Genomic DNA, 57671 nt, shown 5'->3' on the forward strand with positions numbered 1-57671 from the left:
GGGTCAGCGACTTACAGTAAGCAGCGAGCTTAAGGCGATAGCCGGAGGCGCAGCGAAAGCGAGTCTGAACAGGGCGCTTGAGTTGCTTGCTGTAGACCCGAAACCCGGTGATCTAGCCATGGGCAGGTTGAAGGTGCGGTAACACGCACTGGAGGACCGAACTCACGCCTGTTGAAAAAGTCGGAGATGACCTGTGGCTAGGGGTGAAAGGCCAATCAAACCGGGAAATAGCTGGTTCTCCGCGAAAGCTATTTAGGTAGCGCGTCGGGCGATTGCCCACGGGGGTAGAGCACTGGATGGGCTAGGGGGCCTCGCGGCTTACCAAACCTAACCAAACTCCGAATACCGTGGAGCACAGCCCGGCAGACAGACGGTGGGTGCTAAGGTCCATCGTCGAGAGGGAAACAGCCCAGACCGCCAGCTAAGGTCCCCAAATCACGGCTAAGTGGGAAAGGATGTGGGAAGGCCATGACAACCAGGAGGTTGGCTTAGAAGCAGCCATCCTTTAAAGAAAGCGTAATAGCTCACTGGTCTAGTTAAGCCGGCCTGCGCCGAAAATGTATCGGGGCTCAAGCCGTGTACCGAAGCTGCGGATGTGTCTTTGACACGTGGTAGCGGAGCGTTCCGTAAGCCTGCGAAGGGTGTCCGTGAGGCCGCCTGGAGGTATCGGAAGTGAGAATGCTGACATGAGTAGCGACAAACAGTGTGAGAAACACTGTCGCCGAAAGTCCAAGGGTTCCTGCGCAAGGTTAATCCACGCAGGGTGAGCCGGCCCCTAAGGCGAGGCCGAAAGGCGTAGTCGATGGGAACCACGTTAATATTCGTGGGCCAGCGGGTGTGTGACGAATGGGAAAGCGTGTCGGGCCTTATCGGATTGGCCCGGCTGGGGACCCGTTCCAGGAAACAGCCCCCGCATCAGACCGTACCCCAAACCGACACAGGTGGACTGGTAGAGTATACCCAGGCGCTTGAGAGAATGGTGTTGAAGGAACTCGGCAAATTGCCCTCGTAACTTCGGAAGAAGAGGGCCCCGTTGTGGCGCAAGCCATGGCGGGGGGCACAGACCAGGGGGTGGCGACTGTTTACTAAAAACACAGGGCTCTGCGAAGCCGTACAAGGCGACGTATAGGGTCTGACGCCTGCCCGGTGCCGGAAGGTTAAGAGGAGGGGTTCACGCTCCGAATTGAAGCCCCGGTAAACGGCGGCCGTAACTATAACGGTCCTAAGGTAGCGAAATTCCTTGTCGGGTAAGTTCCGACCTGCACGAATGGCGTAACGACTTCCCCGCTGTCTCCAACACCAACTCAGCGAAATTGAACTCTCCGTGAAGATGCGGAGTACCCGCGGTCAGACGGAAAGACCCCGTGCACCTTTACTACAGCTTTGCAGTGGTGCTAGGGATCTCATGTGTAGGATAGGTGGGAGGCTAGGAAGCCCGGGCGCCAGCTCGGGTGAAGCCATCCTTGAAATACCACCCTTGAGGTCTCTGGCATCTAACCGCGCTCCGTTGATCCGGAGCCGGGACCCTGCATGGCGGGTAGTTTGACTGGGGCGGTCGCCTCCCAAAGTGTAACGGAGGCGCGCGATGGTGGGCTCAGAGCGGTCGGAAATCGCTCGACGAGTGCAATGGCATAAGCCCGCCTGACTGCAAGACAGACAAGTCGAGCAGAGACGAAAGTCGGCCATAGTGATCCGGTGGTTCCATGTGGACGGGCCATCGCTCAACGGATAAAAGGTACGCCGGGGATAACAGGCTGATGACTCCCAAGAGTCCATATCGACGGAGTCGTTTGGCACCTCGATGTCGGCTCATCACATCCTGGGGCTGGAGCAGGTCCCAAGGGTTCGGCTGTTCGCCGATTAAAGTGGTACGTGAGCTGGGTTTAGAACGTCGTGAGACAGTTCGGTCCCTATCTGCCGTGGGTGTCGGAGTTTTGCGAGGATCTGTCCCTAGTACGAGAGGACCGGGATGGACATACCTCTGGTGCACCGGTTGTCACGCCAGTGGCATGGCCGGGTAGCTAAGTATGGACGGGATAACCGCTGAAAGCATCTAAGCGGGAAACCCACCTCAAAACCAGAACTCCCTTGAGAGCCGTGACAGACCATCACGTCGATAGGAGGCATGTGGACGGGCGGCAACGCCTGAAGCTGAGCCTTACTAATCGCTCGAATGGCTTGATCCTTCATGAACGTCGTGTGCAGCGGCAAACCGCTCATGCGCTCGGATTATGCATCCTCACAGTCTCGACTTTATGCACGACCCAACGAAAAGGGCGCCCGCAGCCATGCGGGCGCCCTTTTCGTTTCTGGCGGAGCTGCTTACCCGCCGAGATCCTTGAAGCCCATGTCGCTGTCGGCGGCGGTGACGAACCAGTTCTTCGGGTCGCCGATCAGCGGGGTCAGCTCCGGGCGGTCGGCGGCGGGGCGGGCCATCATCCGGGTCGGCTGGCGCAGACCGTTCTTCAGGCACAGGAAGCCCATCATCGACAGGGGACGAGCCGCCTGCGCGTTCAACGTGCGGCAGAGCAGGGCGACCAGCCGGTCCCGCCGGGCGCGCTCGACCAGCAGGGCGAAGGCGGGCATCAGCCAGCCCGGACGGGCCAGATAATCGCAGACCACCCCGACACTCTCGCCGCGCCAGCGGTCCACCCGCAGGACCACATAGGCCACCACCGTCTCACCGCGCATGACGAGGAAGCGGCGGTGCCGCGCCGCGTTGGGGATCTTGTCGAAGCGCCACTGGAGATAGGCGTGGTCGCGCCGGGCGGCACAGAGATGCTGCGGCGCCGCGGCCTCCCACAGCCCGTCCATCCGCTCGTCGAAGCGCTCGACCTCGACCAGCCGGGCGCCGAAGGTCCGGGCGGCCGCGTGGCCGACCAGCGAAGCGGCGCTCATCGCCGGCTTGCCCAGCCGCGCCATCAGGCGGGCCAGTCCGCCGTCATAGGGGCTGACGCGCAGGCAGCGTGGCGGATCGATCACGCGCAGATAGGTCGGGACGTTGCCGAGATCGAGCCAGCCCGCCCGCTTGTAGGATTTGTAGGCGGCGTCGGTCATCGACAGGGAGACGCTCACCTCGCTGGCGGCGGCGTGGGTCTCCGACAGGCCCGGCCCGACGCCGCGCAGCCGCCATTCCGGAGCGACCATCAGGTCGATCGCCCAGGAGGCACGGCGCAGCCGCTGCCCCACCTTCAACGCGAAGGGAATGCCCGCCTGCTGGCCGACGATCCCCCCGTTCCGCTTGCAGACCCAGAGCTGCATCCCCTCCGGATCGGGGGTCGGCGGCTCCTCGAACAGCCAATTGAAATGGGTGTCGTCCAGCAGCGGGGAGTCCGCGCCGAAGTGGTCGCGCTGGAAGGACTCCAGCGCGACGCGATCCTCGGACATGAACCGTTCCACACCCCGCTGAAGCCAGGGCATTGCGGTCATGCGTCGCTCCCATCCACCTCGACCGGCTGCACCAGCGCGGCGTTGCGCAGGATGCGGCCCGACGTGCGGCGCTTCAGGACGATGTCCTTGTAGACGCGGCGGACCTGCTCGACCGACAGGTTGAGGGCGCGGGCCGCCTCGTCCTCCGGCACGCCGCGGCCGTAGGCGCAGAGCGCCAGGTCCAGCTTGTCGTAGGGGATGGCGTAGTAGAACTCCTCCTGCGACTGCGGCAGGGTGTAGGTGTCGGTGCTCGGCGACTGGCTCTGGATGTCATCGGGCAGGCCGAGATAGGCGGCCATCTGGTAGACCTGTGTCTTGAACAGATGGGCGATCGGCTTGAGGTCGGCCAGACCGTCGCCGCCGCGCACGAAGAAGCCCAGTTCATACTCCAGCCGGTTCGGCGTGCCGAGGACCGCGTAGTTCAGCCGGTCGGCGTGGGTGTATTCCATGGTCTTGCGGACGCGCTGCTTCAGGTTGGTGGCGGCGACCACCGACAGATAGACGTCCACCGGCATGCGGCTGGTTTGGCGGTCGCCTTCCGGCGATTCCACCGTCATGGTGAAGTAATTGACGCGGTCGGCGTCGAGCAGGCCGGCGGCCAAGCCGATCTTCTGCTTCCAGCCCGGACCGTATTCCGGGAAGAGACGGCGGATGGCGCTGTCGCGGCGGTCGTAGCAGCCGAGCGCGGTCAGCGGAGCGGTCAGGTTCTCCATGATTGGCTCGATGCCCAGGCTCTCGCAGAGCAACCGGCCGCGGCGGGTGCTGTCCGGCGAGGATTCCTTCTCCGGCATCAGGATGGCCAGGACGCGCTCCGGCCCCAGCGCGCGGACGGCCAACGCCGCGCAGACCGAGCTGTCGATGCCGCCGGACACGCCGAGCACGATGCCCTGGCGCTTCAGGTCATGGGCGACGGTGCGCTGGATGAACTGTTCGATCTCCCGGGCAGCCGCCGCGCAGTCGAGCGAGAGGGCGTTGGCGTCGAAGGGATGCAGGGCGTTCAGCATGGTGTCGGTTTTCCCGGTTGGCGTTGTTGCATCGACTGTGAGAAGGGGACTGTGAGAAGGACTGTGCCTTGGGGACCGCGCCGGGCCGCCGGATCAGGCGGCGGCGGCGCGGTCCAAATGCTCTTCGAGAATGTGGATGGGCGCGGCGTCCAAGCGGGCGCGGAGCGTCGAGGCCCGGCCCGGAAGCTCGTCCAGCACGTTCCGGGCGAGCATCTGGAGGGTGAGAACGCCGACCAGGGCCATCTCCTCGCGCTCGCCGGCCATGCGGCCGTCGGTGCGGTGGGCCTTGGCGGCGAGCGCGGCGACGCCGGCGGCGTCGACCAGCCCGTAGCGGTTCAGCGACTCCTCGGACAGCAGGTCCTGGACATAGGCCGGGGCCCGGGCGCCGAAGAGGGCGGTGGTCATCGGGGCGCGGTAAGGGCGCTTCGGGCGGTGGAAGATCTCCGCCGGCAGCAGGCGCGAGGCGACGCGGCGCAGCGCCAGCTTGTCGCGCAGCCCCAGCATCTTGACCCGGTCGGGCAGGGCGGCGCAGAGGTCGTCCACCTCCGGATCGAGGAAGGGATAGCGGACCTCGATGCTGTTGGCCATCGCCACCCGGTCGCCCTGGCTGGTCAGCAGGTAGGGCGACATGAAGGCGGCGATCTCCGTCCACTGGGTGCGGGCGAGCGGGCTCCAGCGCGACCAGCCGGCGGGCAGATGGGCGGCGACGGCCTCGTCGAAGGCCTGCGCGTTGGCGGCGGAGCGCACGTTCGGCGCCAGCAGGCGCTGGGTCCAGGCGGTGTTCTGCCAGCGGATGCGGTGGGCGTAGAAGGGATCGTCCGTCTCCGTCATGCCGCGCTTCCAGAAGGCCTGCCAAAGCGGGCTGTCCTTCTGGCCGCTGGTGGCGGCGTAGGGATGGATGCGGCTGAGCAGCTTCGGGCGCGCCGTGGAGTGCGGCTGCCGCGCCCAGAAGCGGCGGACCTTGTCCTCCTTGAAGATGTCGTAGCCGGCCAGCCACTCGTCGGCGCCCTCACCGGACAGCACGACGCGGATACCGCTGTCGCGGACGAGGCGGGAGAGCAGGAAGAGCGGCGCCGGGGCGGTGCGGACCAGCGGCGATTCGCCGTGCCAGATCACGTCGGGCAGGGCCGCCTGGATGTCCTCCGCCGTGCAGAGAATGTCGTGATGCTCCGTCCCGACATGGCCGGCGACCAGCCGCTGCTGCGGCGTCTCGTCGAAGGCGTTGTCGGCGAAGCGCACGCCGAAGCTGTGCATCTGCGTGGTGTCGAGCTTGCGGGCCAGCGCCGCGATGACCGAGCTGTCCAGCCCGCCGCTGATGTAGACGCCCACCGGCACGTCGGCGCGCAGCCGCAGGCGGATGGCGTCGAGCAGCTTCTCCTCCAGCCGGTCCGCCGCCTCGTCCAGCGTGATGCGGGACAGGGCGGGGTCGCCGGCCATGTCCGGCTCCCAATAGCGGTCCTCGTGCAGGCGCAGGTCGGCGTCGATGCGGATGGCGGTGGCCGGCGGCACGCTCTGCACCCCGGCGAAGACGCTGCCCTGGGGGGCGACGCTCCAGTGGGTGAAAACTTGGGCGAGGCGGGCGGCGTCGAAGCGCGGCTCGATGCGGCCGCCGCCGAACAGGGCCTTGGCCTCCGACGCGAAGGCGAGATGGTCGCCGCTGCGGGCGTAGAACAGCGGCAGGATGCCCAGCCGGTCGCGGACCAGCCACAGCTCGCGCTTCACCGCGTCCCACAGCCCGATGGCGAACTGGCCGTTCAGCTTGGCCCAGGCGGCGGGGCCGTACTCCTCGAAGGCGTGGACGATCACCTCGGTGTCGGTGCGGGTGTAGAAGCGGTGCCCGCGCGCCTCCAGGTCACGCCGCAGCTCGACGTGGTTGAAGATCTCGCCGTTGAAGGTGATCCAGAGAGTCCGCTCCTCGTTGTGGATCGGCTGGAAGCCGCCGGCCAAGCCGACGATGCTGAGGCGCGCATGGGCGAGCCCGATCCGCCCGTCGCGGTAGAAGCCGTAGCCGTCCGGGCCGCGATGCCCGATCATGGCGATCATGCGCTTCAGTTCGTCGAGTCCGGCGGGCTCGGCACGCGGCCCGGCGAGAACTCCGGCGACACCACACATCGCACGCTCTCCTGTGTGTCGTGATCAGCGGAAAAGGATCAGGCGGTTTCGGCGAGCGTCGCGCGCCGGATCTTGCCGGAGTCGGTCTTCGGCAACTCGTCGCGGATCTCGATGAATTTGGGCACCAGATGGCTTTCCAGGCGGCCCCGGCAGTGCTGGCGGATCGCCATCTCGGTCAGGGTGGCGCCGGGGCGGACGACCAGATAGGCCTTCACCGCCATGCCGTCGGCGGCGTCGGGCACACCGAGAACGGCGGCCTCGACCACGGCTTCCAGCTCGTAGAGGGCGTTCTCGACCTCCTTGGGGCTGACCTTCTCGCCGCGGCACTTGAACACGTCGTCCTTGCGGCTGACGAAGTAGAGGCAACCGTCGGCGTCCATGGTGAAGAGGTCGCCGGTGTAGAGCAGGGTCTCGCCCTGCGGCCCGCTGCGCAGGCGCTTGGCGGTTTCCTCCGGGCGGTTCCAGTAGCCGCGCATCACGTTGGCGCCGCGGACCACCAGCTCGCCAACCTCACCGGGGGCGGCGCGGTTGCCCAGCTCGTCCACCACATAGGCTTCGCAGTTGGGGATGGCCCGGCCCACCGAGGCGGTCTTGGTGCCGAGGTCGCGCGGATCGAGGTAGCAGATGCGGGTGCAGCATTCCGTCATGCCGTACATCGAGTAGAAGGCGGCATCCGGAAAGCGCTCGCGCAGGCGGTCGATGTGGGCGGTCGGCAGCGGGGCCGCCGCGTTGGTCAGATAGCGCAGCGAGGACAGATCGGCGGTCTTCATCGCCTCCATCCCCAGCAGCGTGGAGAAGAAGGTGGGCACGCCGGGCAGGCCGGTGATGCGGTGCTTCACCATGCGCGCCAGCGTTTCCGCCGGGAAGGCGAAGGAGCGTTCCAGGACCACCGTGAAGCCGAACTCGCGCCCCGGTCAGGATCTGCGACAGGCCGTACCCGAAGGTCAGCGGCAGGACGCACATCACGATGTCGTCGGGGGTGTTCTCCAGATAGGTGGAGATCGACCAGGTGGTGTTCACCAGCGCGGCGTGGCTGAGCATGACGCCCTTGGGCCGCCCGGTGGTTCCCGAGGTGTAGAGGATGGCGGCAAGATCCTGGTCGATCAGGCCGCGGTCCTGCGGTTTGAACCCTCCGGACTGGGGGTCCGGGTGGGTGGCCACGATGTCCGTGAAGGAGAGCCCGCCGGCCCCGGCCGGCACGGCGGGCCCAACCCACAGCGTGGTGGCGAGGTGAGGCGCCTCGCCAGCCGCCGGCACAACCTGCCGGGCGAGCGCGGCGGGAGCGATCAGCGCCCGCACGCCGGCGTCGGTCAGGATGTAGGCCAGCTTGTCCGCCTTGGTGGACGGGTTGACGGGGACATAGACGGCCCCGGCCTTCAGCGCGCCGAACAGGCCGGCGACATACTCGATCGAGTTCTCCAGCATGACCGCCACGCGGTCGCCGCGCACCACCCCGGCGGACTGGAGCGCGCAGGCGACGGCGTCGCTCTGGCGGTCCAGCTCGGCGAAGGTGACGGCGTTCTCTCCCGCGATCAGCGCGGTGTGGTGCGGCCGGCTTGCGGCGGTCTCGCTGAGGAACTGATGAAGCAGGTGCGCCATGACGCTGTTCCCTTGCCTGGCTTCGGTGACTGTCCCGATGACCCGTTCCGTCCTGGCGGAAGGATCAGGCCGCGTCCTTCAGGGTCCGCTTGCGCTCGACGTAGGCGGCGATGCGGCTGACCGACTCGAGGTTGTCGGCGACCATGTCCTCGTCCTCGACGATGATGCCGAAGTGCTCCTCGAGGAAGGCCACGACGTGCATGATGCCGGTCGAGTCGATGATGCCGGTCTCCAGCAGGGATTCGGCGTTGTCGAAGCCGGAGTCGCTGCCGAGCAGGAAGTTCTCCACGATGAAGGCGCGGATCTCCTGGGTGGCGGGTGCGCTCAGGGTCGTCGTATCGGTGGTCATGGTGGCGGTCCGCATGTCGCTGGCAACTCCTGTGGGTGTGGTCGTCGATCCTTGGCCGGCAGATCGGGACGGAGGGTCGGCGTCGTTGGGGGATTAATCCAAAGGGCCGATCCGTTCCTTTCGGTGCTACCGCCTCGTTGCGTGGGATTGGGAAAGGGGTTTCCCGTTCCTTGCAGCGAGGTTTCGGCAACGCCGCCGAGTACGTCATTCTTTATTGCATTCGAATGCGGTGTTTTCGAGAGTGCAAAGGATGATCGGACGGTGAAGACAGTGGCTAACCACTCAGGGTCATTGCAATTGAGCAGGGAATACCTTCTCGTACTCTTGGGGAACCCTCTCTGACTTGCGGCGTAGGCGGGCCTATCGCTCTCGTCATGGTTGCTGAGGGGGCGGCGCCCTAATTCCCTCTCCCGTCCCGGGAGAGGGTGGCGCCGAAGGCGCCGGGTGAGGGTGAAAACAAGGATCAAGCACTTGGCCGTTGCCGTACCCTCACCCTTCCCACGCTGCGCGCGGGCCCCTTCCCTCTCCCGGGGCGGGAGAGGGAAAATTAAAAAATCACGCCGCCGGCAGCGGATCGCCGTGCGTCGGGGTGGGGGCCTGCGTGACGCCGCCGTTCTTGCGCTTGCGCAGCCAGGCCGGGATGCCGGTCACCTGCACCGACAGCCAGTCGACCGAGGCGTCGTCGGAAATCGGCACGGCGTGCAGGCGCAGCGGGTCAGCCTTCGGGCCGTTCCAGCCCGGATCGATGGTGCGCGCGGTTCGGTAGCCGGCCTGCCGGATGATCGCCACCTCGCGGTCGCTGAAATCGCCATTGGGGAAGGCGAAATGGCGGCAGGGCAGGCCGGTGGCCTCCTCCAGCTCGGTCTTGCACAGAGCGATCTCCTCGGCGCAGCGCTGGTCGTCGCATTGCAGGAGGATCGGGTGGGTGCGGGTGTGGGCTCCGTAGTCGGTGACGGTGGCCAGACGCCGGACCTCGTCCCAGGTCAGCGACTGGCGGTCGGCGCCGTCCCGGTCGGGATCGTCGCCGGCCTCGGCAAGCCGGCGGCGCCGCTCCGGGTCGGGGAGGCGCTTCAAAGTCTCGGCGCCGATTCGCCCGGCGGCGGCGGTCTTCCACCAATAGGGGCGGGCGGTGCCGACCACGCGGCTGCACAGGTAGATGGTCGGGCGCACCCCGAATTCCGTGAACAGGGATTCCAGGCGGGCGTTGTTGCGGTGGCCGTCGTCGAAGGTGATGACAAGCGGATAGGGCGGCAGGTCACCCCACCGCCCGCTTTCCAGCGCATCGGCCACCGCGTCCAGCGTGGTGAAACTGTAGCGTTCGGCGTACCAGGCGAGATGCGCGCGCATCACCTCCGGGTCCGGATCGTGATACACGACGATCGTCACGTTCCGGCGCGCGAACAGATTTCGGAACAGGGCACCGACTCCCGTCCAGCGCACGATTCCGGCCGCGATGGCTTGCTTCATGGGGATTGGACCTCTGCTGTGTGTCCGGTCCTTCGTTCTGTCTGGCGAGGCGGTTGCGGACCGGTTGAAAGGCAGGACGGGCCCGGTTCTGAACCGGGCCCGGATCGGTGGGATCGTCAGCCGGAGCGCGCCCGGCGCGGCCCGATCGACGCCGCGGGCGCCGATTCGGACAGCCAGCCGCGGGCGTTGCGGCGGTAGATCTCGACGATGCGCTCCCGGTAGACGGCGATGTCGAACTGCCGTTCGAAGCGGCGGCGGGCGCCCTGGCCCAGCCGGCGGCGCAGCTCCGCGTCGTCGATCACGCGGGCCAGCGCCTCGGCCAGGGCCGCCCGGTCGCCCGGCGGCACCAGCAGGCCGGTCTCGTCGTCGGCGATGGCGTCGCCCACGCTGCCGACCGGGGTGGCGACGATGGTCAGGCCGTTGGCCATGGCCTCCAGCACTGACATCGGCAGCCCCTCGAACATCGAGGGCTGGACCAGCACATGGGCCTGCACCAGCTCCTTGCGGCAGCCGGTCTGGTCGAGCCAGCCGGTGAAGCGCACGTGCTCCTCAAGCCCGAGCGCCTTGGCCTGGGCGCGGTAGGTCTCCAGGTCGCCGTCGCCGGCGATGGTCAGCTGCCAGGAGCGGCTGCGGCAGGCCTCCGACGCCAGGGCGTCGAGCAGCACGTCGATGCCCTTCAGCTTGATCAGGCGGCCGAGGAACAGCAGGCGCACCGGCCCGTCCTCCGCGCGCTCCGGGATGGTTTCCGGCCCCGGCACGGCGTTGTGCAGCAGGGTCGTGCGGCGCACCGCCGGGAAGGTGGTGACCACCCAGTTGCGCCAGTATTCGCCCAGCACCACCACCTCGCTGGTCATCTCCATCATGTGGCGGATGGCCCAGCGGGACAGCGGCTTGGCGTCCTCGTAATGCTTCGGGAAACGCCCGCCGTGCAGATGCAGGACGACCGGCACCCGGAACAGCGAAGCCATGGCGACAATCAGCCCCTTGCGCAGGACGCTGCCATACTCCGCCATGTGGATGTGCACGAGCTGGGCCTTGCCGGTCGCGAAGCAGCCGAACAGGCGCAGCAGCGCGGCGGCGAAGTAGAAAGGCATCAGGTGGAATTTCGCGTCCGGCCCGTAGCTGTCGATCACCTCGAACTTCACGTCGGGACGGTTCTCCCGCAGGTCCGTCGTGAAGTTGTCGACGATTCGCCCCATGCCGCCCTTTTCGAGCGTGCCGCCGGGTGAAACGATGTAGATCATATCCGCTCCTGACTGTCGCGCTCCCCTCGCGAAGCTTCAGGGAGGAAGGAATTAAAGGACCCCGCGGAGAAAATGGGTTCTTACTGTCGGCCCGCGCGGGTCAGCGATGGCTTGGCCGCCGCGGCGTCGGGCAGCGCTCCCAATGAGGGGCGCCGGACGGCGTCGGGGCGGTTCAGCTCCGCATAGATGTCCTGAAGGCTGCGGCCATAGGACTCGATGACGAATTTCTCCAGGAACAGCCGGCGCCCCTGCGCCGACAGGCGCGCGTAGAGCGCCGGCTGGGCGGCGAGGTCGCGGACGGCGTGGGCCAGCGCCTCCGGGTCGTTGACCGGGACGATGCGCGCCGTCTCCCCGTCGGTCAGCACCTCCGGGATCGAACCGACCGGAGTGGTGACCACCGGCATGCCGGTGGACAGCGCCTCCAGGATCACCATGGGCAACCCCTCATGGGTCGAGGGCAGCAGCAGCATGTCGTGGTCGCGCAGATGGGCGTGCGCCTGCTCGCGGGAGATCCAGCCCTCGAAGCGGCATTCGCCGTCCACGCCCAGCTCCGCCGCCATGCGGCGGTAGCCCTCGACGTCGCCGCCGCCGCCGATGGTCACGCGGAAGCGGAAGCCCCGGTCCTTCATCAGCCGGCAGGAGCGCAGCAGCGTGCCGATGCCCTTGCGCTCCGACAGGTTGGCGAGCACGAGGAGCGACACGATCGCCCCCTCCGGCGGGGCCGCGCGGACCGGCAGGTCGGCGCCGATGTCCGGCACGGCGTTGTAGAGCACGCGCACCTTGTGCGGGTCCGTCCCGACCGATTGCACCAGGAAGTTCCGCCAGCTCTCGCCGAGCACCAGGGCGATGCCGCAGCGGTCGAACAGCCAGCGGCTGATCGCGCGGGACACCGGCCCCTTGTCGAAATACTCCATGAAGGACGCGCCGTGCAGATGCACGACCGTGGGGCATGAGAACAGACCGGCGAAGAGCTGGACCACCGCCTTGCGCCAGACGCTGGCGTTCTCCGACACGTTGATGTGCACGACCGTCGGGCGGCGGCGCAGCATCAGGGCGCCCAGCCGCGCGAGCGTGCCGGCCAGATAGACCGGCGACAGCAGGGCGCTGCCGGTGCCGCGGGTGTCGAGCACCACGGTGTCCGGGGCGGCCGGGCTGTTCTGGAAGGCGTCGACGATGTAGCCCGTCATCCGCCCAATCCCCCCGCCGCCGTCCAGCGCGCCGGGGGTGGCGAAGACAATGCAGGCGCGGGCCGCCTTCTTGCGCCGGAAACCCATGTCCATCAAACCCATTCTGCCCTCACGCCGCGCCGGGAGCCGAGAAGATGGCCTGACGCAGCCGGCGCCGCAGCCCGACCGGCATCAGCGAATGCATCAGGAAGGTGGTCAGCGCCATCGGGGTCGGCGCGCCGTCGCGCAGCGCCGATTTCAGGATGCGCTTGCGCACCGCCGGGGTCCGCGCCGCCTGCTCCCCGCCGGTCGCCTGGAGCAGCAGGCTGGCGTAGGCGCGCGGCGACAGCCGGGGCCGCACCGACTCCGCCCAGTTCAGGGCCATGTCGATGTTGTGGCAGGTGGACAGGGTGATGCGGTCGGATTCCGTATAATGGATCGCCAGCACCTCGGGCACCGTCACCAGGGCGCAGCTTTCGATCTGCCCGCAGGAGATCAGCCACTCCCAGTCGTCGAAGGCCGACTTCGGGATCGGCTGGCGCTGGAGCAGCGCCTTCGGGGCGAGCAGGGTGGTGGTGGGGGCGAAGGTCTCGCCCTTGAACAGCCCGTGGCGGACGAACAGGTAGTCGCCGATCCGGTCCCGCGGGGTGCACAGGCGCCGCGGCCATTCGAAGTCGCCGCGGGCGGTGACCACCTTGCAGCGGCAGCTCATGATCGGGTAGCGCACGCCGGGCGGGCGGGCGGCCATCTGCAGGGCGATCTTGCCCGGCATCCATTCGTCGTCGTCGTCGAGGAAGGCGATCCAGGCGCCTTCCGCGCGTTCCACGCCCAGATTGCGGGCACCGGCGGCGCCGCGGTTCTGTTCCAGCGCGATCACGGTCAGGCGCGGATCGCCGAACGCCCTCAGACGCTCCTCGGTGGCGGGGTCGGGGCCGTCGATGACGACGACGACTTCGAGCGGGGCGTAGGTCTGGGCCAGGGCGCTCTCCACGGCCCGCGCGACCATGTCCGGCCGGTTGCGGGTGGGGATGACGACGGTGACCATCTCTTGCGGGGGCGTCATGACACTACCTTCTGTCGCGACGGAGATTTCGGGGGATGGAACATGCGGGGGCCTCCGTATCCGTCAGCCGGGCCGGGCCGGACCGCTCCAGCCGGCGGCCGACGGCCCGCCGTAGGAGGTTCCGTAGGGGGAGGAGCTGGCGAAGCCGGCGTGGGCGGCCTGCTGCTGGTCGTGCATCCGGGCCTGCATCTTCGCCCAGCGACGGCGCTGCACGAGACGGGTCACCGCGATCACCAGCACGATCCAGTTCAGGGAATGGCGTTCCAGGAACACGCTCTCCGACACCGAGATCAGCAGCAGCGCGCAGCCGACGGTGAAGATCCAGGCGGGCTCGGCGCGGTTCTCGCTGTAGCGGATGGCGCCGAAGCCCTGGATCAGCAGGCGGCCCATCAGCATCGCCGTCAGGATCACGCCGGGCAGGCCGAGGTCGAGCCACGCCTCCATCCACCCGTTGTGGGCGGAGTTGATGCCCCAGCCCTGGGTGAAGGTGCTGCCCGGACCGTAGGCTCCGTACCAGTAGGCGCCGTAGCCCCAGCCGAGCAGGAAGCGGTCCTGGATCGACATCAGCGTGTGTTCCCACAGCACCGTGCGTCCGGTCAGCGTCGGGTCGCGGCCCAGCATGTAGAGGATGTCGTGCCAGAAAGTCGTGCCGCTGGTGATGCCGACCACCGCGACCAGCAGGACGAAGGCCATGGCCGGGGCGAAGCTGCGGATGCCGCCGCGCACGAAGCCGCTGGCCAGCAGCAGGCCGGCGACCAGGATCGAGGTCACCAGGCCGGTGCCCGACCGGCTCATCACGATCAGCAGCAGGGCCATCAGCAGCAGCGGCCGGACCACCCAGCGCTTGCCCTCGCGCGTCCAATCGAGCCAGAGCAGGCAGAGCACCAGCCAGACCATCATGCGGCCGGTCACGTTCTTCTGCCAGAAGATGCCCTTCCAGGCGCCGACATGCTGCTCGTGGTCGAGCCCGACCGCCGGCATGGCGAAGACCGAGGCGTAGGACAGCACCATCAGGATCGACAGGCCGGTCGCCAGCATCCGGATGATTTCCGGGAAGGTGTAGCGCAGCGCCAGATAGACGGCGAAGGCGGTGGTGAACAGGAAGGCCACCGCGCGGCGCAGCGTCACGTCCGGGTAGATCGACCACAGGGCCGACAGGAAGGCCAGCGCCACGATCAGCGACACCGCCGGGCTTCCCGTCGGGATGCGGAAGGCCAGGCTGGGCCGCAGCGCGATCAGGCCCAGGATCATGACGTAGACGGCCATGAAGTAGATCACCGCGCCCGGCGCGTCCGGATCGGTCGTTCCGCCGCCGGTCAGCAGCGCCGGGAGCACCGAGCCGCCGAACGAGACGATGCAGAAGACGGTGATGCTCTTTTCCAGAACTTCGAGGACTTTCATGGGGCCGCTGTTCCGGTGAAAAGGGCTGCTATGGCAGTGAACGCCCATGGCGGGCGCACCGCATCGTTTTCTGAAGATGCCAACCCGATGCCCGGACCTGTAGCCGGGCGGAGGCATTAGGCCTAAGGAGGCCGTCCCCATCGGGGCTACCTCCGGTTGGGCCATCCACCCCGATCTTGCGGGTCCCGCAGGGCCTATGACGGCCGGTCCCGGCGGCGTCGGAGCGGAGCCCAGAAAAGGGAAAGCCCCTCTCCCGGGTGGGAAGAGGGGCCTGGATGAAGCGCTGCGGGGTCATGACCCTTCGCCCTTGAGGACGATCACCGCCGTCTTGCACAGGATGTAGAAGTCGAACAGCAGGCCGCAGTTGCGGACATAGAAGACGTCCATCGCGACGCGTTCCTGGAAGGTGGTGCGGTGGCGCCCCGACACCTGCCAGTAGCCGGTCAGGCCCGGACGGACGGAGCCGATGACCTCGGCCGAGGCGCCGACCTCCGGCAGTTCCTTGGGCATGTAGGCGCGCGGGCCGATCAGGCTCATGTCGCCCATCAGGATGTTCACCAGCTGCGGCAGCTCGTCGAGCGAGGTCTTGCGCAGGAAGCGGCCGATCGGGGTGATGCGCGGATCGTAGGTCAGCTTGTGGTAGGTCATGTACTCTTCGCGCATCTTCGGATCGTTCTCCAGCAGGCGCTGGAGATGCTCCTCCGCATTGATGTGCATCGAGCGGAACTTCAGCACGTCGAAGGTCTTGTCGCCGCCGGCCCAGCGCTTCTGGCGGAACATCACCGGACCGGGGCTGTCCAGACGGATCGCCGCGGCGATGCCGAGCATCAGCGGCGCCACCGCCACCAGCAGGAGGCCCGACAGCAGGATGTCGAGCGCGCGGCGGATGCGCAGGTAGCTGGTCGGCGGACGGACCGAGACGCGGAGCGCCAGCGAACCGTGCAGGTTGTGGTAGGTGGCGTCGACGGCGCTGACGTTGCCCTCGCCCAGCAGGCAATAGACCTGCTTGAAGGGCAGCCGGCCGACCAGAGTCGTCAGGTCAGCGCCATGGCGCCCGATGTCGGCGACAATGGCCGCCTGGGCCTGCTGGGCGTAGGCCGGGGACTTGGCGAGCAGGTCGGTCGAGCCGACCACCGGCAGGTTGGCGACGCGGGTCTGCCACAGCGTGTCGTCGTCGTCGAAGAAGCAGACCGGGCGCATCCCCAGCCAGGGCAGGCGCTGCAGCTTCTCCGCGATGGCGGCACCCTGCGGGCCGGCGCCGACGATCACCACCGGGGTGCGCCAGTTCAGCGCGCTGGCCATCAGCCCGTGCACCAGCAGCAGGTCGGCGGCGTAGGTGATCGCGAAGCCGATCAGGGCGACCGACAGCGCCTCGACGAAGAAGGAGCGGAAGCCGTCCATCACGATGAAGGGCACGGCCAGCACGGCGACCGACAGCAGGGCCGCCTGGAACGTGCGGCGGGTGCGCTCCAGGTAATCGAAGCGGCCCAGCGAATAAATTCCGAAAACCGATTTCACCAGCGGCACCAGCATGAGGCCGGTGACCAGGGCGCGCTGCGACAGGTCCGCTTCCGGAGTCAGGGTGTCGCTTCCGAACAGCTGGATGAGCGTCCAGCCGAGCAGGGCGAGCATGAAGCCGTCGGACAGAGCCAACAGCAGCCCGGGTCCCACCGTCGGCATGGCCGTCTTCTTCACCGGGGCCAGATTGATGACCGCTTCTGGGTCGAGTTTGCTCATCGCAGGTCCCATTTATGTGTGAAACGGAATGTCATCCGCCTCGCGCCTGACCTAACGCGCCGCAGCGTAAGACGGTCTCTCATCAGCTTTTTCTTTGAGTCTTTCTGTGTTTCGAAAGACACACAAATATCAGCGCGTGCCTTGGCTCTGTGCAGACAGATCAGGAGGTTGCGCTGTTCTCCACGAATTAGGATAAAGGCCGCCGTCAATCAACAAATCACAAGAGGCTTCCTCCGCCAGCGGCGATACCCCTTACATCCAGAGTGGATTCCCTTGGATGAGTGTGAAGAGATTAAGGAAAGTGGGTGACTTCGTCCGGATCATCCGGATCGGTGGCGGCGCTGCCACCGCCGCTCCCCGGCTACTCCTTTCCTCCCCGCAAATTGGGGGTATTCGAGGGATGTTCCCGCTCCCCTATGGTCGGGTGCGCCACCGGGCGGCGGTGCGTTTCCCCCAGGTTGGCCTGCCCGTCCCGCCGAGGTGGAGGCACGGACGTATCCCATAAGACTCCGTTGGGCGATTCCGGATGAGGGGGTGTCTCCAACGCCCCGTTGATCGCGGTGGAGTGCCCTCGCAGGCTGGGCCGGTTGTCTGCCTGACTGGTGAACCGTGTTGCCCCCACCCTGACCCTCCCCCGCTAGCGCAGGGGAGGGGACTGCCGCCGCTCCGCGATCATCTCCCTCCCCTGCGAAAGCGGGGGAGAGCCGGGGTGGGGGGACGGGTTGCCATCGGGATACGTCCGAAGAGGACGACGACGGCACCAACGCGAAATTGAAACGTCCCGGTCCGGTTCCAATCATCGGAATTGCGTTCGCGGGTGCGGCAGCGCCGCCCCACCGGAGTTCTAGGCGGAGTTCCTGATGGCGTCCGAAGCAGCGACGATCTTGAAACACGGTTGGCTGTTCATGCTGGCCAACGTGGTGAACCGGGCTGCCGGGCTTTTGCTCCTGCCGCTCTACACACGGCTTCTCAGCCCTTCCGAATTCGGCGTCTACGCGCTGGTGGTGGTGGTCGCCGACCTGCTGGCGGTCATGCTGATGATCGGCATGAACAACGCCTTCACCGCCGTCTATTTCGAGCACGCGGAGGAGGGCGACCGGCGCCGCGTCGCCAGCACCTGCCTGCTGGCGGTGGTCGGCACCTCGGTGGCGATGGTCGGGCTGGCCTGGCCGCTGGGCATGGCGGGAAGCTGGGCGATGTTCGGCGACACCGGCCACGCGGCGGTGATGGCGATCGCGCTCGCCGGGGTCGCCCTGACCACCCTGTTCGAGCTGGCGCTGGCCTATTACCGGGCGCGCAAGCGCTCGGGCCTGTGCCTGCTGGTGTCGCTGGCCAAAGTCGTCGCCCTGCTGGCCTTCAACCTGCTGTTCCTGTGGGCGCTCGGCCTCGGGGTGGAGGGCATCTTCCTGGCGAACGGCGCGTCCTTCCTGGCGCTCGGCCTCCTGCTGGTGGTGGCGATCCTGAAGGACACGGGCTTCTCCTTCTCCCTGCCGATCCTGAAGCGGGTGGCGGCGCTGGGGCTGCCTTACGCGCCGCAGTCGCTGCTCGACATCGCCAACAACTTCGTCTCGCGCTGGCTGCTGAACATCCTGCTGTCCACCGCGGCGGTCGGGCTGTTCGCCTTCGGGATGCGGCTGTCGCAGATCCTCTTCATGTTCCTCACCGCCTCCTTCCTGCAGATCTGGTCGGTCAGCCGGCTGGAGTCCCAGCACGGCGCGGCGGACCACGGCCAGGCGGACTTCGTCTTCCACCTGTTCGTCGTCCTATTGACCGGGGCCGGGCTGGGGCTGGCGCTGACCGCGCCGGAGATCCTCTGGCTGATCGCGTCGGCTGACTACACGCCGGTGCTGACCAGCATGCCTTTCCTGGTGCTGGCCTATGTGCTGCACGGGGTGCGGATGAATCCGGAGGTGGCGATCCTGAAGGCCAAGCGCGTCGGCGTGCTGCCCTGGATCTCCGCGGCCAGCCTCGCGGTGGGGTCGGCGCTGGCGCTGGCGCTGGTCTGGCAGTGGGGCCTGCTCGGCGCCGCTCTGGCCAATCTCGGACGCGAGGTCTTCCAGATCCTCCTGACCGAGACGGTGCGCCGGCGCATCTGCCGCGACGAGGTGCCGCTGAACGCCGTGCGCATCGGCTGGATCCTGGTGCCGGCGGCCTTCGCCTACGCGGCGGGCTGGTACCTGTTCGGCACCGAGGTCGACCCGGCCTTCACCGCCGAGAAGGTGCTGCTGGTGCTGGTGTTCCTGGCGGCGGCGGTGTTCGGTCCGGGCATGGGATCGACGGGCCGGGCGATGCTGGGCAAGCTGCTGCTGGGCCGCGTCCGCCGCCTGCAATCGGCGTCCTGAGATTTTCCCTCTCCCGCCCCGGGAGAGGGAAGGGGCCCACGCGTCAGCGTGGGAAGGGTGAGGGTGCCGCCAAGGATCGGTGCCTGATCCTCGTACGACCCTCACCCGCCCGCTACGCGGGCACCCTCTCCCGGGGCGGGAGAGGGGACCTTCACCGCTTCCGCGGTCGTTACGCGGCCTGATGCTCGAGCATCAGGCTCACGGCCTCCACCGTCATCATGTGCGAGAAGTCGACCGACGACAGGTCGAGCGTGGACTGCACGCCCACCGACTGCACCGTCGCCGTGTCCTGGGCCAGGCTGTGGGCCAGCAGGTCCGCCGACAGGGCCTGGGCGGTGCCAGGCGGGTTGATGGTGCCGATGCCGGTCCCGTCGGCGATGGTCGCCTGCGTCGGGTTGGAGAGCTTCAGGTTGAAGGTCTCGACACCCTCGACCACGTCGTCGCTCAGCACCTTGACGGCGACCGTCTTGGTGGTCTCGCCGGCGGCGAAGGTCAGCTTGCCGCTGGTCGCCAGATAGTCCGAACCGGCCTTGGCCGTGCCGTCCGCCGTGGCGTAGTCCACCGTCACCGTCTGGTTGTAGGCCTGGGACAGCTTCACCGTGAACACGGCGTCGGTGGTGACCGGGCTGGCGGCAGTGCTGCTGTACAGGCCCGCCTTGATGGCGTTGTACTTGTTGTAGTCCACCTTCCAGCTGTCGTTCATGATTCCGCCGGTGTCGCCCGAACCGGGGCTCCAGGCCCAGTAGGTCCAGCTCGCCCCCTGGTCGCCCGCGGCGAGGTCGATCTTGCCGTCGCCGTTCCAGTCGCCGTTCATGTACTGGATCAGCTTGGGCATCCACGCCTTGTCGATGGCGGTTTCCATGCGGCTGCCGAACTCGCCGACCAGGATCGGGGTCTCGTCGTTCTGGATGAAGTGGCCCCACATCTGGTCCCACTTCGCCGGCATGTTGTTCGGGAAGTTGTTGGCCTTGAACCAGTCCATCATGTAGAGCGACGGGCCGTAGTCGTGGACCGAATAGACCAGCTTGCCCGGCTCGTTGAACTTGACCTCGTAGTTCTTCTCGCCCAGCAGGTTGCCGCCCCACCAGTACCACTGGTTCTGATAGGTCTCGACGCCCTCGACGATCAGCAGCCAGTCCTTGTTGACCGACTGGATGGCGTTGCCGATGCGCTCCGCGGCGCGGGCCCAGTCGTTCGGGCCGCCGTCGCCCCAGGTCGCCGGGTTGTGTGGCTCGTTGTGCAGGTCGGCGCCGATGACGGCGTCGTTGCCCTTGTAACGGGTCGCCAGCATCTTCCAGTTTTCGATCATCTTCGATTCCGGGTACTGGCTGGTGTACCAGAGCCCGTTCTCGTTGGCCGACGCGCCATCGCCGGAGCGGTGGTGGTCGAGGATGATCTTCATGCCGATCTTGTCGGCGTAGTCGATGATCTTGTCGAAGACCTCCAGCGAGGTCTTGCCGCGCAGGTCGGGGTTCTTCGAATAGTCGATGCCGGTCGGCATGCGGCCGTTGTCGAGCATCGCGTCGGAGTAGGGCAGGCGGATGGTGTTGAAGCCCAGATCCTTCATCTGGTTCATGTGGCTCTGGTAGCTGTCCATCCACAGCCCCTGCGGCGCGAAGGCGTAGCCCTCGGCCCCGAACCAGTTCACGCCGGTCAGCTTCACGGCCTTGCCGCTGCTGTCCATGATCTGGCCGCCCTCGGTGTGCAGGAAGCCCGGCGCGATGCCGGTGGTCTTGCCGGTCGGCTCCGTCACCGAGACGTCGCTGACCGACAGGGTCGGCTTGGTCGGGGTGGGGGCCGGCGGGTTGGTCGGGGTGGTGGGGTTGTTCGGGTTCGAGGAGCCGGCGAAGAAGCTCTTGTCAGCGTCGACGACCAGCGTGCCGTTCCACCACATGCCGGACTGGCCCTTGACCACGTCCTTGCCGTCCAAGGCGCCCTTGTCATAGGTGACGATGCTGTCGGTGGGCAGGACCGACTTGCCGTTGATGGTGATCTTGTTGACCAGCAGGTTGCGGTCCTGGCCGTTGATCGTGGCGTCGTTGTCGTACTGGATCTGGACCTTGTGCGCCTGATCCGCCGTGGCGTTGATCGAGAAGGCGTAGTCCTTGGCCGAGGTGCCGGCCATGCCCTCGCCGACCTTCTTGCCGTCGATCAGCAGGTTGAAATGCGCGTTGACGCCGGCTGCGGCGTTGCCCTGCAGGTTCAGGATGACCTGGGTGTTGCCGGCGGGGGCCGGCGGCGTCGGGACCGGGAAATAATCCTTGGTCAGAGCGAAATCGAGCGAACCGTCCCACCACATGCCTTCCTGGCCGGGAATCACGTCCTTGCCATCGGAGGCGCCGCGGTCGTAGCTGACCAGCGAGCTGGTGGAGGCGACGGACTTGCCGTTCACTTCCAGCGACTTGACGAGCAGGTTGCGGTCCTGCCCGTTCACAAAGCCGTCGTTGAAGTAGACGATCTGCAGCTTGTGCGCCTGATCCGGTGCGACCTGGGCCTTGAAGGTGTAGCGGCCGTCGCTGGTCGAGCTGACCGTCGCCTGGCCGAGGTTGACACCATCCAGGAGCAGCCGGAACTGCGGCCAGATCCCGCCGGCAGCCTGCCCCGAGGCGTTGACGACGAAGGTCGTGTCGACGAGACCCGTGGTGGTCGTTGCCATTGGAAGTAACCTCTCTCCATTTTCGGTGGAGCAAAGGTGAGGCCCAATTGGTTAACGAGGTATTTCGGATTTTAGGGAAATGCGGCTCAAAAGCCACGCTGGGCTGTGAAAAGAATGAGGCGCGAGAAACCGCCTTCGCTGCGGTTTCCGCGCCACAGTGGGGCCTTGCGGCCACGGGGAGGGAGAAGTGTAAAGTCTTGTTACAGAATGGTTTCCGAAATCCGCCGCCTCAGCCCTCGTGACTTTTGTGAGCCACCATGAAGACCTCCGGCCGGAACAGGTAGAGCTGGCCGAGCTTGCCGAGCTTGCGCCGTAGGGTTAACGGCATCGCTCCCATGAAGGATTCCACGGCCTTCACATAGGCGAGGTATGCGCGACCGGACCCATGGATGTGCATGCGCCGGCGGACCGCCATCGGGGCGATGTAGACGGCCTCCATCCGGGTGAAGCCGGCCTCGCGCAGCGCGCGCTCGGTCTCGCTCCAGGTGTATTCGCGCAGATGCATGCAGATCGGCTCATCCAGCCCGAAGACCTCCGACAGGTCCATCGGCCCGGCGTGCTTGTGCGGCATGCTGAGCACGTAGCGGCCGCCCGGCTTGAGGATGGCGTGCACGTTGGACAGGTGCACGGACACGTCCTCGGGGTGGAGATGCTCGATGACGTGGGTGGAGACGACGGCGTCGTAATGGCCGCGCGGCTCGAACTCGGCGAGGTTCACGCCGTCGCAGCAGCGCCACGTCACGTTGGAGCGCTCGTCGGTCCAGCGCTCGCCGCGCTCGCGGGTGATCTCGGTGGCGACGCAGCGGTGGCCGTGGCGGGCCAGATAACTGAGCAGCCGGCCCTTGCCCGACCCGACCTCGTAGACGTCCCGCGCGCCTTTGAGCAGCGTCAGGAAATGGCGGAAGTCCAACTCGTCGTTCTGCGCCGCCGTGTCGACCGCGTCGTTCAGCCAGGGGCACGCGCTGTAGAGGGTGGTGTAGTTCCGCTCGAACACCGTCCAGCGCTCTTCGCGCCGGGAATCCAGCAGCTCGCGGGCGAGCTGGCGTTCCAGGTCCCAATGCTGGCGGACCATGGTTTCGCTGAGGGGGTAGTTCGGGGCCAGACCGAACTTCCGCTTGTAGCGGGCGACCAGCTCATCCGACGTCAACGTGTCCACAGATCACCTCGTTGGGAGAAACGCCGCTGTTCCGATAATCTAAGGTCGTTGTCGGAAATCCTTACAGGCGCGGACGGCGGAACGGGCCGCGCGATCGGGCGGGGTAACGGGGCCGGAAGGGGTACCGCGCCGCCTCCCGGCCGGAGTCACCCCGACTGGCCTCACCCCGACCGGTTGCGCCCGCGCAGCGCCTGCACCGACGCCTCGTACAGCGGCAGCGGGCGCGACGCCGCGTCGTAGGGGGAGGGGTGGGGCTTCAACTCCGGCATCTCGCGGGAGATGTAGTTCAGGTCGGAGCGCAGGTGCCACCAGCACAGCTCGGCCAGCCGCGCGTTGCCGGCGATGTCGCCCAGATACTGCCCGGCCAGGAAGGCCATGGCGCGGTCCTTCTCCGCCCGCGACCAGGAGCGCGGCAAATGCTTCTCGTTCACGTCGAACTCGGTGATGTGGATGGGCAGGCCCAGCCGGTCCATGGCCCGCAGGAAACCCTTCATGCCCTCGCGGTCGTAGGGCTTGCCGGCCATCAGATGGCTCTGCAGCCCCACCCCGTCGATCGGCACGCCGCGATTGACCGCGTCGGTCAGCCAAGTCTGGAAATAGGCGCGCTTGCGCTGCTGCCAGCCCTCGTCGATCTCGATGCCGAATTCGTTGATGACCAGCTTGGCGGAGGGGAATTCCTTGCGGATGTGGTGGAAGAAGGGGTCGAGCCACTCCGGTCCCTTGGCGCCGCCGGCCACCACCCACCACATGCCCTTGCGGAAGCCGTAGCGGTCCTGCTCCTGCGGGTGGCTGCGCTCGGTTTCCCAGAAGAAGGCCTCGTTCATCACGTCGATGCGGTAGAAATTGTCGCCGTAGCGCTGCTTGACCGCCGCGACCATGGCGGTGAAGCGCGGCCAGTAATTGTCCTCGGACAGCGTGCCGTCGGCCGAGAAATAGGCGCTCTCCGCGATGCCCAGCGCGTGCTGGCGGCTGGCCGGCAGCGTCATGTAGTCGGGCATGCCCATGTGCTGCCACAGGGCGCAGTGCCAATTGGGCTTGGCGCCGATGCGGCGGGCCAGCTCCACCCCGGCATCGAAGCGACCCCAGTCGAAATTGCCCTCCTGCGGCTGGAAGACGGCCCATTTGCCGCCGTTCTCGGGCGTCACCACGTCGCATTCCCGCGCCATCAGCGTGTCGAGCATGGGGTCTTCCGGCTCGATCAGATGGTCGCGGGCGGCGCCGTGCAGAATGCCGGCGGCCCGGCAGGCGTCGCGCAGGGTGGGGTTGGGCACCGCGGCAACGGACGCCGCCTCGGCGACGGCGGGGCCGGCGGCGGCCTTGCAGCTTGCCAGCACCGCGGCGGCTGCGGCGGCGCGCAAGGCGTCCCGGCGCGTGAAGGAGAGGGATTTCGGCGAGGTGGCTTTCGGCGAGGTCTGGGCCATGGGCGTCGGGCCTCGTGTGGTTTGCGATGAAATGAAAATTCCCTCTCCCCCCTGGGGAGAGGGTTAGGGTGAGGGGGTTGTGCGTGTCGGAACGTCCCTCACAAGCACAACCCCCTCACCGGCCCTCCGGGCCACCCTCTCCCCGGAGGGGAGAGGGCTATACAGGCAGAGGCAAAGGAGACGTCGCTTACGGCGCGGCGCGCAGGGTCTGGTCGCCGTAGTATTTCCGCGTGGCGACGTAGCTGTTGTACGGACCCTGGTAGCCCTTGCTGGCCGCCTTCTTCAGGTTCACGTCGGTCATCACGCAGACGAACTTGCTGTGGTCGATCGGACCCAGGTCGGCCACCGCGTCCAGGTCGCTCGCCGTGGTGTGGCCCCAGCGGGTGACGAAGAGAACCTTGGAGGCGGCGCCGCAGACGATGCGGGCATCCGACACGGCCAGCGCCGGGGCGGTGTCGAACACCACCAGATCGAAGCTGGGGGACAGGCCGGCCATCAGCTGCACCAGGCTGTCGACGTTGAAGCGGTCCAGCGTCATCGGGTTCAGCTTGCCCGCCGGAACCATGGCGAAGGGCACGTCGTCGGAGGTGTGGACGATCTCGTCCAGCGTGGCGTCACCGGCGATCCAGTCCGACAGGCCCTTCTTGGTGGACAGGTCGAACAGACCCTCCATGCGGGAGCGGCGGAAGTCGGTGTCCACCACCACCACCCGGCGGCCGGCCTGGCTGGCGACCTGGGCGACGGCGAGCGTCAGCGAGGTCTTGCCGTCCTGCGGGCGGGCCGAGGTCACCGCCAGAGCGCCGACCGGACCGAGATCCGACAGGTGGTTGCGGAACAGGGCGCGCAGGGATTCGCTGAACAGCGAGAAGGGGTGGCGCTGGAAGATCTTGTAGAGCCGGCCCTTGGCCCCGCGGTCGCTGTGGTGCGGCACGATGTGGACGGTGCCGACGCCCAGGATGCGGCGCACGGCGTCCGGGGTGTGGATGCGGCGCTGGAGAAGCTCCAGACCGAAGACGCTGAAGATGGCGAGCGCGAGGGCGGCGACGAAGCCGGCCAGCAGCAGGAGGACGCGGAAGGGACCCGACGGCTCGTGCGGCACCTGCGGCGCGGAGACCAGCTTGACGGCGGCCGGGAAGGCGCGGCTGTCCTTCTGGGCCTCGACCTCTTCCAGACGGCCCAGCAGGCTGTCGAGAAGCTGGCGCTTGGCGGTCGCCTCGGATTCCAGGGTGCGCAGCGGGATGGCCTGCTCCTGCATGGTGGCGTAGCTGCCCTCCATGCGGGTGATCATGGAGCGGAGCGCGGTCTCCTGCTCGACCGCGACCTGGGCGGCTTCGCGGACGCCGTTGATCTCGCGGCGGATTTCCTGCTGGAGCGAAGAGTTGGCTTCGTTCAGGCGGCCCTGCAGCTCGACGATGCGCGGGTGCTTCGGACCGTACTGGCGGGAGAGCTGGGCCATTTCCGTGGAGATGGCGGCGACCGTGGCGCGGAGCTGGGCGACGACCGGCGAGGCGATGCTGCCGCCGATGGCGTTCCAGTTGCCGGCCTTCAGGTTGCGCTCCAGCGTGTCGGCCTGGGCGACCGAGCGGGCGCGGATGGCCGAGGCCTCGCTCAGGCGCAGGCGGGTCTGCTCAAGCTCGTTCTGGGCCATCAGGCCGGTGCCGCCCTTCAGCAGGCCGCCCTTGACGCGGGCCTCCTCGACCCGGGCGTCGGCCTCGGCCACCTCCTTGCGCAGCAGGACGATGCGGTCCTGCAGCCAGGAGATCGCGCTGGTCGACAGGTCGCGGTCCATCTGCTGGCGGGTTTCCATGTAGCGGCGGACGATGCCGTCCACCACGTCGCGGCTCAGCTGCGGCTCCTTGGAGGTGAAGCGCACCTGGATCACGCGCGACCGGCCGACGATGGCGACGTCCAGCTTGCGGTGGATGCGCGCGATGATCTGGTCGTTGCCCAGCGCCGCGTGCGCCTCGCGCGCCCGGATGTCCTGCGCCACCTCGTCACCGTGGCTCAGCAGCCAGGCGACCGGGGCCGGCGGGGTGCCCTCCCAGAAGCGCGAGGCGAGGTCGCGGCCGTAGGCCACCGCGCGCTCGACGAGCGGGAGCGTCTCGTCCTCCTGCGCCGGCGGGTTGAATTCCGGATGCTGGGCGAGCTGGAGATCGTTCACCACCTGGTTCAGCACCTGCGGCGACTTCAGGATCTCGATCTCGCTCAGGATCGCCGCGTCCTCGGTGGGGATCGCGCCCACCACCTGCTCGACCTCGCGGACGACGCGGACCTGCCGGTTGTCGACCAGCAGAAGGGCTTCGGAGGTGTACTGGTCCTTGAGCGTGGAGACGCCCAGGGCCGACAGGCCGGTCAGCACCACCACGATGGCCGCGATCAGCCACTTGTGGCTGGCCAGCACGCGCAGGATGAAGCGGAAGTCGGGACCCATGGACGGGGTCTGGGATTCGAACTCGCTGCGCCGGGACGGGCCGGGGGCGGCGGGCCATGCCGGAACCGGAGCCGGCGGACCGCCGTGATGGCCGCCATGATTGACTTGGGGCAGATTTTCCACGACTCAAAGCTCCTTATGCATGGGCGCGGGTGCTGGGGCGCTGGACGAACGCATGGCGGCACGGCGCATAAGCATGACGGTGTGGGCGAAGCCGAAAGCGCCGACGCAATAGCGGCGAAACAGGCGGCGGGGCTCCTGGACCAGCCGGAACGCCCATTCCAGCCCGATGCGCTGGAGGGCGGCGGGGGCCCGGGTGAAGCGCCCGGCGAGGAAATCGATGATGGCGCCGCCGTTGACGATCAGCACCTTATGATCCAGCGCGCGCTTGAGCTGGGCCGCGACCTCCTCCTGGCGGGGCATGCCCATGGCCAGGATGATGACGTCGGGCTCAACCTCCCGCGCACGGGCGATGTAATGCTCCACGGAATGGAACCCGTGCTGGGCATCGACATAGTCGTGCGGGGTCCGCTCCTTCAGCCGCTCGATCCCCTCGTCCAGCCAGGGCGCCGCGGTGCCGTAGACGGCGACCCGGCGGGGCGACAGGTGGCGAAGGAGAAGCGGGATGAAATCGGTCCCGTTCATGTTCAGCCCGACCGGCTGGTCGAGCCACGGCAGGGCGGTCTCCAGCGCCACCCCGTCCCGCAACAGGACATCGGAGGCGCGGAAGGCCGACCACGCGGCGGAGGACCCCGCGCAGAGGTTCACGCCGTGAGCGTTGAGGAACGACAGGATGGTCGGTCGCTCGACGGCTGACAATGTCTTTATCAATGCATGGCGCTCGTCCTCGCAAGAAATACACCGTATTCTCTCGATCAGTGCCAGGACGTCACGAGGGGTCGGCATGCACATCTCCTAACCAAATCTGCGAAGCGACGACGGTTACGTTGTCTCTGGAACGATGATGCCCGACGGTTTGCGGTGCAGTAAGACGATATTGCTTGCTAACACTTTCGATTGGTGGCAGCCGGCTTGACCGTTACCGGGTACCCCTTTCGACGCGACCGCCAGACAACAGGGAATGATGTGGCCGGCACCGCCCCTTTTTCGCAGCGGTGGGATGGGAGAGGGGGAAGTTCAGGCGAATTAGCCCGGCCACGCCGGGGGAGCCCCTGAATCGGCTTGCCCTATCCTATGGCTCCGACCATATAGGTACGCCCGTGGGGCACCGGTGTGCGGAAGAGGGGGTGGGCGTCCGCCCCGCGGTGCGGCACTGTTCGAGGTCCGGCGAAGCCCCCCAAGACCGTCGGATCAAGACCGCCGGACCACACCAGCCCCCGACCAGTCCCTTGATTTCTCAGGCCGATCTCTCCGGGGCCGGCGATGGAAGAAGACCAGTTCATGAGCAACGACGAGACCACCCCCCGCCAAGCCGGCACCGCCGACGAGTTCGATCGCCGCGACGCGCTGCGCGCCATCGCCGCGGTGGTGCGCGGCGACGGGATCGAGGTGGACGCCGACAGCACCCCGGCCCGCTGGTCGGTCGCCGTCGTCCACGAGGTGGTCGTTCCCGGAACCGACCGGAAGCTGAAGCTGCGGTTCCGCGTGGCGCTCGGCCCGCTGCCCGACATCGAGGCGGAGCTGTGGGGGCTGATGACCGCGGAGGAGGGCTTCGGCCGTCCCCAGGCGAAGACCCTGGGCAAGCGGGTCAAGGCGGCCTGCCTGTCCTCCGCCGCCATCGAGAAGGCGCGCGGGCGGGTGGACGGCTGGTTCGCCTCGATGGCGCAGCGCGCCAACGGCTTCGGCGAGGCGTGGCGGCCCAAGGGCTTCGCCGACGAGCTGGGCCGGGTGATCGGCTTCGGCGGCCGCATCCCGCGCCTGCAGACCCTGCTCGACGCGCTGGAGGAGGCCTTCTCCACCGCCGCCGCCCGCGCCGGTCTGAAGGTCCGGCGGGAGCGGCTGGAGAACGCCTCCGGCCTCGGCGTCTATCTCGACAGCTTCGCCACGGCGCGCGCCATGGTGCGCAAGCTGCGGCTGTTCGTCGGCCCGACCAACTCCGGCAAGACCCACGCCGCCATGGACCGGCTGGCCGAGGCGCCGAGCGGCTGCTACCTCGCCCCGCTGCGCCTGTTGGCGCTGGAGGGGCAGGAGGCGCTGGAGACGCGCGGGCGGGCCTGCAGCCTGGTGACCGGCGAGGAGCGCGATGTGCGGCCCGGCGCCTCCTTCACCTCCTCGACCATCGAGATGGTCAACACCTCCAAGGTCTGGGGCGCCTGCGTCATCGACGAGATCCAGATGATCGGCGATCCCGACCGCGGCTGGGCCTGGACCCAGGCGGTGGCCGGCGTGGCCGCTCCGGAAATCCTGATGACCGGCTCCGCCGACGCCATCCCCTACGTGCAGCGCCTCGCCACCGCGCTGGGGGAGGAGTTGGAGGTCGTGGAGTTCACCCGCAAGTCGCCGCTGCGCGTGCAGGAGGAGCGGGTGGCGCTGGAGAATGTCCGCCGCGGCGACGCGGTGATCGCCTTCTCGCGCAAGGACGTGATGGGGCTGCGGCGCGAGCTGCTGGCCCGCGACCACACGGTGGCGGTGATCTACGGCGCCCTGTCGCCGGAGGTGCGGCGGGCCGAGGCGCGTCGTTTCCGCGACGGCACGGCGGACGTGCTCGTGGCGACCGACGCCATCGGCATGGGGCTGAACCTGCCGGTCGCCCGCGTCGTCCTGTCGACCACCCGCAAGTATGACGGGCGGGAGGAGCGCGACCTGAACTCCTCCGAAATCCGCCAGATCGGCGGGCGGGCCGGGCGCTTCGGCATGCACGAGGAAGGCCGCGTCGCGGTGCTGGAGGGGGAGAACATCAACCCGGTGCGCCGGGCGCTGACCACCCCGCCGGTGCCGCCGGAGGACCCGCGGGCCTGGATCAGCCCCAACCTGACCCACGTCGAGGCCATCGCGCGCGAGTTGGACACCGACAGCCTCGCCAAGGTGCTGCGCACGGCGGGGCAGGAGCTGCTGCGCGCCAACCAGACCTTCCGCATGACCGACCTGGAGCAGCGCATCCAGGCCGCCACGGCCGTGGACCGGGCGAAGCTGCCGCTGGCGGAGCGCGACATGCTGGCGCGCTGCCCGATCGACGTGCGCGACCAGAACAACCTGCGCCTGCTGGCGCTGTGGGCGACCAACCAGGGCAAGGGGATCCGCAATTCCGCCCCCGACGCCGCTGAACGCTTCCACCACCGCGTCGGCACCGACGTGGAGCTGGAGAAGGCCGAGCGCGCGGTGAAGGAGCTGACCGCCTACGCGTGGCTGGCCTACCGCTTCCCCGACGCCTATCCGGACATGGACCTGTGCCAGGAGCGCCGGGCGATGCTCAACGCCTTCATCGAGCGGACCCTGGCTGAACGCTCTCTGGCCCGCGCCTGCCCGGTCTGCGGCACGCGGCTGAAGGCCAACCACCGCTTCCGGGTCTGCGACAGCTGCTACGCCGGGCGGGTCGAGGAGCGCCAGGGCGAGCGTCATGGCGAGCGGCGCGGGCGCCGTCCCGACGGGGCGCGCGGCTCGGACAAGGGAGCGCCTCCGGCGGAGGGCGGCCATCCGCAATTCCACCACCCGCTGCCCGGCCGCAAGCGCGGCAAGGGCGGGGCGGGGCACCGGGGGCGCCGTCCCGCCGGCGGGTGAGGTCGTTCCCTCGCCCCTCTGGGGAGAGGGTGGCCCGAAGGGCCGGGTGAGGGGGTTGTGCGTGGCGGAGCGTCCGGCACAAGCGCAACCCCCTCACCCTAACCCTCTCCCCGGAGGGGAGAGGGAATGAAGGAAAGGGCTCATCGTATCACGCCGCCACGACCCCGCTCTGGCCGGTGTCGTCCCGGCGGGTCCAGGTGATCTCCTCGGTGCCGCCGCCGTCGGTCAGGAAGTACCGGCGCAGCGGCACCAGATCGGCGCCCAGCTCGTAGACCAGCGGGCGGCTGGTCGGGATTTCGAACAGCGGGATGTCCTGGTCGGGCACCTTGTCGAGATGCTTGACGAGGCCGCGCAGGCTGTTGCCGTGGGCCGACACCAGAACCCGCGCGCCCAGCCGCAGGGCCGGGCAGATGCCCTCCTCCCAGAAGGGGATCACCCGCTCGGTAGTGTCCTTCAGGCTTTCGCCGCGGGGCAGATTCGGGCGCCCGAGGCCGGCGTAGCGCCGGTCCGACACCGCGGAGCACGGGTCCTCCGGCTCGACCGGCGGCGGCGGGACGTCCCAGCTCCGCCGCCACAGGAAGACCTGATCGGCGCCGTGGCGGGCCGCCGTCTCCGTCTTGTTCAACCCCTGGAGCGCGCCGTAATGGCGCTCGTTCAGGCGCCAGTGCTTGTGCACCGGCAGCCACATCCGGTCCATCTCCTCCAGCACGATGTCGAGCGTCTTGATCGCCCGCTTCAGGACGGAGGTGAAGGCCACGTCGAAATCGAATCCGGCCTGCTTCAGCAGGCCGGCGGCGTGACGGGTCTCGGCCACCCCCTGTTCGGTCAGATCGACGTCGGTCCAGCCGGTGAACAGGTCCGAGCGGTTCCAGACGCTCTGACCATGCCGCAGCAGCACGAGCCGATGCATGGGTTCCCTCCTCCTCACGTGACGGTTGCTCCTTCCGGGAACGGGGGGACGGAGGAAGGGTTCCGGCCAAGGCGTCACAAATGGCCCGGCTTTGTGTCAATTTCGAAACGCACGAGACACATTCGGACAACAAATGCGGGGTAACCTGCGGAGCAGGCGAAATTATCCGCCCGGCGCGTTGCGCAGCCGGACTGCGACGCCGAGCCAACTTGCGTTCCGAGGCCGCCATGCAGCATCATGACCTCCTCTCCAGGACCGTTTCGACCGATCGGGACATCACCCTGGAGGCGCTTCGTGTGTTCACCTACCTGAGCCGGCGGCTCCATTTCGACCGTCCCGTGCCGGTGCTCCAGTCCGAACTGGCTGATGCGCTCGGCATGCAGCGGCCCAATGTCAACCGGGCCATCAAGCTGCTGGAGACCAAGCAGATCCTTCTGCGGGACTCCAAACTGGGGCGTGCGATCACGTTCCGGTTGAACCCGGAACTGGAGGGCGGCCGGGCCTGAAACTGGTCCGGAATGATTTTCGAAACGCGTCATCTTGTCTTCACGAACTCGGCCCTCAAGAAAGCCTTCGGCTGGTACCAGAAGGTGCCGAATCAGACCGATCTCCCCTTGGGCCTGATCGCCTCCGTCGTTCCGAAATCGGACGGAGGCGTGGTGGTCATGGTGCAGCAGGGTGCCGCGAAGGTGCGGGACGTCGCCTTCATGCCCAGCAAGACGCTCGGCATCCTCCTGCTGTTCTGCCGCCGTCAGAAAATTCCCATTCCGCGCGACGCCGAGAAGGACATCTTCCCGTCCGACGACGGGCTCATGATGACGGTCCGCGGCAGTTGCAACACCACGGCCCCGCCGCCGTGACCGTATCCGGCTGGATCAATCGGCTCCGCAGCCCACGGGCTGCGCCGCGGCCAGGGGAATGTCCGCCTCGGTGAAGCGGTAGCCGTGGCCAGCGGCGAAATCGACCAGATCGCCCAATGTCAGAAGCCCACGCGACGCCCGCCGCAGCGCTTTGCGCAGGGCGGGGTCGGCCTCGACCGCGACCAGGAACCGGATGTAGTCGCCATGACACATGCCCAGACCTCCTGATGTCGTTGCGGCGTTGCCGACACAAGCAATGGAACAACGCGGACAGTCCGTCGTCTTGATATCGTCTATTTGCCTAAAATTGTATATAAAAATCCGGACCGACGGTGCGGCGTCCTGCCGCACCGTCGGTCATCACCAGCCTAGATGGATCGGGCGATCACTCGCCCGGCTGCTGCACCGTCTCGGCCGGGCTGGCGCCCGACGCGATGCTGTCCGGCGTGATCGCCGCGACCGGTTCGCCCGGACCGGAGGCAGCGCGCAGGGCCCGCGCGGCGGCCTTCAGCCCCATGTCGGAGCGGCGGTCGGGCATCAGCTCAAACAGCAGCAGGGAGCGGCCGTTGACCGGGATCTCGTCGCCGGTCTGGGCGGTGGCAACCTCGAGGCGTTCGGGCTCCGTGGTGTCCACCAGGGTCAGCCAGCGGCTGCCGCCGGCGACCTCCGGCAGCTTGAACGGCACCACGTCGTGGTAGGCGTTGATGATGAGCAGCAGCGTGGCGTCGGACGCCACCTTCTTGATGCCGGTGGCCTGCGCCCGCCCGTCGAGCAGCATGCCCAGGCAGCGGGCCATCGGGTCCTGCCACTGCTCGGTCGTCTTCTCCTCGCCGGCGGGGGTGATCCAGGTGAGGTCCTTCACCTCCAGGTCGGGGTTGTAGGCCCCGGTGAAGAAGCGCCCGCGGCGCAGCAGCGGGTGGCTCTGCCGCAGCCCGATCAGATGGCGGACGAAGTCGGTCAGCGCCCAGCCCTCGTCGCTGACGCCCTCCCAGTCGATCCAGCTGATCTCGTTGTCCTGGCAGTAGGCGTTGTTGTTGCCGTTCTGGCTGCGCGCGAACTCGTCCCCGGCCAGGATCATCGGCGTGCCCTGGGACAGCAGCAGCGTGGCCAGCAGGTTGCGCATCTGGCGGAAGCGCAGGGCGTTGATCTCCGGATCGTCGGTCGGCCCCTCCGCCCCGTGGTTCCAGGAGATGTTGTGCGAATGGCCGTCGCGGTTGTCCTCGCCGTTCGCGTCGTTGTGCTTGTCGTTGTAGGCGACGAGGTCGTGCAGCGTGAAGCCGTCGTGGGCGGTGACGAAGTTGACGCTGGCCCAGGGCTTGCGGCCCCGGCGGTTGAACACGTCGGCCGAAGCGGCCATGCGGGTCGCCAGTTCGGGCAGCTTGCCCTCATCGCCCTTCCAGTAGGAGCGCACGGTGTCACGGAACTTGTCGTTCCACTCCGCCCAGCCCGGCGGGAAGCCGCCCACCTGATAGCCGCCGGGGCCGCAGTCCCACGGCTCGGCGATCAGCTTGACGCGCGACAGCACCGGGTCCTGGCGGCAGGCGTCGAGGAAGCCGCCGCTGTGGTCGAAGCCGTAGGTCTCCCGCGCCAGGATGGTGGCGAGGTCGAAGCGGAAGCCGTCGACATGCATCTCGGTCACCCAGTAGCGCAGGCTGTCGGTGACCATCTGCAGGACGCGCGAATGCACGAGGTTCAGCGTGTTGCCCGTGCCGGTGTCGTTGATGTAGTAGCGCGGGTCCGGCGCCAGCCGGTAGTAGGAGGCGTTGTCGATGCCCTTGAAGGACAGCGTCGGCCCCATCTCGTTGCCTTCGGCGGTGTGGTTGTAGACGACGTCGAGGATCACCTCGATCCCGGCGTCGTGCAGGCGGGCGACCATCTCCTTGAACTCATGGATCGCGCCGGTCGCCATGTAGCGCGGGTCGGGCGCGAAGAAGGAGATGCTGTTGTAGCCCCAGTAGTTGCGCAGCCCCTTTTCCAGCAGATAGCGGTCGTCCACGAAGGCGTGGACCGGCAGAAGCTCCACCGCGGTGACGCCCAGCGAGCGGATGTACTCCACCACCTCCTGCTGGGCAAAGCCGGCAAAGGTGCCGCGGTACTGCGGCGGCACCGCCGGATGCCGCATGGTGTAGCCGCGCACGTGGGTCTCGTAGAAGATCGACTTCTCCCAGGGGATCGCCGGGTGGCGGTCGTGGCCCCAGGTGAAGGCCGGGTCGATCACCACGCATTTCGGCATGCCGGGAGCGCTGTCGCGCCGGTCGAAGGACAGGTCGCCGCGCGGCGAGCCGACGCGGTAGCCGAAATGCGCGTCCGACCAGCGCAGCGGCCCGACCATGTGCTTGGCGTAGGGGTCGAGCAGCAGCTTGTTCGGGTTGAAGCGGTGGCCGGCCTTGGGCTCGTACGGCCCGTGCACGCGGTAGCCGTAGACAGTGCCCGGCCGGGCGTCCGGCAGATAGCCGTGCCACACCTCGTCGGTGTATTCGGGCAGCTCGATCCGTTCCAGCTCGCGGCGCCCCTCCTGGTCGAACAGGCACAACTCCACCTTGGTGGCGTTGGCGGAAAACAGCGCGAAGTTGACGCCCAGCCCGTCCCATGTGGCGCCGAGAGGGTAGGGAAGACCTTCCCGGATGCGGGACTGGCGGAAAACTTTAGGAGCGAACGGCGGCTTCTTCACGGTTGAACCTCGTGTGGGCGCGTTGCGGCATGAAGCAGCACAGGAACGCGCAGACCGCCCGGGTGATCCCGTCATCGGCACAATTTCCGATGAATGCCGGAGCTTCAACTCCTGGCCGAAGCAATTGGTGCTCCCTCACCCAAAGAGTGGGTCCGGTATGAGTATGGTCATAGTCGCCATGGCGAGTCGCGCCGATAACTATCGCATGCTATCATCGGTTCCAGACAATAAAGGCAAATAAACTTCTGGGGGATGTCCGGGGGCTTTCCGACAAAGGGCTGAGGAAGCGGGTGTAACGCAAATGACAACTTTCGCCTTTCCATGCCGTCTCCGGGTCTTCGGATGTGAAGACGTGGAAAGATCAATGATGGGCGGCGTTGGCGGCCATTCCTCTGCCGCTCTTTCAACCCACGCGCGATGCGCTGTCCGGCGATCCGCGAACCCTTGAGTCCGCTTCCCATCCATCGATCATCGCCCCGGACACAGGCTTCGCCGGTGATCCACGGCATCGTGCATCCGGCGGATCGGCGACGCCGTCTCCGCCCCGCCTCACCAAGACGCGCCCGCCCATGATCCGGCTCCCGGTCAACGCCTTGCTGAACTTCCACCCGAAAGCCATCCTGGCCGCCATCGTCCTGGTGATGACGCTGCTCGGCGGCGTGGCCTGGGGGGGGCTGTCGCTGGTCGATTACGTCAGCACGCTCGACCGCGCCGAACGCGGCACCCGGCAGGCCGCGGCCTTCCTCGAAGGGCACGCGGACGCGGTGCTGGACGGCGGGGCCGCGGCCCTGGCGCGGGTCGCCGACCGGCTGGAGGAGGGCGGCTTCGCGTCGCTCGCCGACCGGGCCCTGGGCGAGGCGCTGGCGGCGTCGCGGTTCGGCGCGCTGTCCATCCTGGACGCCGGCGGCCGGACGGTGTTCGGCCCCTCCATCCATCCCGACGGCGGCACCGCCAGCCTGTTCCAGGGGGCGGACGGCGCTCTCGAGCTTCTGCACGGGCAGGTGGACGGGCTGGATTCCATCCTGATGGTCCGCCGCATCCTGGGGCGCGAGGGCATTCTGGAGGGGGCGGTCCTGCTGGCGCTTCCTTCGTCCAGCCTGCACACGGTGCTCGACGTGTTCAGCGACGGGCGGCACAACGTGGCCGGGCTGTTCCGCCTGGACGGCACGCGGCTGGCCGGCATCGGGGGCGCCGGGATCGGTCCGCTGCCGGCGCTGGGGCCGGGGGAGGATGCCGGCGAGAGCGATTGGACGGTCGGCGGAGAGGGCGCCGTCATCGGCCTGAAGCGGATGCGCGACTTCCCGGCGGTCGCCGCGGTCGCCCTGCCGCGCGGCATCGTCCTGGAGCCGTGGAGCAACCGCCTGCAGCACGGCTTCATGATGGTCGGCGTCAGCGTCCTCGCTTTGTTCGGGCTGGCCGCCCTCGGCTGGGCCAGCCTGCGGCGCGAGGCGGCGGCCCGCGACGCCCTGCGCGACGCCAACGCCCGGCTGGAGCAGCGGGTCGAGGAGCGCACCGCCGACCTGCGCTCCCTCAACCAGAAGCTCGTCCGCGCCCTGGCCGAGAAGGAGCGCGCCAACCAGGCCAAGGCCCGTTTCCTGTCGGCGGCCAACCACGACCTGCGCCAGCCTTTCCAGGCGCTGCGCCTGTTCCATCATCTGCTGATGGAGCGGCTGAAGGAGCCGCGCGAGCGGTCGATCGCCGAGAAGATGGGCGAGGCGCTGGACAGCGGGGAGAAGCTGCTGCACGCGCTGCTGGAGGTCGCCACCCTGGACGCCGGGGTGGTCCGTCCGAACATCGCCGACGTGCCGGTCGCCACGGTGCTGGACAGCGTGGCCACGGAATTCCGCGGGCTGGCGGCGGACAAGGCGCTGGACCTGCGGGTGCGCGGCTTCCCCGCGATGGTGCGCACCGACGCCACGCTGCTGACGCGGATGCTGGGAGACCTGCTGCGCAACGCCATCGCCTACACCCCGTCGGGCGGTGTCGTGGTCGGTTGCCGGCGGCGCGGCCAATGGCTGCGCATCGAGGTGTGGGACACCGGCTCCGGCATCGCGGCGGAGCATCTGGACGCCATCTTCGAAGACTTCGTGCAGCTCGGCAACCCGGAGCGCGACCGCCGCCGCGGCCTGGGGCTGGGGCTTCCCAAGGTGCGCCGCAAGGCTGCGCTGCTGGGCCACGCGGTGGAGGTCCGCTCGCGCCCCGGCCATGGCTCCGTCTTCTCCATCATGGTCCCGCTGGCGGCCAGCGAATCGCGGACGGACGCGGTGGTTCCGGTGGCCGCCGGGCGGGCGGAGGATTCCGACACCCGCCTGATTCTGATCGTGGAGGACGACCCGGTGCAGAGCGCCGGGATGCAACTCCTTCTGGAAAGCTGGGGCCACGACGTTCTGATGGCGGCGGACGGGCCGGCGGCGCTGGCGGCGCTGCGCGCTGCCCCGCGCTGCCCGGACGTGATCCTGTCCGACTTCCGCCTGCCGGGACCGCTGACCGGCGCCGAGACGGTCACCCGCGCGGCGGAGCAGGAGGGGCGGCCGATCCCCGGCATCATCCTGACCGGCGACACCGCCCCCGAACGCATTCGCGAGGCGGTGGCCGCCGGCTGCCGGCTGCTGCACAAGCCCGTCACCCCCGACGTGCTGCGCGACGCTCTGAACGCCCTGGGAACGGACCGCCAGCCGGTCCGCCACAGCCGGTCGTCCGCGGCCTGACCGCCGGAAGGCCTCGTCCTCGACAGGAAGAGCCTCCTATCGAGGGCTGCATTAATGATTCGTGAAGGCCGCAAAAGGTACTCTGAAACCGTGATCGGAGGCGAACACGGCCATGCAGCAGCGTCCTCTCACCCGTCTGGATCAGGTCCAGCTCGACGCGGTGGTGCGCCGGCACGAGATGTTTCGGAACGCCCGCATCGGCGGGGCGCGGGCGACGTTGTCCTTTTTCGACCTGAACGGGCTGGACCTCGCCGGGCGTGACCTCGCCCACGCCGACTTCGCCGGGGCCAGCCTGCGCGGGGCCAACCTGGCCGGGGCGCGGCTCGACTGCGCGTCGATGTTCGCCGCCGACCTGCGGCTGGCCAACCTGGAGAACGCCAGCCTGATCAAGGCGGACCTGCGCGGCGCCTGCCTGCGCGGCTCCATCCTGATCGGCGCCAACCTGTTCGAGGCCGACCTGCGCGACGGCTCGCTGGCGGAAAAGGACCGCGACGGCAGCCTGCGCATCCTCAAGGTGGACTCTCAGCCGACGGAGGCGTCGGGGGCCGACCTGTCGGGCGCCAACCTGACCAACGCCCGGCTGTCCGGCGCCATGGCCATCCACACCGACTTCACCGACGCGCTGATGCGCGGGTGCAAGCTGGTGCGCGCCACCATGCGCGGGGCCAACTTCACCGGATCGGACCTGTCGGGAGCGGATCTGCGCGGCGCCTGCCTGCGCGGCGCGGTGCTGACCGGCGCCACCATGGTCATGACCGAACTGGCCGACGCCGACATGGAGGACGCCCTGACCGACGATCCGGTGGGCCGCGTCGTCGCCGAACTCGGGCGCCCGCTGGACGAACTGCTGCACGACCACATCCGCTGGGTCGGGTCGAGCGGGGCGGAGGGGACGGCGCTCGACCTCTCGGGATTCGACCTGCGGCACGCTCCGTCGCTGGCCCACACCTGCCTGACCATGCTGCGGGCGGTGGGGGCGACGCTCTACGGGCTGGACCTGACGAGCGTGCAGCTTCAGGCGGCGGTCCTGGAGAAGGGCGATCTGCGGCTCGCCAAGCTGATCGGCGGCGACCTGCGCGGCGTCAATCTGCGGCTGGCCAAGCTGAACAACGCCGACCTGCGCAAGGCCAACCTGCGCCCGCTCTATTTCGACGAGAAGCGGTCGATGCAATCCGACCTGACGGGCGCCCGGCTGCGCTACGCCGACCTGCGCGGCGCCTGTCTGCGCGAGGTGAGTTTCGCGGGGGCCGACCTGTCCTTCGCCAACCTGTCCGGCTGCGACCTGACCAAGACGGACCTGACCAACGCCCGCATGTTCGGGGCGAAGCTGGACCGGCGCTCGCTGTCCGACGGCGCCATTCTCGACGGTGTGGCGGGGCTCAAGCTTTAGGACTATATCTGTTGCGGATTTCCTGCAGGAGTGCTGTCCCATGTCCGGGCGCGTCGGTGCGGTTCGCGGTGGCGTTGTGTTCGGCGGCGTGGTCTTCGGTTTGGCGCTCGCGGTCGGGCTGACGGCCCTGTCCGGTCCGGCGCAGGCGCGGTCGTCGGTGTTCCTGTCCTTCGGTGGGCCGGTCTATCCCGACTATCCGCCGCCCTACCGGCATTTTCACGGCTATCCGCCGCCGGTCTATGGGCCTCCGGTCTATGTGGTGCCGGCCCCGCCGCCGGTGGTGTATGTGCAGCCGGCGCCGGTCCCGTCCCCGCCGCCCGCGGTGGTTTTCACCGAACCCGCGCCGGCCCCCATCGCCGCCACCCCGGCCGGCCCGGCCTACATGGCCCGCAACGGTCAGCTCTGCCGGGAGTACCAGACGACGGTGATGATCGGCGGTCTGGCGCAGCCCGGCTACGGCACCGCCTGCCGGCAGCCCGACGGAAGCTGGCGGGTGGTCAACTGAGCGGCCGTTGCCGTTTCAGCGCCGGGCAACGCCGTTCTGCGCCGCACTATGCCTCCTAAGACCGTGACGGCGGCGCGGAATGTGGTATATCCGGGCAGCGGTTCAGCCCGAGGAGAGTTCTTTGCCCGCCGATACCCGTGCTCTTGGCGTGCCGGCGCCCAGCGCGTTGGCCGATGAGTCGTCGACTGTGCCGGCCGATCAGCCGCTGGTTCTGGCCCTGCCCAAGGGACGCATCCTGAAGGAGCTGCGCCCGTTGCTCGCCCACGCCGGCATCGAGCCGGAAGCGGCGTTCGACGATGCGGACAGCCGGCTCCTGCGCTTTGCGACCAACATCCCGAACCTCAGCATCATCCGCGTCCGCTCCTTCGACGTGGCGACCTTCGTGGCCTTCGGCGCCGCCCATCTGGGCGTGGCCGGCAACGACGTGCTGATGGAGTTCGACTATCCGGAAATCTACGCGCCGCTCGACCTCGGCATCGGAAAGTGCCGCCTGTCGGTCGCCGAACCGGTCGAACTGGGGGAGAGCGACGATCCGTCGCGTTGGAGCCACGTGCGTGTCGCGACCAAATACCCGGAGGTCACCAGGAAGCATTTCGCGGCGCGCGGGGTGCAGGCGGAGTGCGTGAAACTGAACGGTGCCATGGAACTTGCCCCGACCCTCGGCCTGTGCCGCCGCATCGTCGATCTGGTGTCCACCGGCTCGACGCTGAAGGCGAACGGTCTGGTGGAGATCGAGCACATCGCCGACGTCACCTCCCGCCTCATCGTCAACCGGGCCGCCTTCAAGACGCGGCCCGAAGAAATCTCCGGCTGGATCGACCGCTTCCGGGAGGCTGTGAATGCCCGTCAGGCTTGATGCCCAGGACCCCCGCTTCGCCGACGGCTTCGCCAAAGGTTTCGAGGGTCTGCTGCACGCCAAGCGCGAGACCAGCGAGGACGTCCAGGCGCTGGTCGCCGGCGTCATCGACGCGGTGCGCAAGCGCGGCGACGCGGCGCTGATCGACTACACCGCCCGCTGGGACCGCCAGACGCTGACGCCCGAAACCCTGCGCATCTCCCAGGAGGAGGTGGACGCGGCGGTGGGCAAGTGCAGCGACGACCTGCTGCGCGCGCTCGACACCGCGGCGGAGCGCATCGAGAGCTTCCACCGGCTCCAGGTGCCGGAGACCACCGACTACCGCGACGCCCAGGGCGTGCGGCTGGGCGCCCGCTGGACGGCGGTCGGCGCCGCCGGCCTCTATGTGCCGGGCGGCACGGCGTCCTACCCCAGCTCCGTCCTGATGAACGCGCTGCCGGCCAAGGTCGCCGGGGTGGAGCGCATCGTCATGGTGGTGCCGACTCCAGACGGGGCGATCAACCCGCTGGTCCTGGCCGCTGCCAAGCGCTGCGGCATCACCGAGATCTACCGCATCGGCGGCGCCCAGGCCGTGGCCGCCCTGGCCTACGGCACGGCGACCATCGCTCCGGTGGACAAGATCGTCGGCCCCGGCAACGCCTTCGTCGCCGCCGCCAAGCGTCTGGTCTACGGCACGGTCGGCATCGACAGCATCGCCGGCCCGTCGGAGATCCTGGTGGTCGCTGACAACCGGAACGATCCGGCCTGGATCGCCATGGACCTGCTGTCCCAGGCGGAGCACGACACCTCGGCCCAGTCGATCCTCATCACCGACGACCCGGCTTTCGCCGACGCGGTGGCGGCGGCGGTCGACACGCATCTGGAGACGCTGCCGCGCGCCGCCATCGCCGGCGAGAGCTGGCGGGAGCACGGCGCGATCATCGTGGTGCGCGACCTGCTGGCCGAGTCGCCGGCCCTGATCGACCGTCTGGCGCCGGAGCATCTGGAACTGGCGGTGGAGGACCCCGACGCGCTGGCCGCGAAGGTGCGCAACGCCGGAGCCATCTTCCTCGGCCGCCACACGCCGGAAGCCATCGGCGATTACGTCGCCGGCCCGAACCACGTCCTGCCGACGGCGCGCTCCGCGCGCTTCTCGTCGGGCCTGAACGTGCTGGATTTCATGAAGCGGACGACCTTCGTCGCCTGCGACGCGGAGAGCGTGAAGGCGATCGGCCCGGCGGCGGTGACGCTGGCCCGGTCGGAGGGTCTGGACGCGCACGCGCTGTCGGTGGCGCTGCGCCTGCCGGGGGGAGGTCAAGGGTGAGCACGAAGGGCAACCGGCGCATCGTCCATGTGACGCTCGATGAGAAGACCGTGATCCGGCGCAAGCCGGAGGTGGAGCACGAGCGCGCGGTTGCCATCTTCGACCTGCTCGAAGACAACGAGTTCTGCCCCTGCGACCATGCGGACGACGGCCCCTACCACCTGCATCTGTCGATCGAGGACAACCGGTTGGTCTTCGACGTCCGCCGTGACGACGACAGCGCGCTGGACAAGATCACCCTGCCGGTGACCGGCTTCCGGTCCATCGTCCGGGACTATTTCCTGATCTGCGAAAGCTACTATCAGGCGATCAAGCGCTCCACGCCGTCGCAGATCGAGGCGATCGACATGGGGCGCCGCGGCTTGCACAACGAAGGATCGGAGATGCTGCGCGAACGGCTGGCCGGAAAGGTCGAGATGGATCTCCAGACGGCGCGGCGGCTGTTCACGCTGATCTGCGTCCTCCACATCCGCGGCTGACGGGGTCGGGCGGCGCATGGCCCCGGTGCTGCAACCGCTCCCCGTGACGAGCGTGTTGTTCGCCTGCACCTACAACATGATCCGCTCCCCGATGGCGGCGGCGATCATGCGGCATTTCCACGGCACGCGCGTCTATGTCGACTCGGTCGGCGTGCGCGAGGGGGATGAGGTGGATCCCTTCGCCGTGGCGGTGATGGAGGAGATGGGCATCGATCTGTCCCGCCACCGCTGCCGCAGCTTCGAGGATCTGGAGGACACCAACTTCGACCTGATCGTGTCGCTGTCGCCGGAGGCGCAGCACCGCGCCATCGAGATGACCCGCACGATGGCCTGCGAGGTGGAGTTCTGGAACACCTTCGACCCCACGCTGGTGGACGGCAACCGCGAGGCCATGCTGGACGCCTACCGCAAGGTGCGCGACGGCCTGCTGGGCAAGATCAAGGAGCGCTTCCCGCTGTCCCGCGGCCCGACGGTGTGATCATCGGCGGGCGCGGCGACGGCTTTCGGGGAAGTCCTTTTTCAAGGTTGGGTTGAGGTGCTATTGAGATGAATCATCGAATGACGTGCGTCCCCCCGCCTAGACTCTAGCGGTCCCTGAGAGGTCCTCCGCCTGATGCCCGCCGGTTTGCCGTCCCGCCTGATTCGTGCCACCGGCCTGCGGAGTCTCCGGCTGCGTCTGATGGTCGTCGTTCTGACGTCCCTGGCCCTGCCGCTGGCCGGGGCGCTGTACTTCTTCGACCAGCAGCTCAACCAGCGCCTGAGCAGCGCCCGCGAGTTGGCGCGTCACCTGACCGAGGATGGGGTGGAGCGCCAGCGCGACCTGATCGGCGAGGCGCGGAACCTGCTGAGCGTCCTCGCCCTGGTGCCGTCGGTCCGCGACGCCGCCCACGGCAACACCGACGCCTGCGTCGCCACGCTGGCGCCGATGCCGCGGCAGCACCGCTGGACGACCGGCGTGTGGGTGACCGACCCGAACGGCCTCCTCATCTGCGACACGACCGGTCCCGGCTCCGGGATCAGCCTGCGCGAGCGTGAGTATTTCCAGCGGGCGCTCGACACCAAGTCCTTCGTGCTGAGCGAGGTGGTGGTCGGCAAGCGGTCGGGAAAGCCGCTGATCCTGGCGGTGCAGCCGGTGCTGGTGAACGGCGAGGTCGAGCGGGTGCTGGGCGTCGCCATCGATCTGGCTTGGCTGACCGATCTCGTGAAGGTGACGCGGCAGGACGACGCGCGCATCCTGGTGCTGGACCGCCGCGGCGTGGTGATCGCGCGCCAGCCCGATCCGGAAGGCTGGGTCGGGCGCAGCCTGGCGGACTTCCCGCACATCCGGCGCATGCTGGCCGAGGACAGCGGCGCGTTCGAGGGCGAAAGCGCCGACGGGCTGAACCGCATCTGGGCCTTCCGCCATTCCGGGGAAACCGACACCGTCTTCGCCGTGGGCATGCCGACCGGGCCGATCGTGGCGGACGCCCAGCGCGACCTGCTGCGCGGGCTGGTCCTGCTCGGCATTGCCGGGCTGCTCAGCGTGGCGGCGCTCTGGTCGCTGCTCCACGCCTCGGTCCTGCGCTGGATGCGCGTTCTGAGCCAAGCGGCGACCCGGATCGGGGCCGGCGACGTCGGGACCGTGGTGGAGGCGCGCGGCGCGCCCGACGAGATCGGGCTGGTCGCCAACGCCTTCAACGACATGTCGGGCCGGCTGAAGCGGCGCGAGCAGGAGTTGCGCGCCGCCATGGAGGAGGCCCGCGCCGGCAGCCGCGCCAAGGAGGACTTCCTGGCGACCATGAGCCACGAGATCCGCACGCCGATGAACGGCGTGATCGGCTTCGCCGACATGCTCCTGGAAACGCCCCTGACGGCGGAGCAGCGGCGCTACGCCTCGCAGGTCCGCGAGGCCGGGCGCTCCCTGCTGACCGTCATCAACGACGTGCTGGACCTGTCGAAGCTGGAGGCGGGCAAGCTCGATCTGGTCTGCGTGCCGTTCCGGCTGGACGATCTGGCCGACCGCTGCGAGGCCATCGTGCGGCTGGCCGCCGATCAGAAGGGGCTGGAGATCCACACCTCGGTCTCCGCGGCGGCGCGCGGCTATGTGATGGGCGACCCCGACCGGGTGCGCCAGATCCTGCTGAACCTGCTGGGCAACGCGGTGAAATTCACCGACACCGGCAGCGTCCGCCTGACCGTCAAGGCGATGGGCGACGAGTCGGGCCCCCGCCGCTACACCGTCACCGTCAGCGACACCGGCATCGGCGTGCCCGAGGACCGCCAGCGCGAGCTGTTCCAGCGCTTCAGCCAGCTCGACCGCGGGCGCGGCGGCACCGGGCTGGGGCTGGCCATCTGCCGCCGTCTGGTCGAGCTGATGGGCGGCGAGATCGGCGTGGAAAGCCGCCCCGGCGTCGGCAGCACCTTCTGGTTCAGCCTGCCGCTGAAGCCCGCCAGCGCCCCGGAACGGGACGACCATGACGGCGGCGCGCTGACCCACCACCAGCCGTCCAGCCGCGGCGCGCGCATCCTGCTGGCCGAGGATCTGGCGATGAACCGCGATCTGGTCATCGCCATGCTGACCCGGGCCGGGCACCATGTGGACGCCGTGTCCGACGGCGCCGCCGCCGTGACCGCGGTGCAGGAGCGGGCCTACGACCTGGTCCTGATGGACGTCCAGATGCCGGTGATGGATGGTCTGGAGGCGACGCGCCGCATCCGGGCGCTTCCCGGCGCGCCGGGCCGCGTCCCGATCCTTGCCCTGTCGGCGGGCGTGCTGGCCGTGGAGGTGGAGCGCTGCCGGCAGGCCGGGATGGACGACCATCTGGCCAAGCCCTTGGAGAAGAGCAAGCTTCTGGCCGCCGTCGATCATTGGAACGGCGATGGGCGGCGGACGGCGGTCGATCCCCGGGCGGTCCGGACGGTCGATACGCCCGTGGATTGATCCGGTCCCGCCGATTCCGGCAATGATTAAGAAAAATTAAGGCTTTTGTGCTAAAGCTGCGACGAAGGGTTCCGCGCCAGCGGTTCCGGTCTGACGGTTCCGGTGTTCCATGAAGGTCGCGCTGCCACCATTCGCCCCGCTTCCCGAGCGCAAGCCGGATGTTCCCGCGTCGCCGTCCGCCACCGGCGCCGCGCCGGGCGGATCGTTCCAAAGCGCGCTGGCGGACGCCCAGCCGCTTCCCCGCGGGCGGCTGGCCAACGGACAGAAGGTGCCGCCTCTGCCGGCGGCGAAGCCGGAGGCGCCGATCCAGCTTGCCGACGGGACCCGAGTGCCGTTTCCCGCCCGCAAGCCCGAGGCCGCCCCCGGCGCCGTTGCGACGGCCGCCGCCGCGGCGGCCACCCAGTCGACGGTGATCGGCGCCGCCCTGGCGAACAGCCCGGCCGCCGGGCAGGTGGTTCTGGCGGCCCAGCAGGTCGCCGGCCTGTCGGGCCACAGCTTCACCGCCATCCTCGCCCAGGCGACCCAGGAGAGCGGGCTCGACCCGGCGGCCCGCAACCGCTCCAGCTCCGCCGCCGGTCCCTTCCAGTTCCTGGAGCGCACTTGGCTGGACCTGTTCCGCCGCCACGGCTCCGCCTACGGCCAGGGCGAGCTGGCGAGCGCGATCCAGAGCCGCAACGGCATTCCCTCGGTCAAGGACCCGGCGGTGCGCCGCCAGATCCTGGCGCTGCGCCACGACGTCGACCTGTCCGCCGGCATGGCCGCGCGCTACCTGTCCGAGGGCCGCGACCGGCTGGAGGAGCGGCTGAAGCGCCCGGTGTCGGAGACCGAGAGCCGCATCGCCTATGTGCTGGGCGTCGGCGGGGCCGCCAAGCTGATCCGCGCCGCCGAGTCGTCGCCCAGGGCCGCCGCCGCGGAGCTTCTGCCCGCCGCGGCGCGGAGCAACCGGGGCCTGTTCTACGACCGTGCCACGGGCCGGGAACTCACCGCGTCGGAGACCGTCGCGCGGCTGACGCGCCGCATGGACACCGACCAGAAGGAGATGTTCGAGCGCATCGCGCAGGCCGCGGAACCCCGCTTGCGGCTCGACGGCGGCCCGTCGCCGCTCAGTTCTTTCCAGTCGGCGGCGCTTGGCGGCACCGCGGGCATGGACGCGGACGGCGCGGGGGAGTATGAAAACGGCGACGGAAACCCGTTCGGCTGAACCGCCGGCTGTTTCCGTCCCATCTGGAAGGCTTTGGCCAACCCCCACGCCGGAGGCTCACCGCCCCCGGTGGAATCCCCCTTGACCGGGCGGCTTCGGGAGGTCAGTTATTGCCTCGAAACTGTTACGGACTTAAGGGGCTATGGCTAAGGAAGATCTGATCGAGTTCTCCGGAACCGTCGTCGAGCTGCTGCCGAACGCGATGTTCCGTGTGAAGCTCGACAACGAGCATGAAGTGCTGGCGCACACCTCCGGCAAGATGCGCAAGAACCGCATCCGCGTGCTGGCCGGTGACCGCGTCAACGTCGAGATGACGCCCTACGACCTGACCAAGGGCCGGATCACGTTCCGGTTCAAGTGATTGAACCGGTTTCCCGCGTTGAACCGGTTTCCACCGTCGGCCATCCTCCCCGCGTTATGAGCACCGAAACCACCCACCGGCTCGTGCTGGCGTCCGCCTCGCCCCGCCGGCTCGACCTGTTGCGCCAGATCGGCGTGGTGCCCGACGCGGTCGACCCCGCAGACATCGACGAGTCGCCCCTGCCGCAGGAGCTTCCGCCCCAGCACGCGCTGCGTCTGGCCGGCGAGAAGGCCGCTGCGGTGGCCGCGCGCCATCCCGGCGCCTTCGTGCTGGCCGCCGACACGGTGGTCGCCTGCGGCCGCCGCATCCTGCCCAAGGCGGAGGAAGAGAAGCAGGCGCGCGCCTGCCTCGGCCTGCTGTCCGGGCGGCGGCACCGGGTGTTCGGCGGGGTCGTGCTGCTGTCGCCCACCGGCGATGGCGAGGCGTTGCGCCGGTCGGACCGGCTGGTGCGCACCGACGTGACCTTCAAGTCGCTGTCCCACGAGGAGACCGAGTCCTACATCGCCTGCGGCGAATGGCAGGGCAAGGCCGGCGGCTACGCGATCCAGGGGCGGGCGGCGGCCCATGTCCGCTGGATCGGCGGCTCCTACAGCAACGTGGTCGGGTTGCCCCTGTTCGAAGTGGCGGCGCTGCTGCGCGGCGCGGGGTTCCCGCTGCCGTGACGGGAGGCACCGTCGGCGCCGCATCGGAAATCCTGATCGACCGCGACGGTCCGCTGACGCGGGCCGCCGTGCTGACCGGCGGGCGGCTGACCGACCTCTACATCGACCATGCCGAGCGTCCGTCCCTGCTGGGCCATGTGTTCCTCGGCCGGGTGGAGCGCATCGCGACGGGGCTGGACGGCGCCTTCGTTGATCTCGGCACCGGCAAGTCGGGCCTGCTCTCGGCGCTCGATGCCCGCGGGCCGAAGGGGCGCCCGAAGGCCAAGGGCGAGCGGATTGGCAATTTGCTGCGCACCGGCCAGACCGTGCTGGTGCAGGTGAAGGCCGACGCCACCGGGGCCAAGGGGCCGTCCCTGACCATGGACATCACCCTGCCGGGCCGTTTCCTGGTGCACGCGCCGCTGGGACGCGACGTCGCGGTGTCGAAGCGGCTGGGCAGCGGGCCGGAGCGCACCGAACTGGCCCGCCGCATCCAGGACATCGCCCCCGGCACCGGCTGGATCGTCCGGGCGGGCGCCGCCACGGCGCCGGACGGGCTGCTGGTCGCGGAGTCGGACGCGCTGCATCTGGCGTGGCGGTCCATCCGCGACGCGGCGGAGCGCGGCGGCGGACCCACATTGCTGCTGACCGGTCCTGACGCACCGCGCCGCGCCCTGATCGAGCATGGGGCGGCCGTTCCGTCGCGGATCATTGTGGACGACGCGGCGCTGGCCCGTGACCTCGCCGGCTGGTGCGCCGACCGCGCGCCGGATCTGGAGGAGCGGGTGGAGGCGTTCGACGCCCGCCTGATCGCCGCGCCCTCCGACGGCCGGCAACGGCTGTTCGACCTGCGCGATCTCGACGCTGAAATCGAAACGCTGCTCGGCACGCGGGTGCCGCTGTCCGGTGGCGGGTCGCTGGTCATCGAGCGGACGGAGGCGATGACCGTCGTCGACGTCAACGCGGGGGAGCGCGGCAACCCGCTGGACGTCAATCTGGAGGCGGCGGCGGAGATCGCCCGGCAACTGCGCCTGCGCAACGCCGGGGGAATCGTCGTCGTCGATTTCGTCAACATGCGGAACCGGGGCGACGCCGAACGGCTGTTGAACGCCCTGTCCCGCGCGGTGGAGGATGACCCGGCGCAGACCCAGGTCTATGGCCTGTCCAAGCTGGGTCTGGTGGAGATGACCCGCGCCCGGCGCGGCACGGCCCTGGCCGAATTGCTGGGAACCGTCCGCACGGCCGCGGCGGAGGATTGAGCGATGAACGACAACCAGAAGCCATCTGAGAAAGCCTGCCCGATCTGCGGCCGTCCGGCGGTGGAGGAGACCAAGCCCTTCTGCTCCAAGCGCTGCGCCGACGTGGATTTGTCGCGCTGGCTGGGCGGCGTCTACCGCATCGAAAGCCCCGACCGCCCGGACGTCGAAGAGGCGGACGAGCGCGAGTGACGGGGCGGCGGATTTCTGCATTTTAGGGCTGGACAGGCCCGGCGAATTTGCCTACAAAGCGCGCCTCGACGCGCCGCGGTCTCCACCGCGGCCTCGGTGCCCAGGTAGCTCAGTTGGTAGAGCAGGGGACTGAAAATCCCCGTGTCGGCGGTTCGACTCCGTCCCTGGGCACCATTTCTTCCCCTCAAGGGATTGTGGTGTTGCAAACGCTCCGTCATCCGCGGGGCGTTTTTTGTTGTCCGCGCTGCGTCACCCGGACCGGCGAGCGCGCGGAAGGGGTGGCGTTCGCGTCGCGGCGACCGTATCGTGCGTCGCGCAACGATCCGGCACGGATGACGGGATGCTCGATCAGCGGACAAGCGCGTTTCTGGCGGAATTCCTCTCGAAGCCCGACGGCGATCCGGAACGGCTCGACCGCTTCCTGCTGCACGGCCCCTACCGTGGGCGGCGCGGCGGTCGGCCCCGGCTGAAGCTGGCCTTCCACGACTTCTGGCCGGAGTTCGACAAGGGCACGAATTTCTTCATCGAGATCCTGTCCAGCCGTTTCGACCTGTCGGTGGTCGAGGACGACAGCGACCTTGCCATCGTGTCGGTCTTCGGCGGGCGGCACCGCGAGGCGCGCAGCCGGCGCACCCTGTTCTTCACCGGGGAAAACGTGCGCCCGCCGCTGGACGGCTTCGACATGGCGGTGTCCTTCGACCGCGTCGACGATCCGCGCCATTACCGCCTGCCGCTCTACGTCATGCACGCCTACGAGCACATGCGGGAGGGGGCGGTGCCGCATTTCTGCTCCCCGGTGCTGCCGCCGGTGCCGCCGACGCGCGCGGCCTTCGCGGAGCGCGGCTTCTGCGCCTTCCTCTACAAGAACCCGAACGGGGAGCGCCGCAACCGCTTCTTCCCGGCGCTGGACGGGCGGCGGCGCGTCGATTCGGTGGGCTGGCACCTGAACAACACCGGCAGCGTCGTCAAGATGGGCTGGCTGGCGAAGATCCGCGTCTTCGAACGCTACCGCTTCGCCTTCGCCTTCGAGAACGCCAGCCACCCCGGCTATCTGACGGAAAAGATCCTCGACGTCTTCCAGGCCGGGGCGGTGCCGCTCTATTGGGGCGATCCCGACCTGGAGCGGGAGGTGGCGGCGGGCAGCTTCATCGACGTGTCGCGCTTCGCCACGGACGAGGAGGCGGTGGACCACATCCTGGCGGTGGACGGTGATTACGACGCCTATTGCGCCCACCGCGCCGTGGCGCCTTTCCTGGGGACGGAGGAGTTCCATTTCGACGCCTACCGCCTCGCCGACTGGATCGAGAGCCGGCTGTAAGGAGCGGAGGGGGACGGAATGGCGCGGGTGCTTCTGAATTACGCGGACGGGGCCTTTCTGGCGGCGCAGAAACGCAACGCCCGCAGCGGGATGGACATCGGCGGCTTCGATTCGGTGGCCATGCTGGGGCGGAGCCACATCGACCCGGCCTTCGCCGAGCGCAACCGCTTCATCCTCGACCAGCCGCGCGGGGCGGGCTACTGGCTGTGGAAGCCCTGGGCCATCTGGACCCTGCTGCGCGACCATCTGAAGGACGGCGACGTCCTGTTCTACTGCGACAGCGGCGCCCATTTCGTGCACCGCGCCGACCCGGTGATCGACCTGTGCCGGGAACGGCGCGACCTGCCCATCCTGTTGTTCACGTTGCAGGACGAATTCAAGAACCGCGGCTGGACCAAGCGCGACTGCTTCCATTTCATGCGGCTGGACCGTCCCGAATACACCGACGCCACCCAGATCCTGGCGAGTTTCATCGTCTGCGAGCGGACGCCGGAGACCATCGCCTTCGTCTCCGAATGGCTGCGCTTCGCCCAGGACGAGCGCATCCTCACCGACGCGCCGAACGAGTGCGGCAAGCCGAACTACCCGGAGTTCCGCGACCACCGCCACGACCAGAGCATCCTCAGCCTGCTTGCCCGCCGCCGCGGGGTCAGCACCATCCCCGACATCTCGCAATGGGGCGATGACCGCCGACTGCCGGAGATTCCGCGCATCCTGCTGCACACCCGCCAGCGGGACTGAGGGGGGCGCCCATGGACCGTCCCGACACCGCCGAACAGGCCGCCGCGTTGCATCGGCAGGCCGTTGCCGCCCAGCGCGAGGGCCGTGTCCGCGAGGCCGTGGCGCTGTTCCAGCAGGCGCTGGCGCTGCGCAAGGACGCCGACATCTATCTGGATTTCGGCAGCCTGCTGGCGGGTCTGTCGCAATGGGGGCCGGCGGGGGCGGTCTACGCCGCGGCGCTGAAGCTGGCGCCCGACTCCCTCGACGCTCATTACGGGGTGGCGCTGTCCCTCCACGCCCAGGGGCGCCCGGCGGAGGCCGAGCCGCATTACCGCACCGTCCTGGCGGCCTGCCCCGACGTTGGCGACGTGTGGAACAACCTGGGCGTGGCGCTCCAGGAGCTGGGCCGGCCGGCCGAGGCCGAGGCCGCCTACCGCGAGTCCCTGCGCCACCGGCCGGAGGACGTCGGCACCTGGAAGAATCTGGCGGTCGCGCTGGACGCTCTGGGCCGGACCGCCGAGGCCGAATCCGCCTACCGCGCGGCGCTGGCGCGCAACCCGGAGCACACGGTGTCCCTGAACAACCTCGGCGGCCTCGTTTCGGCCGCCGGGCGCCCGGACGAGGCGTGGCGGATCGGCGGACGCATGGCGGCGCTGAACCCGGCGGACCGTCACGGCTGGATGCTGCTGGGCAACGCCGCCCACGCGGCAGGCCGTTGGGGCGAGGCGGTGCGGGCGAACGCGGTGGCGGTGCGGCTGGCCCCGGACGATCCCGGCCCGCGCCGCAACCTCGCCAACGCGCTCGCAGCCGCCGGCCGGCGCGAGGAGGCGGTGGCCGAATACCGGGCGGTTCTCGAACTCCAGCCCGACTCCGTGGTGACGGCGGTCGATCTGGCGGTGGAATTGCTCGGCCTGCACGACACGGTGGGCGCGCTGGCGGTGCTGCGCGGCGCGATCGGGCGGCATCCGGAGCATGGCGCGGCGTGGCGGGTTCTTGGGCAGACATTGACCGGCGCCTTGCGGCCGGACGCCGCGCTCGACGCGCTGCGCCGGGCGGTGGCCCTCGATCCCGGCGAGCCGGCGGGGTGGGAGGATCTGGCCGCCGCCGCGACTCTGGCCGACCGGGTCGCGCCGTCCATCGAGGCCCTCCGCCGCGTTCGCCGGCTTTCCCCCGCCTACAACCCGGCGCTGGCGCAGCTCGTGCAGCAACAGCGTCACGCCTGCGACTGGCGTGACCTGCCGACCCTGGAGCGCGACCTGATTGGGCGGCTGCGCGCCGGGGCGCTGGGCGTGCCGCCCTTCGGCCTGCTGGCGGTGGACACGACCCCGGCGGACCAGCGGGCGGCGGCGGAGCGCTGGGCGCGGCAGAAGGCACGCGGCGTGCCGGTGGTGGCGCGCGCCGCCGGTCCCGGGGATGGGCGCCTGCGCATCGGCTATCTTTCCGCCGACTTCCACGAGCACGCCACCGCCTATCTGATGGCGGAGCTGCTGGAGCGGCACGACCGCACCCGCTTCGCCGTCACCGCCTATTCCACCGGCATCGACGACGGCAGCCCGATGCGCCGCCGCCTGACCGCCGCGGTCGAGCGCTTCGTGGATCTGCGCGACCGTTCCGACCGCGACGCCGCGCAGGCCATCGCCGCCGACGGCATCGACATCCTGGTGGACCTGAAGGGCTACACGGCCTTCGCCCGCACGGCGATCCTGGCGGCGCGGCCCGCCCCGGTGCAGGTGAATTGGCTGGGCTATCCCGGCACCCTGGGGGCGGACTTCATCGACGTCATCCTGGCCGACGCGGCGACCATCCCGCCGGGCGAAGAGGCGTTCTACCGCGAGGCGGTGGTTCGGCTCCCCCACTGCTACCAGCCCAACGACCGCCACCGCGCCATCGCCGAGCGCACCCCGTCGCGCGCCGATTGCGGGTTGCCGGAGGACGGCTTCGTCTTCTGCTGCTTCAACAGCCCCTACAAGCTGACGCCCGCTCTGTTCGACGTCTGGGCGCGGCTGCTGCGCGTCGTTCCGGGGAGCGTGCTGTGGCTCTACGCCGGCAATCCGCTGGTCGCCGGCAACCTGCGGCGCGAGGCGGCGGCCCGCGGGGTGGCGGCGGAGCGTCTCGTCTTCGCGCCGCCGCGCCCGCTGGCGGAGCATCTGGCGCGCCACCGGCTGGCCGACCTGTTCCTCGACACGCTGCCCTACAACGCCCACACCACGGCCAGCGACGCGCTGTGGACCGGGCTTCCGGTGGTGACATGCCGTGGTGCGACCTTCGCCGGGCGGGTGGCCGCCAGCCTGCTCGACACGGTGGGGCTGCCGGAGCTGGTAACCGACTCGCTGGAGTCCTACGAGGCGCTGGCCCTGGACCTCGCCCGCGATCCGGCACGGCTGGCCGGGCTGAAGGCGCGGCTGACGGCGGCGCGGACGGCCAGCCCGCTGTTCGACGGCGACCGCTTCGCCCGCGATCTGGAGGACGCCTATCGCGCCATCTGGCAACGATTCACAGCGGCGGGAGACCCGCGATGACGATCACGGACCGGCGGCTTCACATCGTCGTGCCCTACCGCGACCGCGCGGCGCATCTGCGGGACTTCGTGCCGCGGGTCGGCGCTTACTTCGCAACGCTCGCCGATCCCATCGACTACCGCGTCACCATCGTGGAGCAGGAGGCCGGGCTGCCCTTCAACCGGGGCGCCATCAAGAATGTCGGCTTCCTGCTGGGCGAGGCGGAGAGCGGCTACACCTGCCTGCACGACATCGACTATCTGCCCATCGACGCCGATTACGCCTGGGTCGACCGGCCGACCCCCATCCTGTCCTTCGGGGCGGAGCAGCGGCCGGTGGCGCCGGGGCGCTCGGACCAGACGGTGACCACCGACCTGGAGAGCACGATGGGCGGCGTCCTGCTGATGCCCAACGACGTGTTCCGGCGGATCGACGGCTATTCCAACGCCTACTGGGGCTGGGGCTACGAGGATTTCGACCTGTCGCTGCGCATCCGCTCCCGCCGCATCCCGACCGCGCGGCGGCCCGGCCGGTTCGAGCCGCTGGACCACGACAACGAGGGCTTCAACCCCGACGCCTCGGCCTCGCCCATCTCGCGGGTCAACAAGCGGGTGTTCCAGGCCAACTGGTCCGGCGGCACGATCCCGGAGGAGGACGGCCTGTCCAGCCTGTCCTTCGAGATTCTCGACCGCCGCCCCTGCGATGGCATCCATCCCGGCGCCGCGGGACGGTGGGAGATCGTGCGCGTCCGCCTGACCATGGCGCCGCTGCCCGGCCAACTGGCGGCCTTCAAGGCACGCTGACGCTGTTACCTTTCGGGACACCCGCGCATCTGCGGGAAGACATCGGCCCGCAGGCTTGGCTATAGTGCGCCGCTTTCGGCGGCTCTTGGCCCGCAGGACGAACACCCGCGAAACGACGAAGCGGAATGGACATGACCAGCCACGAAGACGTCTTCGACGCGCCGGAGACGCGGCAGCCGACCATCCTGGCGGTGTACAATCAGAAGGGCGGCGTCGGCAAGACGACCACCTCCGTCAACCTCGCCCTGGCGCTGGCCGCGCTGGGCAAGAGCGTCGTCCTGATCGACTTCGACCCGCAGAGCAGCGCCACCAGCAACTTCCTGCTGCGGGAGAAGGCGCGCGTCGGCATCAACGACCTGCTGAGCCAGGACACCTTCGTCGAGGACGCCATCACCCCGACCAGCTTCGACGGGCTGTCGATGATCGTCGGCGCGCGCAAGCTCTATTCGCTGGAGCACGCGCTGGACGCCCGCGGCGGCTCGCAGCGCGGCCTGCGCAAGGCGCTGCACTTCTCGCGCAACCCGCCGGACTATGTGGTGATCGACTGCCCGCCGGCGCTCGGCCATCTGGCGGCGGGCGCGCTGGCGGCGTCGGACCGGCTGGTGCTTCCGGTCTTTCCGGGGCGCTACGCGCTGGACGGGCTGAAGCGCACCCTGTCGGTGGTCGAGCACATCCAGAAGGGCATGAACCCCAACCTGTCGGTGGCCGGCATCCTGATGCTGTCGATCACCAACGACGAGGTTGGGCGCGAATCGCTGACCCTGCTGCGCTCCGAATTCCCGGATCTGATGTTCCGCACGGCGATCCCCTACGACGTGGATGTGGTGAAGGCGACCTACCGCCGGATGCCCGCGGCGATCTTCAGCCCGGAAGGGCGGACGACCACGCGTTTCCTGGCGCTGGGCTGGGAAATCGTCCACGGCCGCGGTTCCTCCCCGACCGACGAGCAGTTGAAGCCGGCGCAGGACCGCATCCGCGCGTGGCACGCCGACACCGACTCCTCCTACAGCGCCCGCCGCGCGGCGGCGCCGGACGAGGGTGACGACTCCACGGGCGGCGGCAATGGGCGCGGTGCGTCGGCGGAGGCGCCGAAGGGCGGCGGCGGCCGGGCGCTGGTCGCCGCGGCGGTCGGGCTGATCGTCGGCTTCGCCCTGGGCGCGCTGTTCGGGCAACCGCTTCTGGGCGGCGTGCTGGCGGGGCTCGGCGGCTGACCTACAGCACCGCCTTGCGGGCGGAAAGCAGGATGCTGGTCTCGGTGGAGGCGATGCCGGCGATCTGCCGGACGCGGCGCAGCGTGTCGTCGAAGGCCTCCAGCGACTCCGTTTCGATTTCAGCGACGACGTCCCAGCGCCCGTTGGTGGTGTAGACCGTCCGCACCTCCGGAAAGCCGTGCAGGCGGGCGATGACCGTCTCGGCGGCGCGGCCCTCGACCTCGATCATCGTGATGGCCCGGACCATGGCGGGCCGCAAATCCTTGCGCAGCAGCACCGTGAAGCCGGCGATCACCCCGCTCTCGACCAGACGGTCGATGCGGGCGCGCACGGTCGCGCGCGACACCTTCAGCGCGGCGGCGAGGCCGGCGACGGGCTGGCGCGCGTCGGCGCGCAGCAGACCCAGCAGGCGGTGGTCCAGGTCATCCATGCCAAAATGATAAGCTGCGCTTGGCAAACTGTCAAAAACGCCGCCGTTCGTTGGCACTTTTCCGTCTTTCTGTCGCCTGCTCGGCCCCCGATAGTCATGGGAGACAGTTTCACACCGGGAGAGGGACGGCATGGCGTCGGGGAATCGGGACGATCAGCGCTTCGTGGAGATCATCGGCGTTCCCATCGAGGCGGGGGCCGGCCATCCCGGCGCCCTGATGGGGCCGGCGGCGCTGCGCACGGCGGGGCTGGTCCGCGCCCTGCGCGATCTCGGGCACGAGGTCCGCGACCTGGGTGACCTGGCTCCCAATCCCTGGAGCGAGGGCGACGCCGCCACCGCCCGTCTGGCGGAGATCACCGCCTGGTCGCGGGCGCTGGCCGACCGCTCCTACGCCATGATGCAGGCGGGCGGCGTGCCGGTCTTCCTGGGCGGCGACCACAGCCTGTCCATGGGCTCGGTCACCGGGGTGGCCCGCCATTGCCGGGAGACGGGTACGCCGCTGTTCGTGCTGTGGCTGGACGCCCACGGTGACTTCAACACCCCCCACACCTCGCCGTCCGGCAACATGCACGGGATGCCGGTGGCCCTGCTGTGCGGGGAGGACGGTTTCGACGACGTGTTTCCGCCGGAGCAGCGGGCCACCGTGAACCCGGCCCATGTGCATCTGTTCGGCATCCGCTCCCTCGACCCCGGCGAGCGGCGCCTGCTGCGCGCCCGCGGGGTGGACGTGGTGGACATGCGTCTGATCGACGAGCATGGGGTCGGCGTCCACATGCGCCGCATCATCGAGCGGGTGCGGCAGGCCGGCGGCCATCTGCACGTCAGCCTGGACGTGGACTTCCTCGACCCCGCCATCGCGCCGGCGGTGGGGACGGCGGTGCTGGGCGGGGCGACCTACCGCGAGGCGCACCTCATCATGGAGATGCTTCACGACGCCGGCGTCGTCGGCTCGCTCGACGTGGTGGAGCTGAACCCCTTCCTGGACGAGCGGGGCAAGAGCGCGCTCCTGCTGGTCGATCTGGTCGCGAGCCTGTTCGGGCGCCGCATCATCGACCCCGCCGTCACCCAGTCGCAGATCGGCGGCCAAGCCGTTTGAAACAAGCCGTCTGAAGAAGAAACAACTCCCGGAGAGAACGCCATGCTTCAGCACGCCGCCGACCTGATCGGGACCGAACACCGCCTGGGCGCCCACAATTACAAGCCGCTGGACGTCGTGCTGGCGCGCGGCGAGGGCGTCTATGTCTGGGACACCGAAGGCAACCGCTATCTCGACTGCCTCTCGGCCTACTCCGCCGTCAACCAGGGCCATTGCCACCCGAAGATTCTGGAGGCGATGGTGCAACAGGCGTCCAAGCTGACCCTGACCTCCCGCGCCTTCCGCAACGACCAGCTCGCGCTGTTCTACGAAGAGCTGGCGGCGCTGACCGGCTCCCACAAGATCCTGCCGATGAACAGCGGGGCGGAGGCGGTGGAATTGGCGATCAAGACGGTGCGCAAGTGGGGCTACGAGGTGCGCGGCGTGCCGGAGAACCAGGCGGAGATCATCGTCTGTTCGGACAATTTTCACGGCCGCACCATCTCCATCGTCAGCTTCAGCACCGACCCGGACGCCCGCGGCGGCTTCGGCCCCTTCACGCCGGGCTTCCGCACCGTGCCCTTCGGCGACGCGGCGGCGCTGGAGGCGGCGCTGACCCCCAACACGGTGGCCGTCCTGCTGGAGCCGATCCAGGGCGAGGCCGGGGTGGTCATCCCGCCCGCCGGCTATCTGCGCCGGGTGCGCGACCTGTGCACGGAGCGCAACGTCGTGATGATCCTGGACGAGATCCAGACCGGGCTGGGCCGCACCGGCAAGCTGCTGGCCGAGGAGCACGAGGGGGTGGAGGCCGACGTCACCCTGATCGGCAAGGCGCTGTCCGGCGGCTTCTACCCGGTGTCGGCGGTGCTGTCGAACTCCGAGGTGCTGGGCGTGCTGAAGCCCGGCCAGCACGGCAGCACCTTCGGCGGCAACCCGCTGGCCTGCGCCGTCGCCCGCGCCGCCATGCGGGTGCTGGTGGAGGAGGGCATGATCGACAACGCCGCCGCCCAGGGCGCCTACTTCCTGGAGCAACTCGGCGCCATCCGCAGCAACGTGATCCGCGAGGCGCGCGGGCGCGGCCTGATGCTGGCGGTGGAACTGCACCCGG

Annotated in this window: 44 protein-coding genes, 1 tRNA gene, 1 rRNA gene and 1 pseudogene (2 of these 47 running past the window's edge); 26 read left to right on the forward strand and 21 right to left on the reverse strand. The window is 68.8% G+C overall.

The features are described from left to right. A 23S ribosomal RNA gene (locus ACWPN5_RS16780) occupies positions 1-2186 on the forward strand; it begins 559 nt to the left of the window's first position. Positions 2187-2322: 136 nt separating this feature from the next. Here ACWPN5_RS16780 and ACWPN5_RS16785 read toward each other — a convergent pair. From ACWPN5_RS16785 to ACWPN5_RS16840, 12 genes and pseudogenes are all read right to left on the reverse strand, one after another. Further along, positions 2323-3387, reverse strand: a complete 1065-nt coding sequence (locus ACWPN5_RS16785; RefSeq protein WP_492296413.1) for a GNAT family N-acetyltransferase — start codon at positions 3385-3387, stop codon at positions 2323-2325. A gap of 38 nt (positions 3388-3425) precedes the next feature. Continuing rightward, a complete protein-coding gene (gene nadE / locus ACWPN5_RS16790) occupies positions 3426-4433 on the reverse strand; it encodes an NAD(+) synthase (RefSeq protein WP_137141467.1) in 1008 nt (335 codons plus the stop codon). Between the two features lie 93 nt (positions 4434-4526). Next, positions 4527-6545, reverse strand: a complete 2019-nt coding sequence (gene asnB, locus ACWPN5_RS16795) for an asparagine synthase (glutamine-hydrolyzing) (protein WP_492296416.1) — start codon at positions 6543-6545, stop codon at positions 4527-4529. A 38-nt stretch (positions 6546-6583) separates the two neighbouring features. Next, the gene (locus ACWPN5_RS16800) at positions 6584-7435 is read right to left on the reverse strand and encodes a class I adenylate-forming enzyme family protein (RefSeq protein WP_492296417.1); all 852 of its coding nucleotides are present in this window, start codon (positions 7433-7435) and stop codon (positions 6584-6586) included. A gap of 82 nt (positions 7436-7517) precedes the next feature. Then, positions 7518-8144: pseudogene (locus ACWPN5_RS16805) on the reverse strand (AMP-binding protein); the annotation flags it as partial. Between the two features lie 64 nt (positions 8145-8208). After that, a complete protein-coding gene (locus ACWPN5_RS16810) occupies positions 8209-8508 on the reverse strand; it encodes an acyl carrier protein (RefSeq protein ID WP_145679156.1) in 300 nt (99 codons plus the stop codon). A gap of 540 nt (positions 8509-9048) precedes the next feature. Then, a complete protein-coding gene (locus ACWPN5_RS16815; protein ID WP_145689889.1) occupies positions 9049-9960 on the reverse strand; it encodes a polysaccharide deacetylase family protein in 912 nt (303 codons plus the stop codon). A 116-nt stretch (positions 9961-10076) separates the two neighbouring features. Then, complete coding sequence (locus tag ACWPN5_RS16820; RefSeq protein ID WP_200478586.1) at positions 10077-11204, reverse strand: glycosyltransferase family 4 protein; 1128 nt, start codon at positions 11202-11204, stop codon at positions 10077-10079. Between the two features lie 80 nt (positions 11205-11284). After that, positions 11285-12484: a glycosyltransferase family 4 protein gene (locus tag ACWPN5_RS16825; RefSeq protein WP_492296420.1), complete on the reverse strand. Its 1200-nt coding sequence runs from the start codon at positions 12482-12484 to the stop codon at positions 11285-11287. A gap of 16 nt (positions 12485-12500) precedes the next feature. Further along, a complete protein-coding gene (locus ACWPN5_RS16830) occupies positions 12501-13433 on the reverse strand; it encodes a glycosyltransferase family 2 protein (protein ID WP_145689892.1) in 933 nt (310 codons plus the stop codon). A 63-nt stretch (positions 13434-13496) separates the two neighbouring features. Next, on the reverse strand, positions 13497-14834 hold the full coding sequence (locus ACWPN5_RS16835; RefSeq protein WP_145689893.1) for an O-antigen ligase family protein: 1338 nt from the start codon (positions 14832-14834) through the stop codon (positions 13497-13499). 291 nt (positions 14835-15125) lie between these two features. Then, complete coding sequence (locus tag ACWPN5_RS16840) at positions 15126-16571, reverse strand: exopolysaccharide biosynthesis polyprenyl glycosylphosphotransferase (protein ID WP_145689894.1); 1446 nt, start codon at positions 16569-16571, stop codon at positions 15126-15128. 860 nt (positions 16572-17431) lie between these two features. Between ACWPN5_RS16840 and ACWPN5_RS16845 the strand changes: the two genes are divergently transcribed. After that, complete coding sequence (locus ACWPN5_RS16845; protein ID WP_200478588.1) at positions 17432-18913, forward strand: lipopolysaccharide biosynthesis protein; 1482 nt, start codon at positions 17432-17434, stop codon at positions 18911-18913. 169 nt (positions 18914-19082) lie between these two features. Here the strand turns inward: ACWPN5_RS16845 and ACWPN5_RS16850 are convergent, their stop codons facing one another. The 5 genes from ACWPN5_RS16850 to ACWPN5_RS16870 all read right to left on the reverse strand — a co-directional run bounded on the left by ACWPN5_RS16850 (position 19083) and on the right by ACWPN5_RS16870 (position 27489). After that, positions 19083-21569 carry a cellulase family glycosylhydrolase gene (locus ACWPN5_RS16850; RefSeq protein ID WP_492296422.1) on the reverse strand — a complete coding sequence of 829 codons (2487 nt, stop codon included), beginning with the start codon at positions 21567-21569 and terminating at the stop codon, positions 19083-19085. Positions 21570-21798: 229 nt separating this feature from the next. After that, the gene (locus ACWPN5_RS16855; RefSeq protein ID WP_200479204.1) at positions 21799-22725 is read right to left on the reverse strand and encodes a class I SAM-dependent methyltransferase; all 927 of its coding nucleotides are present in this window, start codon (positions 22723-22725) and stop codon (positions 21799-21801) included. Between the two features lie 161 nt (positions 22726-22886). After that, positions 22887-24146, reverse strand: coding sequence for an endo-1,4-beta-xylanase (locus ACWPN5_RS16860; protein ID WP_492296424.1), 1260 nt, complete (start codon positions 24144-24146; stop codon positions 22887-22889). Positions 24147-24333: 187 nt separating this feature from the next. Beyond that, positions 24334-26700: a GumC family protein gene (locus ACWPN5_RS16865; protein ID WP_247888499.1), complete on the reverse strand. Its 2367-nt coding sequence runs from the start codon at positions 26698-26700 to the stop codon at positions 24334-24336. A gap of 3 nt (positions 26701-26703) precedes the next feature. Continuing rightward, positions 26704-27489: a WecB/TagA/CpsF family glycosyltransferase gene (locus ACWPN5_RS16870; protein ID WP_492296425.1), complete on the reverse strand. Its 786-nt coding sequence runs from the start codon at positions 27487-27489 to the stop codon at positions 26704-26706. Between the two features lie 489 nt (positions 27490-27978). Here ACWPN5_RS16870 and ACWPN5_RS16875 point away from each other — a divergent pair, with 489 nt between their 5' ends. After that, positions 27979-30255, forward strand: a complete 2277-nt coding sequence (locus ACWPN5_RS16875) for a helicase-related protein (RefSeq protein ID WP_492296426.1) — start codon at positions 27979-27981, stop codon at positions 30253-30255. A gap of 148 nt (positions 30256-30403) precedes the next feature. On the opposite strand, the gene gpmA is transcribed toward ACWPN5_RS16875, so the two are convergent. Continuing rightward, positions 30404-31165, reverse strand: a complete 762-nt coding sequence (gpmA, locus tag ACWPN5_RS16880) for a 2,3-diphosphoglycerate-dependent phosphoglycerate mutase (RefSeq protein ID WP_492296427.1) — start codon at positions 31163-31165, stop codon at positions 30404-30406. Between the two features lie 227 nt (positions 31166-31392). Between gpmA and ACWPN5_RS16885 the strand changes: the two genes are divergently transcribed. Next, positions 31393-31671, forward strand: a complete 279-nt coding sequence (locus ACWPN5_RS16885) for a MarR family transcriptional regulator (RefSeq protein WP_236778250.1) — start codon at positions 31393-31395, stop codon at positions 31669-31671. A 12-nt stretch (positions 31672-31683) separates the two neighbouring features. Continuing rightward, positions 31684-32025: a hypothetical protein gene (locus ACWPN5_RS16890; protein ID WP_145689901.1), complete on the forward strand. Its 342-nt coding sequence runs from the start codon at positions 31684-31686 to the stop codon at positions 32023-32025. Positions 32026-32040: 15 nt separating this feature from the next. Here ACWPN5_RS16890 and ACWPN5_RS16895 read toward each other — a convergent pair whose 3' ends face one another. Both ACWPN5_RS16895 and glgX read right to left on the reverse strand, forming a co-directional pair. Beyond that, entirely contained in the window at positions 32041-32238 is a 198-nt protein-coding gene (locus ACWPN5_RS16895) for a Nif11-like leader peptide family natural product precursor (RefSeq protein ID WP_145689902.1), read from the reverse strand. A gap of 172 nt (positions 32239-32410) precedes the next feature. Continuing rightward, positions 32411-34696: a glycogen debranching protein GlgX gene (gene glgX / locus ACWPN5_RS16900; RefSeq protein ID WP_145689903.1), complete on the reverse strand. Its 2286-nt coding sequence runs from the start codon at positions 34694-34696 to the stop codon at positions 32411-32413. Positions 34697-35265: 569 nt separating this feature from the next. On the opposite strand from glgX, the gene ACWPN5_RS16905 reads away from it, so the two are divergent. The 19 genes from ACWPN5_RS16905 (at position 35266) to ACWPN5_RS16995 (ending at position 55058) form a co-directional block, all read left to right on the forward strand. Next, a complete protein-coding gene (locus ACWPN5_RS16905; RefSeq protein ID WP_492296430.1) occupies positions 35266-37404 on the forward strand; it encodes a hybrid sensor histidine kinase/response regulator in 2139 nt (712 codons plus the stop codon). Between the two features lie 112 nt (positions 37405-37516). Continuing rightward, entirely contained in the window at positions 37517-38794 is a 1278-nt protein-coding gene (locus tag ACWPN5_RS16910; protein WP_492296431.1) for a pentapeptide repeat-containing protein, read from the forward strand. A gap of 40 nt (positions 38795-38834) precedes the next feature. Further along, complete coding sequence (locus ACWPN5_RS16915; RefSeq protein ID WP_492296432.1) at positions 38835-39299, forward strand: RT0821/Lpp0805 family surface protein; 465 nt, start codon at positions 38835-38837, stop codon at positions 39297-39299. 121 nt (positions 39300-39420) lie between these two features. Further along, complete coding sequence (hisG, locus tag ACWPN5_RS16920) at positions 39421-40155, forward strand: ATP phosphoribosyltransferase (protein ID WP_247888500.1); 735 nt, start codon at positions 39421-39423, stop codon at positions 40153-40155. Beyond that, entirely contained in the window at positions 40139-41458 is a 1320-nt protein-coding gene (hisD, locus tag ACWPN5_RS16925; RefSeq protein ID WP_145689908.1) for a histidinol dehydrogenase, read from the forward strand. Before hisG ends, hisD begins: the two co-directional genes overlap by 17 nt. Next, positions 41455-41937: a UPF0262 family protein gene (locus ACWPN5_RS16930; protein ID WP_040134544.1), complete on the forward strand. Its 483-nt coding sequence runs from the start codon at positions 41455-41457 to the stop codon at positions 41935-41937. Before hisD ends, ACWPN5_RS16930 begins: the two co-directional genes overlap by 4 nt. A 16-nt stretch (positions 41938-41953) precedes the next feature. Continuing rightward, the gene (locus tag ACWPN5_RS16935) at positions 41954-42415 is read left to right on the forward strand and encodes an arsenate-mycothiol transferase ArsC (protein WP_109070989.1); all 462 of its coding nucleotides are present in this window, start codon (positions 41954-41956) and stop codon (positions 42413-42415) included. Between the two features lie 135 nt (positions 42416-42550). Next, complete coding sequence (locus ACWPN5_RS16940) at positions 42551-44857, forward strand: hybrid sensor histidine kinase/response regulator (RefSeq protein ID WP_492296434.1); 2307 nt, start codon at positions 42551-42553, stop codon at positions 44855-44857. Positions 44858-44966: 109 nt separating this feature from the next. Next, the gene (locus ACWPN5_RS16945) at positions 44967-46058 is read left to right on the forward strand and encodes a lysozyme family protein (protein WP_492296436.1); all 1092 of its coding nucleotides are present in this window, start codon (positions 44967-44969) and stop codon (positions 46056-46058) included. A gap of 142 nt (positions 46059-46200) precedes the next feature. Continuing rightward, positions 46201-46419, forward strand: coding sequence for a translation initiation factor IF-1 (gene infA, locus ACWPN5_RS16950; protein WP_014198195.1), 219 nt, complete (start codon positions 46201-46203; stop codon positions 46417-46419). Positions 46420-46475: 56 nt separating this feature from the next. After that, positions 46476-47081, forward strand: coding sequence for a Maf family protein (locus ACWPN5_RS16955; protein WP_145689911.1), 606 nt, complete (start codon positions 46476-46478; stop codon positions 47079-47081). Beyond that, entirely contained in the window at positions 47078-48319 is a 1242-nt protein-coding gene (locus tag ACWPN5_RS16960) for a ribonuclease E/G (RefSeq protein WP_492296437.1), read from the forward strand. Before ACWPN5_RS16955 ends, ACWPN5_RS16960 begins: the two co-directional genes overlap by 4 nt. A 3-nt stretch (positions 48320-48322) precedes the next feature. After that, the gene (gene yacG / locus ACWPN5_RS16965) at positions 48323-48508 is read left to right on the forward strand and encodes a DNA gyrase inhibitor YacG (protein ID WP_145689913.1); all 186 of its coding nucleotides are present in this window, start codon (positions 48323-48325) and stop codon (positions 48506-48508) included. A gap of 98 nt (positions 48509-48606) precedes the next feature. Continuing rightward, positions 48607-48682 (forward strand) — tRNA-Phe (locus tag ACWPN5_RS16970). Between the two features lie 166 nt (positions 48683-48848). Continuing rightward, a complete protein-coding gene (locus ACWPN5_RS16975; RefSeq protein WP_200477136.1) occupies positions 48849-49826 on the forward strand; it encodes a glycosyltransferase family 10 domain-containing protein in 978 nt (325 codons plus the stop codon). Between the two features lie 18 nt (positions 49827-49844). Continuing rightward, positions 49845-50567 carry a hypothetical protein gene (locus ACWPN5_RS16980; protein WP_492296438.1) on the forward strand — a complete coding sequence of 241 codons (723 nt, stop codon included), beginning with the start codon at positions 49845-49847 and terminating at the stop codon, positions 50565-50567. Between the two features lie 11 nt (positions 50568-50578). Then, entirely contained in the window at positions 50579-53065 is a 2487-nt protein-coding gene (locus tag ACWPN5_RS16985; RefSeq protein ID WP_492296440.1) for a tetratricopeptide repeat protein, read from the forward strand. Next, a complete protein-coding gene (locus ACWPN5_RS16990) occupies positions 53062-53847 on the forward strand; it encodes a galactosyltransferase-related protein (RefSeq protein ID WP_492296441.1) in 786 nt (261 codons plus the stop codon). Before ACWPN5_RS16985 ends, ACWPN5_RS16990 begins: the two co-directional genes overlap by 4 nt. Positions 53848-53978: 131 nt before the next feature. Continuing rightward, the gene (locus ACWPN5_RS16995; protein WP_247888501.1) at positions 53979-55058 is read left to right on the forward strand and encodes a ParA family protein; all 1080 of its coding nucleotides are present in this window, start codon (positions 53979-53981) and stop codon (positions 55056-55058) included. 1 nt (position 55059) lies between these two features. Here the strand turns inward: ACWPN5_RS16995 and ACWPN5_RS17000 are convergent, their stop codons facing one another. After that, the gene (locus ACWPN5_RS17000) at positions 55060-55488 is read right to left on the reverse strand and encodes an Lrp/AsnC family transcriptional regulator (protein ID WP_014198205.1); all 429 of its coding nucleotides are present in this window, start codon (positions 55486-55488) and stop codon (positions 55060-55062) included. A gap of 130 nt (positions 55489-55618) precedes the next feature. Between ACWPN5_RS17000 and rocF the strand changes: the two genes are divergently transcribed. Further along, the gene (gene rocF, locus ACWPN5_RS17005) at positions 55619-56584 is read left to right on the forward strand and encodes an arginase (protein ID WP_492296443.1); all 966 of its coding nucleotides are present in this window, start codon (positions 55619-55621) and stop codon (positions 56582-56584) included. Between the two features lie 42 nt (positions 56585-56626). Continuing rightward, positions 56627-57671 carry the 5' portion of an ornithine--oxo-acid transaminase gene (gene rocD, locus ACWPN5_RS17010; RefSeq protein WP_492296444.1) on the forward strand. Its footprint extends 173 nt past the window's final position, so 1045 of the gene's 1218 nt are visible here — the first part of the coding sequence; it begins with the start codon at positions 56627-56629; its stop codon lies beyond the right edge, outside the window.

Source organism: Azospirillum sp. UENF 211521 (genome assembly GCF_058780535.1).

Excerpts from the sequence above, each read along its gene's own strand:
- ACWPN5_RS16785 (WP_492296413.1), bottom strand. The coding sequence starts at position 3,387 with ATGTCCGAGGATCGCGTCGCGCTGGAGTCCTTCCAGCGCGACCACTTC.
- nadE (WP_137141467.1), bottom strand. The coding sequence starts at position 4,433 with ATGCTGAACGCCCTGCATCCCTTCGACGCCAACGCCCTCTCGCTCGAC.
- asnB (WP_492296416.1), bottom strand. The coding sequence starts at position 6,545 with ATGTGTGGTGTCGCCGGAGTTCTCGCCGGGCCGCGTGCCGAGCCCGCC.
- ACWPN5_RS16810 (WP_145679156.1), bottom strand. The coding sequence starts at position 8,508 with ATGCGGACCGCCACCATGACCACCGATACGACGACCCTGAGCGCACCC.
- ACWPN5_RS16815 (WP_145689889.1), bottom strand. The coding sequence starts at position 9,960 with ATGAAGCAAGCCATCGCGGCCGGAATCGTGCGCTGGACGGGAGTCGGT.
- ACWPN5_RS16820 (WP_200478586.1), bottom strand. The coding sequence starts at position 11,204 with ATGATCTACATCGTTTCACCCGGCGGCACGCTCGAAAAGGGCGGCATG.
- ACWPN5_RS16825 (WP_492296420.1), bottom strand. The coding sequence starts at position 12,484 with ATGGACATGGGTTTCCGGCGCAAGAAGGCGGCCCGCGCCTGCATTGTC.
- ACWPN5_RS16830 (WP_145689892.1), bottom strand. The coding sequence starts at position 13,433 with ATGACGCCCCCGCAAGAGATGGTCACCGTCGTCATCCCCACCCGCAAC.
- ACWPN5_RS16835 (WP_145689893.1), bottom strand. The coding sequence starts at position 14,834 with ATGAAAGTCCTCGAAGTTCTGGAAAAGAGCATCACCGTCTTCTGCATC.
- ACWPN5_RS16840 (WP_145689894.1), bottom strand. The coding sequence starts at position 16,571 with ATGAGCAAACTCGACCCAGAAGCGGTCATCAATCTGGCCCCGGTGAAG.
- ACWPN5_RS16845 (WP_200478588.1), top strand. The coding sequence starts at position 17,432 with ATGGCGTCCGAAGCAGCGACGATCTTGAAACACGGTTGGCTGTTCATG.
- ACWPN5_RS16850 (WP_492296422.1), bottom strand. The coding sequence starts at position 21,569 with ATGGCAACGACCACCACGGGTCTCGTCGACACGACCTTCGTCGTCAAC.
- ACWPN5_RS16860 (WP_492296424.1), bottom strand. The coding sequence starts at position 24,146 with ATGGCCCAGACCTCGCCGAAAGCCACCTCGCCGAAATCCCTCTCCTTC.
- ACWPN5_RS16870 (WP_492296425.1), bottom strand. The coding sequence starts at position 27,489 with ATGTGCATGCCGACCCCTCGTGACGTCCTGGCACTGATCGAGAGAATA.
- ACWPN5_RS16875 (WP_492296426.1), top strand. The coding sequence starts at position 27,979 with ATGAGCAACGACGAGACCACCCCCCGCCAAGCCGGCACCGCCGACGAG.
- gpmA (WP_492296427.1), bottom strand. The coding sequence starts at position 31,165 with ATGCATCGGCTCGTGCTGCTGCGGCATGGTCAGAGCGTCTGGAACCGC.
- ACWPN5_RS16885 (WP_236778250.1), top strand. The coding sequence starts at position 31,393 with ATGCAGCATCATGACCTCCTCTCCAGGACCGTTTCGACCGATCGGGAC.
- ACWPN5_RS16890 (WP_145689901.1), top strand. The coding sequence starts at position 31,684 with ATGATTTTCGAAACGCGTCATCTTGTCTTCACGAACTCGGCCCTCAAG.
- ACWPN5_RS16895 (WP_145689902.1), bottom strand. The coding sequence starts at position 32,238 with ATGTGTCATGGCGACTACATCCGGTTCCTGGTCGCGGTCGAGGCCGAC.
- ACWPN5_RS16905 (WP_492296430.1), top strand. The coding sequence starts at position 35,266 with ATGATCCGGCTCCCGGTCAACGCCTTGCTGAACTTCCACCCGAAAGCC.
- ACWPN5_RS16910 (WP_492296431.1), top strand. The coding sequence starts at position 37,517 with ATGCAGCAGCGTCCTCTCACCCGTCTGGATCAGGTCCAGCTCGACGCG.
- ACWPN5_RS16915 (WP_492296432.1), top strand. The coding sequence starts at position 38,835 with ATGTCCGGGCGCGTCGGTGCGGTTCGCGGTGGCGTTGTGTTCGGCGGC.
- hisD (WP_145689908.1), top strand. The coding sequence starts at position 40,139 with ATGCCCGTCAGGCTTGATGCCCAGGACCCCCGCTTCGCCGACGGCTTC.
- ACWPN5_RS16935 (WP_109070989.1), top strand. The coding sequence starts at position 41,954 with ATGGCCCCGGTGCTGCAACCGCTCCCCGTGACGAGCGTGTTGTTCGCC.
- ACWPN5_RS16940 (WP_492296434.1), top strand. The coding sequence starts at position 42,551 with ATGCCCGCCGGTTTGCCGTCCCGCCTGATTCGTGCCACCGGCCTGCGG.
- ACWPN5_RS16945 (WP_492296436.1), top strand. The coding sequence starts at position 44,967 with ATGAAGGTCGCGCTGCCACCATTCGCCCCGCTTCCCGAGCGCAAGCCG.
- infA (WP_014198195.1), top strand. The coding sequence starts at position 46,201 with ATGGCTAAGGAAGATCTGATCGAGTTCTCCGGAACCGTCGTCGAGCTG.
- ACWPN5_RS16955 (WP_145689911.1), top strand. The coding sequence starts at position 46,476 with ATGAGCACCGAAACCACCCACCGGCTCGTGCTGGCGTCCGCCTCGCCC.
- yacG (WP_145689913.1), top strand. The coding sequence starts at position 48,323 with ATGAACGACAACCAGAAGCCATCTGAGAAAGCCTGCCCGATCTGCGGC.
- ACWPN5_RS16975 (WP_200477136.1), top strand. The coding sequence starts at position 48,849 with ATGCTCGATCAGCGGACAAGCGCGTTTCTGGCGGAATTCCTCTCGAAG.
- ACWPN5_RS16980 (WP_492296438.1), top strand. The coding sequence starts at position 49,845 with ATGGCGCGGGTGCTTCTGAATTACGCGGACGGGGCCTTTCTGGCGGCG.
- ACWPN5_RS16985 (WP_492296440.1), top strand. The coding sequence starts at position 50,579 with ATGGACCGTCCCGACACCGCCGAACAGGCCGCCGCGTTGCATCGGCAG.
- ACWPN5_RS16990 (WP_492296441.1), top strand. The coding sequence starts at position 53,062 with ATGACGATCACGGACCGGCGGCTTCACATCGTCGTGCCCTACCGCGAC.
- ACWPN5_RS16995 (WP_247888501.1), top strand. The coding sequence starts at position 53,979 with ATGACCAGCCACGAAGACGTCTTCGACGCGCCGGAGACGCGGCAGCCG.
- ACWPN5_RS17000 (WP_014198205.1), bottom strand. The coding sequence starts at position 55,488 with ATGGATGACCTGGACCACCGCCTGCTGGGTCTGCTGCGCGCCGACGCG.
- rocF (WP_492296443.1), top strand. The coding sequence starts at position 55,619 with ATGGCGTCGGGGAATCGGGACGATCAGCGCTTCGTGGAGATCATCGGC.